46 protein-coding genes are annotated in these 49388 nt (G+C 74.1%); 23 read left to right on the top strand and 23 right to left on the bottom strand.

What is annotated here, in order from left to right; all coding sequences use genetic code 11:
* Positions 1 to 151 precede the first annotated feature (151 nt).
* Positions 152 to 1276 carry a hypothetical protein gene (locus tag ACIP4P_RS37185; RefSeq protein ID WP_400926431.1) on the bottom strand — a complete coding sequence of 375 codons (1125 nt, stop codon included), beginning with the start codon at positions 1274 to 1276 and terminating at the stop codon, positions 152 to 154.
* 419 nt (positions 1277 to 1695) lie between these two features.
* On the opposite strand from ACIP4P_RS37185, the gene ACIP4P_RS37180 reads away from it, so the two are divergent.
* Positions 1696 to 2433: a hypothetical protein gene (locus tag ACIP4P_RS37180; RefSeq protein WP_400926428.1), complete on the top strand. Its 738-nt coding sequence runs from the start codon at positions 1696 to 1698 to the stop codon at positions 2431 to 2433.
* A 79-nt stretch (positions 2434 to 2512) separates the two neighbouring features.
* On the opposite strand, the gene ACIP4P_RS37175 is transcribed toward ACIP4P_RS37180, so the two are convergent.
* The 6 genes from ACIP4P_RS37175 to ftsH form a co-directional block, all read right to left on the bottom strand.
* Positions 2513 to 3835, bottom strand: coding sequence for a nucleotide disphospho-sugar-binding domain-containing protein (locus ACIP4P_RS37175; RefSeq protein WP_400926425.1), 1323 nt, complete (start codon positions 3833 to 3835; stop codon positions 2513 to 2515).
* Positions 3836 to 3954: 119 nt separating this feature from the next.
* On the bottom strand, positions 3955 to 4722 hold the full coding sequence (locus ACIP4P_RS37170) for an SDR family NAD(P)-dependent oxidoreductase (protein ID WP_400926422.1): 768 nt from the start codon (positions 4720 to 4722) through the stop codon (positions 3955 to 3957).
* A 3-nt stretch (positions 4723 to 4725) separates the two neighbouring features.
* Positions 4726 to 5202 carry an SAM-dependent methyltransferase gene (locus ACIP4P_RS37165; protein WP_400926419.1) on the bottom strand — a complete coding sequence of 159 codons (477 nt, stop codon included), beginning with the start codon at positions 5200 to 5202 and terminating at the stop codon, positions 4726 to 4728.
* A 148-nt stretch (positions 5203 to 5350) separates the two neighbouring features.
* Positions 5351 to 6295, bottom strand: coding sequence for an ADP-ribosylglycohydrolase family protein (locus tag ACIP4P_RS37160; RefSeq protein ID WP_400926416.1), 945 nt, complete (start codon positions 6293 to 6295; stop codon positions 5351 to 5353).
* Entirely contained in the window at positions 6292 to 7131 is an 840-nt protein-coding gene (gene nadE, locus ACIP4P_RS37155; RefSeq protein WP_400926413.1) for an ammonia-dependent NAD(+) synthetase, read from the bottom strand. The genes ACIP4P_RS37160 and nadE overlap by 4 nt, the downstream gene beginning before the upstream one ends.
* A gap of 113 nt (positions 7132 to 7244) precedes the next feature.
* Entirely contained in the window at positions 7245 to 9206 is a 1962-nt protein-coding gene (ftsH, locus tag ACIP4P_RS37150; RefSeq protein WP_400926410.1) for an ATP-dependent zinc metalloprotease FtsH, read from the bottom strand.
* A 96-nt stretch (positions 9207 to 9302) separates the two neighbouring features.
* On the opposite strand from ftsH, the gene ACIP4P_RS37145 reads away from it, so the two are divergent.
* Both ACIP4P_RS37145 and ACIP4P_RS37140 read left to right on the top strand, forming a co-directional pair.
* Positions 9303 to 9623, top strand: a complete 321-nt coding sequence (locus ACIP4P_RS37145) for a hypothetical protein (RefSeq protein ID WP_400926407.1) — start codon at positions 9303 to 9305, stop codon at positions 9621 to 9623.
* Positions 9624 to 9667: 44 nt separating this feature from the next.
* Entirely contained in the window at positions 9668 to 10249 is a 582-nt protein-coding gene (locus ACIP4P_RS37140) for a DUF1707 domain-containing protein (RefSeq protein WP_400926404.1), read from the top strand.
* Between the two features lie 18 nt (positions 10250 to 10267).
* On the opposite strand, the gene ACIP4P_RS37135 is transcribed toward ACIP4P_RS37140, so the two are convergent.
* Together ACIP4P_RS37135 and ACIP4P_RS37130 are read right to left on the bottom strand one after the other, a co-directional pair.
* Positions 10268 to 10927 carry a disulfide bond formation protein DsbA gene (locus tag ACIP4P_RS37135; RefSeq protein ID WP_400926401.1) on the bottom strand — a complete coding sequence of 220 codons (660 nt, stop codon included), beginning with the start codon at positions 10925 to 10927 and terminating at the stop codon, positions 10268 to 10270.
* Positions 10928 to 11022: 95 nt separating this feature from the next.
* Positions 11023 to 12594, bottom strand: coding sequence for an alpha/beta hydrolase (locus ACIP4P_RS37130; RefSeq protein WP_400926398.1), 1572 nt, complete (start codon positions 12592 to 12594; stop codon positions 11023 to 11025).
* Positions 12595 to 13076: 482 nt separating this feature from the next.
* Here ACIP4P_RS37130 and ACIP4P_RS37125 point away from each other — a divergent pair, with 482 nt between their 5' ends.
* From ACIP4P_RS37125 to ACIP4P_RS37115, 3 genes are all read left to right on the top strand, one after another.
* Positions 13077 to 13811, top strand: coding sequence for an NUDIX domain-containing protein (locus tag ACIP4P_RS37125; RefSeq protein WP_400926396.1), 735 nt, complete (start codon positions 13077 to 13079; stop codon positions 13809 to 13811).
* A gap of 110 nt (positions 13812 to 13921) precedes the next feature.
* On the top strand, positions 13922 to 14356 hold the full coding sequence (locus ACIP4P_RS37120) for a PadR family transcriptional regulator (RefSeq protein ID WP_400926393.1): 435 nt from the start codon (positions 13922 to 13924) through the stop codon (positions 14354 to 14356).
* Positions 14353 to 14952, top strand: coding sequence for an HAAS signaling domain-containing protein (locus ACIP4P_RS37115; RefSeq protein WP_400926390.1), 600 nt, complete (start codon positions 14353 to 14355; stop codon positions 14950 to 14952). Before ACIP4P_RS37120 ends, ACIP4P_RS37115 begins: the two co-directional genes overlap by 4 nt.
* Before the next feature lie 418 nt (positions 14953 to 15370).
* Here the strand turns inward: ACIP4P_RS37115 and ACIP4P_RS37110 are convergent, their stop codons facing one another.
* Entirely contained in the window at positions 15371 to 16048 is a 678-nt protein-coding gene (locus ACIP4P_RS37110) for a DUF6461 domain-containing protein (RefSeq protein ID WP_400926387.1), read from the bottom strand.
* 212 nt (positions 16049 to 16260) lie between these two features.
* Here ACIP4P_RS37110 and ACIP4P_RS37105 point away from each other — a divergent pair, with 212 nt between their 5' ends.
* A complete protein-coding gene (locus ACIP4P_RS37105) occupies positions 16261 to 16947 on the top strand; it encodes a polysaccharide deacetylase family protein (protein WP_400926384.1) in 687 nt (228 codons plus the stop codon).
* 560 nt (positions 16948 to 17507) lie between these two features.
* The gene (locus ACIP4P_RS37100) at positions 17508 to 18095 is read left to right on the top strand and encodes an AAA family ATPase (protein WP_400926381.1); all 588 of its coding nucleotides are present in this window, start codon (positions 17508 to 17510) and stop codon (positions 18093 to 18095) included.
* A gap of 102 nt (positions 18096 to 18197) precedes the next feature.
* Here ACIP4P_RS37100 and ACIP4P_RS37095 read toward each other — a convergent pair whose 3' ends face one another.
* On the bottom strand, positions 18198 to 19712 hold the full coding sequence (locus ACIP4P_RS37095; RefSeq protein WP_400926378.1) for a purine-cytosine permease family protein: 1515 nt from the start codon (positions 19710 to 19712) through the stop codon (positions 18198 to 18200).
* A 70-nt stretch (positions 19713 to 19782) separates the two neighbouring features.
* Between ACIP4P_RS37095 and ACIP4P_RS37090 the strand changes: the two genes are divergently transcribed.
* From ACIP4P_RS37090 to ACIP4P_RS37065, 6 genes are all read left to right on the top strand, one after another.
* Positions 19783 to 20415, top strand: coding sequence for a TetR/AcrR family transcriptional regulator (locus tag ACIP4P_RS37090; RefSeq protein ID WP_400926375.1), 633 nt, complete (start codon positions 19783 to 19785; stop codon positions 20413 to 20415).
* Positions 20416 to 20493: 78 nt separating this feature from the next.
* Complete coding sequence (locus tag ACIP4P_RS37085; RefSeq protein WP_400926372.1) at positions 20494 to 22140, top strand: amidohydrolase; 1647 nt, start codon at positions 20494 to 20496, stop codon at positions 22138 to 22140.
* A gap of 309 nt (positions 22141 to 22449) precedes the next feature.
* On the top strand, positions 22450 to 23844 hold the full coding sequence (locus tag ACIP4P_RS37080) for an erythromycin esterase family protein (protein ID WP_400926369.1): 1395 nt from the start codon (positions 22450 to 22452) through the stop codon (positions 23842 to 23844).
* Between the two features lie 131 nt (positions 23845 to 23975).
* A complete protein-coding gene (locus ACIP4P_RS37075; RefSeq protein WP_400926366.1) occupies positions 23976 to 24953 on the top strand; it encodes an alpha/beta hydrolase family protein in 978 nt (325 codons plus the stop codon).
* A gap of 135 nt (positions 24954 to 25088) precedes the next feature.
* Positions 25089 to 25292 carry a hypothetical protein gene (locus ACIP4P_RS37070; protein WP_400926363.1) on the top strand — a complete coding sequence of 68 codons (204 nt, stop codon included), beginning with the start codon at positions 25089 to 25091 and terminating at the stop codon, positions 25290 to 25292.
* Entirely contained in the window at positions 25289 to 25762 is a 474-nt protein-coding gene (locus ACIP4P_RS37065) for a hypothetical protein (protein WP_400926361.1), read from the top strand. Before ACIP4P_RS37070 ends, ACIP4P_RS37065 begins: the two co-directional genes overlap by 4 nt.
* 27 nt (positions 25763 to 25789) lie before the next feature.
* On the opposite strand, the gene ACIP4P_RS37060 is transcribed toward ACIP4P_RS37065, so the two are convergent.
* Positions 25790 to 27154: an MFS transporter gene (locus ACIP4P_RS37060; protein ID WP_400926358.1), complete on the bottom strand. Its 1365-nt coding sequence runs from the start codon at positions 27152 to 27154 to the stop codon at positions 25790 to 25792.
* A 321-nt stretch (positions 27155 to 27475) separates the two neighbouring features.
* On the opposite strand from ACIP4P_RS37060, the gene ACIP4P_RS37055 reads away from it, so the two are divergent.
* Positions 27476 to 28600 carry an MFS transporter gene (locus tag ACIP4P_RS37055; RefSeq protein ID WP_400926577.1) on the top strand — a complete coding sequence of 375 codons (1125 nt, stop codon included), beginning with the start codon at positions 27476 to 27478 and terminating at the stop codon, positions 28598 to 28600.
* Between the two features lie 57 nt (positions 28601 to 28657).
* On the opposite strand, the gene ACIP4P_RS37050 is transcribed toward ACIP4P_RS37055, so the two are convergent.
* On the bottom strand, positions 28658 to 31771 hold the full coding sequence (locus tag ACIP4P_RS37050; protein WP_400926355.1) for a phosphocholine-specific phospholipase C: 3114 nt from the start codon (positions 31769 to 31771) through the stop codon (positions 28658 to 28660).
* Positions 31772 to 32013: 242 nt separating this feature from the next.
* Positions 32014 to 33219, bottom strand: coding sequence for an amidohydrolase (locus ACIP4P_RS37045; RefSeq protein ID WP_400926352.1), 1206 nt, complete (start codon positions 33217 to 33219; stop codon positions 32014 to 32016).
* A 179-nt stretch (positions 33220 to 33398) separates the two neighbouring features.
* Between ACIP4P_RS37045 and ACIP4P_RS37040 the strand changes: the two genes are divergently transcribed.
* Together ACIP4P_RS37040 and ACIP4P_RS37035 are read left to right on the top strand one after the other, a co-directional pair.
* Positions 33399 to 33953, top strand: coding sequence for an HPP family protein (locus ACIP4P_RS37040; protein WP_400926350.1), 555 nt, complete (start codon positions 33399 to 33401; stop codon positions 33951 to 33953).
* Between the two features lie 143 nt (positions 33954 to 34096).
* Entirely contained in the window at positions 34097 to 34726 is a 630-nt protein-coding gene (locus ACIP4P_RS37035; protein WP_400926347.1) for an ankyrin repeat domain-containing protein, read from the top strand.
* A 35-nt stretch (positions 34727 to 34761) separates the two neighbouring features.
* On the opposite strand, the gene ACIP4P_RS37030 is transcribed toward ACIP4P_RS37035, so the two are convergent.
* Together ACIP4P_RS37030 and ACIP4P_RS37025 are read right to left on the bottom strand one after the other, a co-directional pair.
* Positions 34762 to 35556, bottom strand: a complete 795-nt coding sequence (locus ACIP4P_RS37030) for a maleylpyruvate isomerase family mycothiol-dependent enzyme (protein ID WP_400926344.1) — start codon at positions 35554 to 35556, stop codon at positions 34762 to 34764.
* 9 nt (positions 35557 to 35565) lie between these two features.
* Positions 35566 to 36096, bottom strand: coding sequence for an SRPBCC family protein (locus ACIP4P_RS37025; RefSeq protein ID WP_350512493.1), 531 nt, complete (start codon positions 36094 to 36096; stop codon positions 35566 to 35568).
* A gap of 259 nt (positions 36097 to 36355) precedes the next feature.
* Between ACIP4P_RS37025 and ACIP4P_RS37020 the strand changes: the two genes are divergently transcribed.
* A complete protein-coding gene (locus ACIP4P_RS37020; protein WP_400926340.1) occupies positions 36356 to 37288 on the top strand; it encodes a LysR family transcriptional regulator in 933 nt (310 codons plus the stop codon).
* A gap of 146 nt (positions 37289 to 37434) precedes the next feature.
* On the opposite strand, the gene ACIP4P_RS37015 is transcribed toward ACIP4P_RS37020, so the two are convergent.
* The 4 genes from ACIP4P_RS37015 to ACIP4P_RS37000 all read right to left on the bottom strand — a co-directional run bounded on the left by ACIP4P_RS37015 (position 37435) and on the right by ACIP4P_RS37000 (position 40522).
* Complete coding sequence (locus ACIP4P_RS37015; protein ID WP_400926337.1) at positions 37435 to 38208, bottom strand: GNAT family N-acetyltransferase; 774 nt, start codon at positions 38206 to 38208, stop codon at positions 37435 to 37437.
* 278 nt (positions 38209 to 38486) lie between these two features.
* On the bottom strand, positions 38487 to 38801 hold the full coding sequence (locus ACIP4P_RS37010) for a hypothetical protein (protein WP_400926334.1): 315 nt from the start codon (positions 38799 to 38801) through the stop codon (positions 38487 to 38489).
* Positions 38802 to 38985: 184 nt separating this feature from the next.
* On the bottom strand, positions 38986 to 39417 hold the full coding sequence (locus ACIP4P_RS37005) for a DUF4240 domain-containing protein (RefSeq protein WP_400926331.1): 432 nt from the start codon (positions 39415 to 39417) through the stop codon (positions 38986 to 38988).
* Between the two features lie 109 nt (positions 39418 to 39526).
* Complete coding sequence (locus tag ACIP4P_RS37000; protein WP_400926328.1) at positions 39527 to 40522, bottom strand: helix-turn-helix transcriptional regulator; 996 nt, start codon at positions 40520 to 40522, stop codon at positions 39527 to 39529.
* A gap of 100 nt (positions 40523 to 40622) precedes the next feature.
* On the opposite strand from ACIP4P_RS37000, the gene ACIP4P_RS36995 reads away from it, so the two are divergent.
* Complete coding sequence (locus tag ACIP4P_RS36995; protein WP_400926325.1) at positions 40623 to 41174, top strand: DinB family protein; 552 nt, start codon at positions 40623 to 40625, stop codon at positions 41172 to 41174.
* Positions 41175 to 41237: 63 nt separating this feature from the next.
* Here the strand turns inward: ACIP4P_RS36995 and ACIP4P_RS36990 are convergent, their stop codons facing one another.
* Positions 41238 to 41453: a heavy-metal-associated domain-containing protein gene (locus ACIP4P_RS36990; protein WP_400926322.1), complete on the bottom strand. Its 216-nt coding sequence runs from the start codon at positions 41451 to 41453 to the stop codon at positions 41238 to 41240.
* Between the two features lie 308 nt (positions 41454 to 41761).
* Here ACIP4P_RS36990 and ACIP4P_RS36985 point away from each other — a divergent pair, with 308 nt between their 5' ends.
* Both ACIP4P_RS36985 and ACIP4P_RS36980 read left to right on the top strand, forming a co-directional pair.
* A complete protein-coding gene (locus ACIP4P_RS36985) occupies positions 41762 to 42460 on the top strand; it encodes a DUF3152 domain-containing protein (protein ID WP_400926319.1) in 699 nt (232 codons plus the stop codon).
* A gap of 144 nt (positions 42461 to 42604) precedes the next feature.
* A complete protein-coding gene (locus ACIP4P_RS36980; protein WP_400926574.1) occupies positions 42605 to 43534 on the top strand; it encodes a glutaminase in 930 nt (309 codons plus the stop codon).
* Between the two features lie 72 nt (positions 43535 to 43606).
* Here the strand turns inward: ACIP4P_RS36980 and glmS are convergent, their stop codons facing one another.
* A complete protein-coding gene (glmS, locus tag ACIP4P_RS36975; RefSeq protein WP_400926316.1) occupies positions 43607 to 45433 on the bottom strand; it encodes a glutamine--fructose-6-phosphate transaminase (isomerizing) in 1827 nt (608 codons plus the stop codon).
* A gap of 118 nt (positions 45434 to 45551) precedes the next feature.
* On the bottom strand, positions 45552 to 45824 hold the full coding sequence (locus ACIP4P_RS36970; RefSeq protein ID WP_400926313.1) for a hypothetical protein: 273 nt from the start codon (positions 45822 to 45824) through the stop codon (positions 45552 to 45554).
* A gap of 194 nt (positions 45825 to 46018) precedes the next feature.
* Between ACIP4P_RS36970 and asnB the strand changes: the two genes are divergently transcribed.
* Positions 46019 to 47869, top strand: a complete 1851-nt coding sequence (gene asnB / locus ACIP4P_RS36965; RefSeq protein WP_400926310.1) for an asparagine synthase (glutamine-hydrolyzing) — start codon at positions 46019 to 46021, stop codon at positions 47867 to 47869.
* Between the two features lie 283 nt (positions 47870 to 48152).
* Positions 48153 to 49277 carry a hypothetical protein gene (locus ACIP4P_RS36960; protein ID WP_400926307.1) on the top strand — a complete coding sequence of 375 codons (1125 nt, stop codon included), beginning with the start codon at positions 48153 to 48155 and terminating at the stop codon, positions 49275 to 49277.
* Positions 49278 to 49388: the final 111 nt, after the last annotated feature.

The raw sequence follows: 49388 nt of genomic DNA, 5'->3' as shown, positions 1-49388 counted from the left end.
GTTTGGCGGGGGGGGGGGGGGGGCCTTCGGGGCCGCGGGGGCCGCGGGGGGCGCCCCGGGGGGGGGCGGGGGGGGGGGGGGGGGGGGGGGGGGGGGGGGGGGGGGGGCCCCGGGCCCCCCCCCCCCCCCCCGCCACGGGCACCCCCGGGGTTCAGTACCGGACGGTCTTCAGCACCGAGTCCACGCCCGTGCCCGAGGTCAGGTAAAGGGTGTGCCCGTCCGGCCCGAGGAAGGCGTCGGTGACGGACGGCAGGCCGAAGTCGGTGACGGTCTCGCCCGGGACGGCCTCGTTCGTCGCGGTGTCGTACGCGCGGAACGCGGCCTGCGGGCCCTTCCCGCCGGTCAGCACGTAGACCCGGCGGGAGTCCGGGCTCACCCCGAGCAGGTGGGCGTCGTCCCAGGTCGGGGCGGCGGTGAAGGCCGGGCGGTAGGTGTGCGCCGCGGGGTCGACGGCGTCGACCGTGCCGGTGCCGTCCTGGAAGCCGCGCGCGTACACCGTCCGGCCGTCCGGGGTGGGCGCGATCTCGTCGCCGGCGCCGAAGTCGGCCACCGTGCCGAGGACCGCCGGGGCGTCGCCCCGGACGTCCAGGTGGTAGAGGCCGTTCTGGGTGCCGACCCAGGCGTCGGTGCCGTCGGCACCGAGCACCACCCGGTCCACGGCGTAGCCGCTCAGCTCGGTCGCACCGGTGAAGGCGCCGCGCGCGGTGTCGTAGCCGAGGACCCGGCCGGCCCGGCTGCCCCGGCGGGTGCTCCAGGGGCCGTACTGGTCGATGTACACCCGGGCCCCGTCCGGGCTGACGGTGACGCCGTGCAGCACGCCGGTGGTGAAGCCCTCGGGGCGCGGCTGGTCCGGTGCGTCGACCCGGGCGAGCTCGCGGCCGGTGGCGGTGTCGATGGTCACCAGGCTCCCGCCGACGGTCAGGTAGACCCGGCTGCCGTCGGGGCTGACGGCGGGTCGGCTGACGATGTCGAAGCCGGTGAGGGTCTGCAGGTCGGCGGTGGCGCCGGTGCGCAGGTCGACGCTGCGGACCACCCGGACCATCCCGCCGCGCGGTCCGGCGTAGCTGACCACGGCGTAGCCGCGGGTGCCGTCCGGGGTGACGGCCAGGGATTCCAGGTGGCCGCCGAGCGCGACCGTCCCGGGGGCCGCACTCTGCCGGACGGTCGGCTCCGGTGCGGCCGGCGCGGCGGCCGCGGCTCCCGTCCCGGTCAGCAGCAGCGCTCCCGCCGCCGCCAGTGCTCCCAGCCAACGTGCCTTGCGCGTCGGGCCGTTCATGGGTCCCCTCCCCTGGGTTCGTGCCGCGCCTTCGCCGCGGCCCCGCCGCGACGACGTCACGCTACGACATGGTCGAGGACCCCGGAGGCGGATTGTTCGAACGCGGTCCCAACCCGACCCGAACACGGTTCCTTCACGTCCGGGGCGGCTCCGTCGGCCGCCGCGGGAACCTGTCGGGGCGTCACGGGGGCGTCATGAGTGCGAAAACGATTCCGCGCGCCCGCGACAGTCCTCCCGCGCCCGGACGTGGCGTCACCCTTTCGGCCCCCTCCACGCGGTAGGGTCCGCTGGCGCGGCCCTCCGACACCCCGTCGGCCGGACCGCCCGATCCATGTGATCCAACGGACCCAGCGGATCCACCGGAACCACCCGAACGACCCGTACGCCCCCGTGCGACCCGAACGACCTGGAGGAATCCCGTGCCGGCTCCCGCCCGTGGTGCCCTGGCCATAGCCGCGGCCGTCCTGCTCGCCGCAGCCGCAGGCTGCTCGTCCAGTGGCGGCCACACCGCCGGGAGCGGTTCCCCGGCCAAGGAGAGCGCCCACGGCTCCGCCCCGGCCGTCGCGGGCGACGCCGCCCAGCCCGCCCCGGCCGAGATCGTCACCGGGCCCGGCCCGAAGAGCGCCTACGACGCCCAGCCGCAGCCCGCGGCGGGCAGCTGCCACTACCGCTACACCGCGGACAAGCAGCCGCTGCCCGACCCGAACTGCACCCCGGGCGCGATCAGCCCGGCGGTGAACCAGGGCAACATCAACGACACCATCTGCAAGCCGGGCGGCTACACCTCGACGATCCGCCCGCCGGTGAACATCACCGGCAAGGAGAAGGCCGACAACGCCAAGTCCTACGGCTACACCGGCCCGATGGGCGACGCCGAGTACGACCACCTGATCAGCCTGCAGCTCGGCGGCGACCCCAACGACGCGCGCAACCTCTGGGTCGAACCGCCCTCCCCCGGCCACACCCCGGGCAAGGGGCCCAACAACCCCAAGGACACGGTGGAGACCCACCTGCACACCGCGATCTGCAAGGGGCAGGTCACCCTGGCCGCCGCCCAGCAGGCGATCGCCACCGACTGGACGACGGCCGAGGCCAAGCTCGGCATCGCCAAGGGCGGCGCCGCGCCCACCGCCGGGGCGGACGCCGACGACGACTGACGGATCGTTCCAACGCTTCGGGCCCACCCCCGAACCACCCAGCCGTGGGCGGGAGTTCGGGGACGGGCCCGGTGCGGTGTCAGAGCGACTCGACCAGCTCCGCGATGGTGTCGAACGGCCGGTACGCGGCGAACTCCGCGCCCAGGGTGCGGGCCCGCTCGCGGAACCGGCCCTCGGCGAGCACCTGGTCGACCGCCCGGCCGACCGTCTCCGGCTCCGGCCGACCGGTGCGCAGGTCCAGCCCCACGCCCGCCCACTGCACCCGGGCGGCCACCTCCGGCTTGTCCTCGCTCGCCCCGGCCACCACCAGCGGCACCCCGTAGCGCAGCGCGGTCTGCACCCCGCCGTACCCGCCGTTGCTCACCAGCACGTCGGTGTGCGGCAGCAGCCGGTCGAACGGCACGTACCCGGTGGCCCGGACGTTCTCCGGCAGCCGGCCGCCCAGCAGCCCGGTCAGCGCCTCCGGCCCGTCCGGCCGGGCGGTGGCGGCCACCACCAGCACGTCCCGGTCGGCCAGCGCGCGGACCGTCGGCGCGACCAGCTGGTCCAGGTCGTCGTTGGCCAGCGTGCCCTGGGTCACCACCACGACCGGCCGCTCGCCGGTGACCTCGTCCCACCACGCGGGCAGCGGCTGCTCCTCGCCGACGTTCCCCGGCAGCGCGCCGATCATCCGGTAGGAGGCGGGCGCGTCGCTGCGCGGGTACTCGAACCCGGGGACGGTCAGTTGCAGGTACGCGTCCGGCACCGTCACCTGGGCCAGCCCGCGCGGACCTTCCGGCAGCCGGACGCCCGCCTCCGCGAACACCTTCTCCGCGTACCGCTGCAGCGGCTCGGCGCGGCGGTCCACCTCCTCCTGCAGCGAGCGGTTGCGGATCCGGCCCTCCTCCCCGGCCAGCGGCGGCAGCGCCAGGCCGAACGGCGCGGTGTCCACGCTCGGCAGCATCGACGGGGTGATCCCGATCCCGATCAGCGCCGGGCGCTCCGCCCGCGGACGGGCCAGCGCCAACGGCAGCATGCCCTGGATGAAGGCGTCGGTGATCACCGCGTCGGCCGGGAACTCCGCCAACAGTGCGAGCAGCGCCCGGTACTGGTGCGGCACCGGGTCGAGGAAGACGTGCCGCACGTCGAAGGCGATCCGCTCCGGACCGGGCGCCAGCTCGGCCCGTCCCGGGAAGGCGGCGTCGAGGTCGCGGTCGTCCCAGTCGATCTCGGCGGGGAGCGCGGCGAACCGCACCCCGGCCCGTTCGACGGTCTCCGCGAAGCGCGAGCCCCCGAGGAAGACCACCTCGTGGCCGCGCGCGGCGAGGTCGGCGGCGATGGCCAGCAGCGGGCTGACGTGCCCGTGGGCGGGCAGGGCGGTGGTGATGATCCTGGACAGCGGAGACTCCTGGGTGTCAAGCACGGTTCGTTCCGGGACTCACCGTAGGCAGGGGCGGTAGACGGCTGATCAACGAGTCGTCGACGGCTCGTCGACGGCTCGTCGGGGCGACACGGCCCGTCTGAACGACGCGACCGGGCGGTTCACCTGCCCAACACCGCACCCCCGTTCAGTCCGATCACCTGCCCGGTGAGGTAGCCGGCCGCCGGGGAGGCCAGGTAGGCCACCGCCTCGGCCACGTCCTCCGGGGTGCCGGCCCGGCCGACCAGGGTGTCGGCGACCTTCCGGGCGTGGAACTCCTCGCTCCACCCGGCGCCGAAGATCTCGGTGTCCGCCACGTAACCCGGCGCCAGCACGTTCACCGTCACCCCGTCCGGCCCCAACTGCCGTGCCAGGCCGAACGCCCAGCCGTGCAGCGCCGCCTTCGCCGCGGCGTACGAACCCGCCGAGTGCGGGCCCGCGCCGCCGCGCTGGGCGGCCGCCGAACTGATCACCACCAGCCGGCCGCCCGGGCGGCGCAGCACGTCCTGCAGCGCGGTGGTCAGCAGCACCGCGGTGAGCAGGTTGACGTCCAGGTCCCGCCGCCAGGACGCGGCCAGCGCGGCCAGGCTGCCGTCCTCGGGCGGGGTGATCACCGCCCCCGCGTTGTTCACCAGCACGTCCACCGGCCCCAGTCCGGCGATCCGGGCGGCCACCGTCTCGACCGCCGCCGGATCGGTGAGGTCACCCGGCAGCGGCACCACCGACCCCGGGCCGGCCGTGCGCTCGATGCCCGCCCGCGCCTCCTCCAGCACTCCCGCCCGGCGGCCCAGGATCACCACCCGGCAGCCGTCCGCGGCCAGCCGGGCCGCGATCGCCCGGCCGATCCCCGTCCCGCCCCCGGACACCACCGCGAGCCTCGCACCGGACACCGGTCAGGCCTCGTCGTCGTAGTAGGCGCGCATCAGCTCCGCGGACCAGGCGGGCTGCCGGACCTCACCGCGCGGGCCGAACTCGGCCAGGTACGGCTTGATGTCCAGCACCGGCGTGCCGGCCACCGCGTCCAGCCCGGTCACGTGCAGGTCCAGGCCGTCCACCCGGACCAGCGAACAGCGCGAGACCCCGATCCGGTTGGGGCGGTTCTTGCCGCGCTGGGCGAAGATGCCCACCAGCGGCCAGTCGGTGTTCCCGCGCGGGTGCCGGGCGCCGGTCTCGATCTTGTCCTCGGGCACCCGGTCGAAGTGGTAGACCACCTCCAGGTGCGAGAACTCCGCCAGCCCGTACAGCGCCTCCTCGGTGAACCGCCCGGCGTCCAACCGGATCACCGACCCGACGCTCCCCCACCGGTCGTCCCGCACGTCCTCCCGGCCCCCGATCACCTCGGCCACCGGACGCACCGTCACCTCGTCCATGTCCTCTCCCCCTTCGGCGTCGAACTGTCCACCTGTTCACCTGTTCACCGGGTACGGTAGCGATCCGCACGGCCGGACGATCAAGCGGGTGGCCCCGTCCCCGGGGTGCCCGGGCCACGGGCACAGCCGGACCCGCGGGTACCGCCCGCTACCGCGCCAGCCGCTCCGCCAGCCGCAGCAGGTCCGGCGCCCGCAGCACCCGGCCGCCGGAGCCCGGCAGGGGCACGTGCAGGGGCTCGGTCCAGCGCGGCGGGATGGCCGCCAGGCCGTAGCGGGCGCCGGCCAGGCCCCCGGTCACGGCGGCCACGGTGTCGGTGTCCCCGCCGAGGTCGACGGCGGCGATCAGGGCCCGCTCGAAGCCGTCCGTGGTGCGCAGGGCCCAGACCGCCGAACCCAGACAGGGCCAGACGGCGCCGTTGGGCTCGGTGGCGCGGTCGGGGTGCCAGTCCGGGGCGAGGACGGTGGCGTAGCGCTCACGGTGGTCGGAGTCGACGGCGGCCAGGACGTCGGGGAGTTCGGCGAGCGGGTCGGCGCCGGCGAGGGCCAGGCGGACCAGTTCGTGGAAGATCGCGGTGCCCTCCCAGGCGGCCCGGTCACCGTGGGTGAGCGCGGCGATCCGGCGCGCGGCGTCCATGGTGGCCTCGCGCCCGGCGTGGGCGAAGGCGACGGCGGAGGTGGCGGCGCGCATCAGCGAACCGTTGCCGGCGGCGCGCAGGGTGGAGTTGAAGTGGATGCCGGCCGCGAGGTCCCAGGGGTGGCCGCTGGTGAGGACGGACTCGGTCTGGATCCCGATGTCCTTGGGGTCGGCGGCGGCCCAGCGGCGGAACCGGTCGAAGATGTCCGGGCGGTCCAACTCCCCCTTTTCCAGCAGGGATTCGGCGACCAGGACGGCCATCTGGGTGTCGTCGGTGGCCTCGCCGCGCTCCCAGCCGCCGCCGGCGACGAGTTCCACGCCGCCGGACGGGAAGCGGGCGGTCAGGGCGCCGGCCGGGCCGAACTCGTAGGGCGCGCCGAGGGCATCGCCCACCGCCGCCCCGAGGACCGCCCCGGCCGCGCGCCCGGACCGCGTCGCCGCCGGGTCCCGGTCGGTCACGCCTGGCCGGGGGTGATCGGCAGGCCGCGCTTGTGCTCGGTGCGGCGGTAGTGGCCGAGGACGGTGCGGAAGACGTCCTCGCTGACCGGGCGGCCCTCCAGGAAGTCGTCCAGGGCGTCGTACTCGACCCCGAGGGCGTCCTCGTCGGGCTTGCCGGGGGCGAGGTTCTCCAGGTCCGCGGTGGGGACCTTGCCGACCAGCTCCTCGGGCGCCCCCAAGTGGGCCGCCACCGCGCGGACCTGACGCTTCGTCAGGCCGGAGAGCGGCATCACGTCGGCCGCGCCGTCGCCGAACTTGGTGAAGAAGCCGACGGCCGCCTCGGCCGCGTGGTCGGTGCCGACGACCAGGCCCCCGCTCGCGCCCGCGGCCGCGTACTGGACCACCATGCGCTGGCGGGCCTTGACGTTGCCGCGCACGAAGTCCTCGTGGGCGTGGTCGCGGAAGGTGAGGCCGGCGGCCAGCAGCGCGTCGAAGGCCGCGTCGGTCGCGGGCTTGACGTCGACGGTCAGCACCTCGTCGGCCCGGATGAAGTCGAGGGCGCGCTGGGCGTCCGCCTCGTCCGCCTGGACCCCGTGGGGCAGCCGCATCGCCGTGAAGGTCACCTGGCGCCCCTCCGCGCGCAGCCGCTCGACGGCGAGCTGGCACAGTCGCCCGGTGGTGGTGGAGTCCACCCCGCCGCTGATGCCCAGGACCAGGCTGCGCGCGCCCGAGGCCCGCAGCTGGTCGGCGAGGAAGGCCACCCGGCGCTCGGCCTCCTTCGCGGGGTCGGTGGTGGGCACCACGCCGAGGGCCAGGGCGATCTCGCGCTGGACGTCCGCGGGCAGGGTTTCGGTCATGGTGGGCTCCTTCAACTCGGTACCCCGCCATCATCCACCCGGGCCCCGACCGGACCTGCGGCGGGCCCCGGTCCCGGCCGGCATCGGCCGGGGTCGGCCGGGCCGGCCGCTTCTCAGGCCGCCGCTCCGGCGTCCGGCGCCGGGTGCCCCAGGATCTCCAGCACCACGCCGCCGTCCACCGTCTCCTGGGCGACCAGCAGCTCCGCGAGCTCGTCCAGGTGGTGCCGGTGTTCGCGCAGCAGCCCGATGGCCCGCCGCTCGGCGCCGCGCAGCAGGGCGGCCACCGCCTCGTCGACCGCGCGCTGGGTCTGCTCGGAGTACGGGCGGCGCAGCAGGTCGTCGGGGTGGTCGCCGAGGTACTGCGGGGAGCCGCTGGAGTAGCCGACCGGCCCGAGGTCCGGGGAGAGGCCGAACTCGCGGACCATCCGGGTGGCGACCGAGGTGGCGTTGGCGAGGTCGTTCGCGGCGCCGGTCGAGCCCTCGCCGAAGACCACCAGCTCGGCGGCCCGCCCGCCGAGCTGGACGGTGAGCAGGTCGGTCAGGTAGCTCTCGCTGTACAGGTGCCGTTCGGCCTCGGGGAGTTGCTCGGTGGCGCCGAGCGCGACCCCGGCCGGGAGGATGGTCACCTTGGCGACCGGGTCGGCGTGCTCGCACAGCGCGGCCATCAGGGCGTGCCCGGACTCGTGCACGGCCACGGCGTGCCGCTCCTCGGGCAGCAGCGCGTTGGAGGACTCGCGGCGGCCCAGCAGCACCCGGTCCCGGGCGTCGTCGAGGTCGGCGGCCGTGATGGTGGCCCGTTCGGCGCGCACGGCGTTGATCGCGGCCTCGTTGACCAGGTTGGCGAGGTCGGCGCCGGAGAAGCCGGGGGTGCCGCGGGCGATCCGGTTCAGGTCGGCCGCCGGGTCGAGGGTCTTGCCGCGGGTGTGCACGGCGAGGATGGCGGCCCGCTCGGCCTGGTTGGGCAGCGGCACGGTGACCTGGCGGTCGAAGCGGCCGGGGCGCAGCAGGGCCGGGTCGAGGGCGTCCGGCCGGTTGGTGGCGGCGATGACGACGATGCCGGTGCTCTGGTCGAAGCCGTCCATCTCGGAGAGCAGCTGGTTGAGGGTCTGCTCGCGCTCGTCGTTGCCACCGATCCGGGTGCCGCCCGCCCGCCGGCCGCCGACCGCGTCGATCTCGTCGATGAAGATGATGGACGGCGCGCGCTTGCGGGCTTCCTCGAACAGGTCACGGACCCGGGAGGCACCCACGCCGACGAACATCTCCACGAAGCCGGAGCCGGTGACGGACAGGAACGGCACCGAGGCCTCGCCGGCGACCGCCCGGGCGAGCAGCGTCTTGCCGGTGCCCGGCGGGCCGACCATGATCACACCGCGCGGCCCCTTGGCCCCGGCGGCGGCGTACCGCTCGGGGTTGCGCAGGAAGTCGACCACCTCGCTGACCTCCTGCTTCACCCCCTCGTACCCGGCCACGTCGGCGAAGCCGGTGGCGGGCCGCTCGGCTTCGATGATCTTCGCCCGGGAGCGGCCGATCGCGCTCAGCCCGCCGCCCAACGAGCGCGCGGCCATCCGGCCCGACCAGAGGAACAGTCCGCCGAAGATCAGCAGCGGCAGGAACAGCAGCAGGCTGGACCAGATCGAGCTGCCCCCGCCGGAGCGGCTGCCGGTGACGTTCACGTGCTGGTCGGAGAGCGCCCGGCTGAGTTGGGAGGTGTCCAGGGCGGTCGGGATCTGGCTGGTGAAGCGGGTGCCGTCCTTGAGGGTGCCGGACACCCCGCCGGTGTCGCTCACGTCCACGGTCTGCACCTGACCGGCGTCGACCCGGTTGAGGAGGTCGGTGTAGCCGTAGCGCGGGCCGGTCGGGCTGGGCTTGGAGAGCAGCACCAGCAGGAGCAGCGTCACCAGCACGGCCACGGGCAGCAGCCAGCGGCGCAGCGCCGGCGCGGGCGGCTTGGGCGGCGTCCCGCCGGGGCCGGGGCCCTGTCCCGGTCTGCCTCCCGGGCCGCGCCACGGTCCGGTCCCCCGGCCGGGCGGGGTCGCGGGGTGACGCACGGCCCGCAGCCGCGTTCGTACGATCATCCACGCTCACCGCCTCTCCGCCTCGCGGCCCCTCCGACGCCGCCGGGCCTCACCCCGGCCCCGGCGCGGGGCCCACCCTCCATGGTCCACCCCTCCATGGTCGACCCCTCCGGCCCCGGACGGGAGCTTGAGCGGGTACCGGTGGCCCACTGCCCGCCCGGCCGGGCCCGGCCCCGGGGGGGAGGGTCCGCCCGGGGCACGCCCGGCGAGCGGGCCCGGACCGCGCACTCCGCGCTCGGCGTGGCGCGCTCGGCGTGGTGCGTGCGGCGTGGTGCGTGCGGCCGACGGCTCCGGCCCGGCCGCCGCCTGCTGGTGGTGGGCGGGGTTCTCCTGCTCCTGCTCCTGCTCGCCCGGCCGCTCGCCGCCGCCTCCGTAGCCGCTTCCGCCCTCAAGGATCCGCACCCGAGCGGCCGCTGACACACCGCCGACCAGCGACGAAACCCGTGTTCTAGAGTCCTCCCATGAACAATCCGGAAGACCTCCCGATACCCGCCGCACCGCAGGCCCACGTCGAGCCGCGCGCCGGGGACGCCGACCGGGAGGCCGTGGCCGATCGGCTACGCGTCGCCGCCGGGGAGGGCCGGATCGACCTCGGGGAACTGGAGGAGCGGCTCGACCGGGCCTACGCGGCGCGGACCTACCGCGAACTCGACGCCCTGGTGACGGACCTCGGCCGGCGGCCGGAGGACGAGGCCGGGACGGACGTGCTGGTCCTCAAGCCCTCGATGAGCAACATCAAGCAGGCCGGCCGGTGGACGGTGCCCCGGCGGATCGTCGCCGAGTGCAGGATGATGACGATCACCATCGACTTCACCGAGGCGGTCTGCGCGCACCGCGAGGTCACGGTCGAGGCGACCTGCCGCTCGGGCCACATCCGGCTGATCGTCCCGGCCGACTGGGGCGTCACGGTGGACGGGTCGAGCACCAACACCGGTCACATCGTCAACAAGGCGGCCGGGACGGCGGAGCCCGGATGCCCCACCGTCACCGTCGTCGGCCACCCCGGGTCGGGCCGGATCAAGATCAAGCAGAGCCGCCGCTGATCCGGCCCGGGGGGATCGTCACGAGAAGTCGAGCGACTCCGTCCTGGTCCGCTTGAGCTCGAAGAACTTCGGGTACCCGGCCAGCAGTCGGACGCCCTCGAAGACCCGCAGGGCGTCCTCCCCGCGCGGGATCGCGCTCAGCACCGGGCCGAAGAAGGCCACCCCGTCCACATGGATGGTCGGGGTGCCGACCTCCTCGCCGACCGGGTCCATGCCCTCGTGGTGGCTCTTGCGCAGGGCGATGTCGTACGCGGTGCTGTCGGCCGCCTCGGCGAGCTCCTCGGGCAGCCCGGCCGCGACCAGGGCCTCGCGGATGACGGTGTCGTCGGCGGGCCGGTCCTGGTCGTGGAAGCGGGTCCCGAGCTCGGTGTAGAGGTCGCGCAGCACGTGCTCGCCGTACTGTTCGGCCGCGGCTATGCAGACCCGGACGGGGCCCCAGCCGGTGGTCATCAGGCGCTGGTAGCGCTCCGGCAGGTCGGTGCGGCCCTCGTTGAGGACGGACAGGCTCATCACCCGGAAGGTGAGGTCGAGTTCGCGCTGGCGGGCGACCTCCAGGATCCACCGGGAGGTGATCCAGGCGAAGGGGCAGACCGGGTCGAAGTAGAAGTCGACCTTGGTGGCCTTCGGGTCGACGGTGGCCGTGTGCTCGGTCTCGTGCTCGTTCTCGTGCTTGTTCACGCGGTTGATCCTAGGGCCTGATTGGACCATTCCACAGAGCCAATCACAGCCCATTCCGGTGGGCCACTTCGGTGGGCGACTTCGGTTGCCGCCGCTCAGCTGCAGGTGGTCCCGTCGGCGGGCACCGTACCGTCCAGCAGGTAGGCGTCCACGGTCCGCTTCAGGCACGGGTTGCCGGTGTTGTACCCGCCGTGGCCCTCGCCGTTGAGGGTGACGGTGACGCCGACGCCCGCGCCCAGCTGCTGCGCCATCGTGCGGGCGCCCTCGACCGGGGTGGCCGGGTCCCCGGTGGTGCCGACCACCAGGATCGGGGCGGCGCCCGGAGCCGAGACGTCCGGGTGGTCGGTCTTGCCCGGGACGGGCCAGCCGGTGCAGCCGGTGAGGCCCCAGGCGGTGAAGGCGCCGAACACCGGGGAGGCGTCGCGGAACTGCGGCAGCTGCTGTTCGACGTCCTGGTCCGAGTAGCGCTGCCGCGCGTCCACGCAACTGATCGCCCGGTTGGCGGCGTTCAGGTTGTTGTAGTGGCCGTCGGGGTCGCGCCCGAGCAGCGAGTCGGCGAGCTGGAGGAGGGTGTCGCCGCTGCCCGCCTGCATCGCCTCGGTGAGCCCGGAGGCCAGCGCGGGCCAGGTCTGCTTGCTGTACAGGGCGCCGGCGATGCCGGTGATGGCCAGGCTCTCGGTGAGCTGGCGGCCGCTGCTGGTGGGCAGCGGCGCCTGTTCCAGCTTCTGCAGCAGGTCGGTGATCCGCGCGGTGCCGTCGGCGCCGCCGCTGCCGGTCGGGCAGGCGGCCGCGTCCTGGGTGGCGCAGGCCTTCATGAAGTCGTCGAGGGCGAGTTGGAAGCCCTGGGCCTGGCCGAGGGCGGCCTGCTGCGGGTCCTTCGTCGGGTCGACCACCGAGTCCAGGACGACCCGGCCGACCTCCTTGGGGAACAAGTGCGCGTAGACGCCACCGAGTTGGGTTCCGTAGCTGATGCCGAAGTAGGAGAGCTTCTGGTCGCCGAGCACCTGCCGCATCAGGTCGAGGTCGCGGGCGGCGCTCTCGGTGTCCACGTACGGCAGCACCGGGCCGGAGTTGCGCTCGCAGGCGGCGGTGAACTGGGCGTTGCTGTCGTCCAGGCTCTTGACCGCGGCGGGGGTGTCCGGGGTGCTGTCGACGGCGGCGTTGACGTCCATCGCCCGGTCGTCCAGGCACTTCACCCCGGCGCTGTTGCCGACCCCGCGCGGGTCGAAGCTGACCAGGTCGTAGCGGGTGTTCAGGGTCGCGTAGACGGGGGCCAGGGCCGGCAGGGTGGCGACGCCGGAGCCGCCGGGGCCGCCGAAGTTGAAGAGCAGGGAGCCGATCCGGTGCTGCTCGTCCTTGGCCCTGCTCCGGATCAGCGCGAGGTCGAGGGTCTTCCCGTCCGGCTCGGCGTAGTCCAGCGGGGCCTTGAGGGTGGCGCACTCCCAGTCGCTCGCGGGTGGGGTGCCGCCGCCCTGCGCGGCGCTCGGAGCCGGGCAGGCCTTCCAGGCCAGCTGCTGGGCGGCCAGGCCGGTGGCGCTCGCAGCGGTGACCGGGGAACTCGGCGCGGGCTCGGCGGCCGAGCGGTCCTCGCCCTGGCAGCCGGAGACGGGGGCGAGCAGCAGCGCGACCAGGCCTAGCGCGCCGGCACCGCGGACGACGGTGTGCATGGGGCGGTCCACCTCTCGGGTTGGCCGGGCGGGTCTGCCGGGCGGGTCTTCCGGGCCGGACGGACGGTTGGGACGGGCGGGTGTGACGGGCGGGCGTGACGGGCGGATCCGCCGAACGGGCAAGGCGGACGTCGGCGTCGGGCGTTCGCACCGGGCGGGTGCCGCAGCCGGGTGCCGCGGGCCGTCCCGGGTGGGGCCCGCCCGGTACCCCGGTGCCCCGGTCGCCCGGCGCGCGGCGAACGGCGTACGTCCTGGCACGTCGGGACGGCGCACGCCCCGGCGTCCGGCACCGTCGGCGCACCACAGACCCTAGGGGCCCCGGCACGTCGACGCCCGTCGGAGTCTCCGGACGGGGGGCGTGCGCCGACCGGACTACCACCGGCCGAGCAGGTGAGGGTTCAACCGGCCCACGGGGTGGCAGCCTTACCGCCTGCCGCCACCACCGCGGCGCACACCGGGTCACGGAGGGCACGTTGGGCACGTTGGGCACCGACACCGATTTCGTCAGCGTGGACGTCTTCATCACCACCGGCCGCCAGGAGGTCCTGCTCCAACTGCGCGACGACAAGCCGGACATCCTCTGGCCGGCCTACTGGGTGGTCCCCGGCGGCCACCGCGAACCCGGCGAGACGCCGTACCGGACCGCCGTGCGCGAACTGCGCGAGGAGACCGGTCTGCACGTGCCCGGTCTGCGCCCGTTCCATCCGGTGCTCGCACCGACCGACCGGAACGGCCCACGGCGGCGGGCCTTCCACGCCCTGGTGGACGTCGACCCGGCCGAACTGGTCCTCGGCGAGGGCCAGGAACTGCGACTGGTCCCGTTCGCCGAGGCGCAGCGGATGAAACTGCCGCCCGCGCTCAAGGGCTACCTGCGCCAGCTGGAGGCCCGGCTGGCGGTCGGGCGGACCCCGGACTGGGCGGTGGTCGACGACATCCACCGCCATCTGTCCGACCACCGGGCGGGCATCGGGCTGCCCTTGCTGCACCTCCAGGTGGTGAAGATCCAGGAGGAGGCCGGGGAGGTCGCCGAGGCCCTGCTCGGCGTGCTGGGCGCCAACCCGCGCAAGGGGGTCAGCCACAGCACGGCCGATCTCCAGGGCGAGCTCTGCGACGTGATCACCGCCGCCATGGTCGCGCTGCGCGACACCACGGCGGACCCGGGCGCCGTCCTCGCCGCGCACCTGGCCGACTGGCGGCCGCCGCAGCGGAAGGAGTAGGCGACAACGGGAGGGGGCGGGCGGTTCGCCGTCCGCCCCCTCCCGCCGACCTCGTTCGACGTCACCGGATCCCGCTTGCCATCCTTGCTTCGCATGCTATCTTGCATTGCATGGTACCTGGCATCGCAAGCTCGGACGGCGAGGGCGGTCCCCGCAGGCCCGACCCGCCCGGCGACGGCTCCGACGCGGCTGACGGGCCCGTGGCGGCCGACGGCCCCGTGGCGACCCAGCTGCGCAAGGGCTTCCTGGAGTACTGCGTCCTCGCGCTGCTGCGCGACGGCCCGCGCTACGGCGTCGAGCTGCTCCAGGAACTCGGCCGCCACCCGATGCTGGCGACCAGCCAGGGCACCATCTACCCGCTGCTGTCCCGGCTGCGCCGCGCCGGGCTCGCCGACACCTTCCTCCGCGACTCGGCCAGCGGCCCGTCCCGCCGGTACTACACCCTCACGGCGGAGGGACGGAGCGCGCTGGAGGAGTTCACCGCGCTGTGGCCCGCCTTCCGCGCCACCATCGACCACGTCCTCACCCCGGGAGAGCACCCGTGAACAACCCCATCGAGCACCCCCTGGTCCGCGCCCACCTCGACGCGGTCGCCCGCGGCACCGCCACGCTCCCGCCGGAGCGCCGCCGCGAACTGCTGGCCGACCTGCGCGAGCACATCGAGGTCTCGCTCACCGAGGCCCCGGTCACCGAGGAGGCCGTCCGAGCCGTCCTGGCGCAGCTCGGCACCCCGCGGCAGATCGCCGACGCCGCCCTCGCCGAGGAGGGGCAGGCGCGGCCCGCCCCGGAGACGGCGGGCTGGACCAACCTCACCCTCGCCCTGGCCGTCCTGGCCCTGCCGCTGTCGCTGGTCCCGGCCGTCGGACCGGTGCTCGGGTTCGCCGCGGCCGTCTTCGCGGCCGTCCGGGTGACCAGGTCGCGGCAGTGGACGCGACGGGAGAAGCGCCAGGCGACGCTGCTCCTGGTCTCGCCGCTGGTGCTCACCCCGGTGCTCGCCGTGGTGGTCTCGGTCCTCTCCGCCGGCCTGACCCCCGGCGCCGTGCTCGCCGTCTGCGCGCTGGGCTTCTGCCCGAGCCCGGTCGCGGCGATCCGGCTCTCCCGCTCCGCCGCCCGCCTGCGCGCCGCCGACCTCGCCGTCTGAGCCCGGCCGCGCGGGCGGGCGGGTCGATGGGTCGGCGGGTCGGCGAGTCGGCGAGTCGGCGAGTCGGCGAGTCGGCGAGTCGGCGGGTCGGCCAACTCCACGACCACGAAGGGGAATCGGCGTCGAGGCGGGCCTGCACCTCCCCGTTCGCCCGCTTCAACTCCCCCATCGGCAGCGTCGTCCCGGTGGCGGGCCGATCGGCACCCCCGAGCCGGGCTTTCCCTCTCCGGAACCTCCCGATCGGCACATGTGCGGGCGGCCCGCAGCGCGCGAGGATGACGGTCATCGAGGCCCCGCCCAGGGGTCCGGGAAAGGGAGACCCGCCATGACCGTCATGACCGCCGCGACCGCCGCGACCGCCGCGACCGCCGCGACCGCCGCGACCGCCATCACCGTCGCAGTTCCGCCCCTCCTCGGCTCACCGCAGTTCCAGCCCCGGCCGGCCCCGCACCACGTACGCAGGCAGCCGCAGCTCGCCCAGCACCGCCTGCGGCAGCCGCAGCCCGAACCGCCGCCCGACCGCGCCGAGGGTCCGCCGGTGCACGCCCGGGAACGGCGCGCCGCCGGGTGCGCAGGGGGTGACGCCATCGGCCTCCAGCACGCTCGCGGCGACCAGCTCGGGGACGAGCAGATCGGGCTCCTGCCCCCAGCGCCAGCGCTCCTCCCCCAACCCGAAACCGCACAGGACGGCGCCGTCCCGGGCGTAGTCGAGCAGGGCGGGCGGCTGCTCCGGCATCGGCCGGAAGTGCACCACCTCCACGCCCTCGCGCGCTATCTCGGTGAGGAGTTCACCGCCGGTCGAGTCCCCGTACTCGATCGCGAAGGACCAGCCGTCCGCCGAGCCGACCCTGATCACGCCGTCGCCGTCGTCACCGGGGCGGTAGACCTCGATGTCCAGGTCCCAGATCTCCCGCCCGCTGATCGGCCCGGTGGCGGCGGCCGGATCGGCCCCCATCCGACGGGCCAGTTCCTCGGGCGGGATGCCACGGGCGAACACCACCCCGGTCACTTCCCCGCCGGTTTCCGCCAGCCACTGGATGCCCTCACCGCCCCGCTCCTCGGCCTCGCGCGAACCGTCACCGACGACGCCGATCATGACGCCCCTCCCCTCGCGCCGGCCCTGCGATGGCCAGGCGCAGCCGGTCCGCACCCTAACCGAGAACGCCGACATGCAACGCCGAACGGCCGGGCGGAGGATGGTGGCACAGAGGAACTCACTTGGGGCGCGCCGCCGTTCGCCCGGCGCCACCGCCGCCCGGGCGACTCCTGTCCACGACCGCTCCCGGTACCGCACCCCCGGAGCCCACCATGCCTCCCCGATCCGCCCGCGCCCGCCCGCTCCGCCTCGCGGCCTCCGCCCTCGCCGCCCTGCTCACCGCCGGCCTCGGCCTGGCCGTCCCGGCCTCCGCCGCCTCCTCACCCGCGCCCACCGCCCCCAAGGTCGTCTACCTCACCTTCGACGACGGCCCGAGCCCGCAGTACACCGCGCAGATCCTCGCCGTCCTCGCCCGGTACGGCGCCCCCGCCACCTTCTTCGAGACCGGTCAGAACGTCGCCGCGAACCCCGCCGTCACCGCCCAGGTCGCCCGCCAGGGCGAGAGCGTCCAGAACCACACCTGGTCCCACCCCGATCTACGGAAGCTCTCCCTCACCGAATTCAACGCCCAGATCCTCGACACCGACCACGCCATCCACCAGCAGACCGGCCGAACCCCCAGCTGCCTCCGTCCGCCCTACGGCTTCGTGAACACCACCGTCCAGTCCCGGGCAGCCCTCCTCGGCAAGACCATCGAGCTCTGGACGGTCGACCCCGCCGACTGGTCCCTCCCCGGCACCCCGACCATCGAGCACCGCGTCCTCACCGCCGCCCGCCCCGGCTCGGTCGTCCTCCTCCACGACGGCGGCGGCGACCGCAGTCAGACCGTGGCCGCCCTCCCCACCATCCTGACCACCCTCCGACAACACGGCTACACCTTCGGCGTCCTCTGCTCCTGACCCGCTCAGCCCTGCACGGTCGACTGTCCGTCGCTCAGCGCCCAAGGCGGAGAGGACTCGGGACCAGCGAGAACCTCAAGGCTCAACGGCTCATACTCGCGCTCACTCTGACGAACCGTGAACCCGGCCGAACCCGGAATCCCGGATCATGGCCGCGAGCATGGTCCGCTGCAGTTCCCCGTAGTGGCGGAACGCTGGGTCGTCCCACTGGTCCAGGCGGCATGCGCGACTGAAGCAATCCCACAGTCGCGGATGGCAGTTCCAGGAGACGGCCGGCGGCCACCAACTCCTCACGCACTCGCTCCGCCACGACCTCGTCACTCGCCTCACCCAACATCCCAGCACTCCAACCAACGAGAGGATCAGCGTTCATGGCCACTGTCCACACCCCGCCCGGCGGGAACGTGGAGGGCATACCTTCTCAAGGGATCCCATGAGGCTCGTCGAGCAGGCCGACGTCGCAGCGTCGGCCGGCAAGGAGCAGCCGTGCCCGCCACAGTCGATGTCGTCGCCGGGTCCGGCGGCGGTCGGCCGGTCGACCGCCGCGCGGCGGTGGCGGTATGACCGGTCCCCTCGCCGTCCTGGTCAACGGGCTGCCCGGCGCCGGAAAGTCGACCCTGGCCCGCATGCTGTCGCGTCACCTGGGGCTGCCGCTGTTCAGCAAGGACGTCATCAAGGAAGCCCACGCCGATGTCCTGGGCGTCGAGCGGGCCGACTCGCCGCAGCGGCGCTGGAACGCCTCACTCGGCGCCGCAGCCGGCGCCACGATGTGGGCACTGCTGGCGGACGCACCCGCCGGCGCCGTCCTGGAATCCTGCTGGCCGACCGACTTCCGGGGCTTCGTCGTCCGGGGCCTGCGCCGCGCCAACGACCCCGCTGTGGTGGAGATCTGGTGCGACGTCCCCTTGGCGACCGCCCGGCACCGATTCGAGGCCCGTCATCCACGCCATCCGATCCACGGCGACCTGCTGACAGACGACGACTGGGAGCGCTGGCGGCGCACCGCGCGCCCTCTCCGGCTCGGCCCGACGCTGCAGGTCGACACGACCCACCCGGTCGACGTGCAGGCCGTCGTCGCCTGGATCCGCAGCCCGGGGCACCGCCGTCACGCCGACCACGACACGGAAGGATCGCCCGACAGCCCCTGAGCCGGCCCGCGCTCGCGCCCGGAGCGCCCGGAGCGGCCGGAACGCCCGGCGCGGGAAGTCGATCCGGCCGACTTCCCGCGCGCCGCCCGATTCGCCCCGGCGTCAGGCCCTCCGGCGCGACATGGCCCTGCGCGCCAGCAGGCCGTAGACCGTGGCGGCCACCACGATCCCCACCGGGAGGGCGAGGTCGACACCGGTCAGCGCCGCGACCGGGCCGGTGTAGAGGGTGTCGACGCAGAGGGCCGAGGTGGTCACTCCTGCCAGCAGGGCGATGGCACCCGCCGGGTTGATGCCCGCGCGGTACCAGAACGGGCTGCCGGGTGACTCGTCGGTCAGGGCCCGGCCGTCGTAGCGGTTGCGCCGCAGCAGGATGTCGGTGGCGTAGATGGCGGTACTGGGGCCGAGGAGGACGACGGTCAGTTGGAGCACATTGCTGACCGTGTCGAGGAAGTTGGAGACCAGCAGCGCGTAGAGGGTCAGCGCCACCGCGACGGTGCCGTCCACGAGCACGCTGAGGGTGCGGCGGATGCGGATGCCGACGGCCTGCAGGGCGAGGCCGGCGCTGTAGGCGGTGAGGGCGTTGACGGCGATGGTGCCGATGACCAGGGAGATCAGGAAGACGGGGTTGAACCAGCCGGGCAGGATCTTCTGGAGCGCGGCCTGCGGGTCGGTCATGTCGACGGTGGTGGCCCCGAGTACGCCGAGGCCGCCGACGACGACGCTGGGTAGGAAGCCGCCGAGGGCGGTCCAGCCGAGCACGGCGCGCGGGGAGGTGGTGGCCGGCAGGTAGCGGGAGAAGTCGGCGCTGGTGGTGTACGAGAGCGGACCGGAGGCGATCAGGGTGACGCCGGCCAGGACGGCCGCCCACTGTCCGCCACCGCCGAGCGGTTCGGGCCGGCTCCAGCCGAAGTCGGCGTGCCGGAGGATCGCGTAGCCGACGACGGCGAAGGCGGCGGCGAGGGCCAGGGTGATCGGCAGATAGAGCCGCACGATCACGGCGTGTCCGTACACGCTGATGGTGAGCGTGACCACGACGATCGCGATCACGATGGCGATCTTGATCGGGGTGTTCGGGGTGATCCCGGCCTGCTCGGCGAGGGAGAACGCCGCCACGGCCGCGGCGGCGAGGTTCAGCGCGAAGTAGCAGACGGAGATCATCCACCCGGTGACGGCGTTGTTCACCCGGTTGCCCCGGACGCCGTACATCGCGCGCGTGATCACCTCGCTGGGCGCGCCGGCGGCCGGTCCGGAGACGGCCAGCAGTCCGGTGCCCAGCCAGAACAGGTTGCCGACGACGACCACCGTGAAGGCCTGCCAGAGGCTGAGCCCGCTGAGCACGAGGGCGCCGCCGACCACCAGGTTGAGGTAGTTGACGCTGGCCGCCGCCCAGACGGGGAAGAGTTCGCGGGCCCGGCCCCGCCGTTCGGTCTCCGGGATGTGGTCGATGCCGTGCACCTCGACCCGGCCGCTCCGCTCCTGCTGCGAATGCGGTTGCGGGCCGGGATGCGAGCCCGGGCCCGGGTTCAGGTGCGGGTGCGGGTCCGGGTGCGGGGACTGCCGGGGAGATGGTCCGGTGGGGAAGTCGGACTGGGGGTGGTCCGGGAGCGTGGACGCCATGGGGGCCCTCCGTGGGGGTGTCGTGCCCACCTGCTTGCTTATTGGTCGCACACTCAATAGCATCCGCCACATGACGTCAAGCGTTCAGCGCAAACGGATCCGGAAGTCTCCCGACGACCGCCGGGCGGAGATCGTCGAGGCCGCCGCCACCGTCGCCCTCACCGAGGGCCTGGAGTGCATCACCCTGCGCCGGATCGCCGAGCAGCTGGACGTCAGACCGGGCCTGATCAGCCACTACTTCCCGGCCGTGGAGGACCTGGTCGCCGAGGCCTTCGGCAGCGCCGCCACCGCCGAACTGGAGACGCTGCTGCCCGCGGACCCGCCGGACGGGTCCGCGCTGAACCACCTCGCCCGCTTCTTCGCCCGCACCACCGGCCCGGCCTACGACGACATGAGCCGGCTCTGGCTCAACGCCCGCCACCTCAGCCGCTACCGCCCCGTCCTGCGCGAGCGCGTGCTCGGCCAGGAGTCGCTGTGGCGGGGCCGACTCGGCGGCGTCGTCCAGGCGGGCGTCGACCAGCGCGAGTTCCGGACCGAGGACGCCGAGCTGACGGCCGTCCGGATCCTGGTGGTGATCGACGGCCTCGCCTCCCACGCCAACACCGGCCTGGGCAACCACCCTTCGGCCGTCATCCGACTCGCCGCCGCCACCGCCGAACGCGAACTCGGCCTCACGGACGGCGCTCTCGCCCTGTCCGGGTGACCCCCACCGATCCCGACCGACCCCGACCGACCCCCACCGACCTCGACTCCCCCACCCCGCACCACCGCTGGAGCCGCCGTGCGCACCTCCCTCGTCCTCCTCTCCGCCCGCCTGCTCGACCCCGCCTCCGGCGGCTTCCTCCCGCAGACCGCGCTCGCCGTGGTCGACGGCCGGATCGCCGCCCTCGGTGATGACCGGACCATCCGCGAACTCGCCGACGCCGCAACGACGGTGATCGACCTCCGGGGCGCCGTGGTCACCCCCGGCCTGGTCGACGGCCATCTGCACCCGGTCACCGGAGCCGAGCTCACCCACGGCCTGGACCTCTCCGGCTGCACCGACCTGCCGTCCGTCCGCGCCGCCCTCGCGGCCGAGGTCAAGGGCCTCGCCCCGGGCGCCTGGCTGCACGCCTGGGGCCTGGACCCGAACGTCTTCGGCGACCGCCCGGTGGAGGCGGCCGCCCTCGCCCCCGTCCTGGACGGCGTCCCGGCGCTGCTCCAGCTCTTCGATGCCCATTCGATGCTGGCCAGCCCGCGCGCCCTGGAGCTGGCCGGCGTCGACGGCCCCCGCACCTTCGCCCAGGCCGCCGAGGTGGTCTGCGACGCCGACGGCCGCCCCACCGGCCTGCTGCTGGAGGACGCGGCCTGCGAACTGGTCGAGCGCGCCGCCCCGCAGCCCACCCGCGCCGAACGCCGCGACCGCCTGGCCGCCGCCCTGCGCGCGATGGCCGCCACCGGCCTCACCGGCGGCCACGCGATGGACGCGAACGGCGACAGCCTCGACCTCTACGCCGAGCTGGACGAGACCGGCGAGCTGCCGCTGCGCCTGCGGATCGCGCCCTGGTGCCAGCCCGGCGTGGATCAGGACGGGCTGCGCGCGCTGCTCGAACTGCAGGGCCGGGGCGGGCGGTTGTGGCAGGTCGACGGCGTCAAGCTGTTCATGGACGGCACCATCGACAACGGCACCGCCTGGCTGGAGCGCCCGGACTGCCACGGCGAGTCCACCCACGCCTTCTGGCCCGACCCGGCGCACTACTCCCGAGTGATCGAGGAGCTGCACCGGGCCGGGGTGCCGACCGCCACCCACGCGATCGGCGACGCGGCCGTCCGCCACGCCCTCGACGCCGTCGACCGGGCCGCCTCGGCGACCCCGTCCGGAGCGTCCGGGCGGACCACCCCCGTCCGCCACCGGATCGAGCACATCGAGACCGTTCCGGACCAGCTGGTGCACCGCTTCGCCGAGTCGGGCGTGATCGCCTCCATGCAGCCGACCCACTGCTGCGACTTCACCCGGGCCGACCACACCGACAACTGGTCCCGCCGCCTCGGCGAGGAGCGTGCCGACCGCGCCTGGCGCTGCCGCGACCTGTGGGACGCGGGCGCGACCGTCGTCCTCGGCTCGGACTGGCCGATCGCCCCCTACCCGCCGCTGGGCGTGATGGCGGGTGCCCGCCACCGCCGCCCCACCCGCGACCTCGACCAGCCCCCGCACAACCCCGGCCAGGCCCTCACCGCCCTGGAGGCATTGCGCGCGATGACCGTCAACGCGGCCTTCGCGGCGGGCGAGGAGCAGCTCGCGGGCCGGATCGCGGTCGGCCACCGGGCCGACCTCACCGTCCTCGCCGCCGACCCGCTCACCACCCCGGCCACCGCGCTCGCGGAGGTCCCCGTCCTGCTCACCGTCCTGGACGGACGCCCCACCCACCGCGCCGACCGCCTGTCCTGACGGACGGCGACACACCCCCACCAGCACGAACCACCAGCAGGAACCAGCAGCACCCGGCACCACCGCCCCGACACCACCGGGCGGTGGTGCCGGGCTTTCCGTACCAGCCGTCCGCCCACCCGTCCAGGTGCCCCCAGGGGAACCACCCCGGTGCCCCCAGGTGCCCCGGCGGGGTGGGGATTCCCCCCGGGAATCACGGCGGCTCGCCCCAGCGCGCCCGACCCCCTCCTCGGCGGAGGATTCTCTCACCGGCCAAGAGCGCCGGAGGAATTGAACCGATGTGAACCGCCCAGCCGAGGAGTGCCCATCATGACCGCGATCCGGAAGCCGCTCGCCCGACGGACCCTGCTGACCGCGACCGTGACCACCGCGGCAGCCGCGTCCACCGCGCTGCTCATTCCGGCCACGGCCACCGCGGCCCCCGCTTCCGCCGCCGCCCCGGGCACCGCCCCGAGCACCTCCCCGCTGCCCGAGCACGTCTCCGAGGCCCTGGACCGGATCTCCCACCCGCTGCGCTCCACCGAGCCGGACGCCCCCAACGCCGGTCTGCGGGCGCTGGGTTCGATGATCGGCGGGGCCCGGGTGGTCGGTCTCGGCGAGGCCACCCACGGCTCGCACGAGTTCTTCACCATGAAGCACCGGGTGTTCCGCTACCTGGTCGAGGAGAAGGGCTTCACCGTCTTCGCCCTGGAGGCCAGTTGGTCGGCGGGCCTGGAGATCGACGCGTTCGTGCAGGGCCAGGGCGACGGCGACGCCCGGCAGCTGGTGCGCCGGGTGATGGCCGGATCGCCGTGGCAGCGGCGGGAGTTCGCCGGGCTGATCGACTGGATGCGGGCGTACAACCGGAGCCGTCCGAAGCGCCCGGTGCACTTCGTGGGTACCGACCTCGGCTTCCCCGGGATCGGCGACCGGCCCTTCACCGAGGTCACCGCCTACCTGCGCAAGGCCGCCCCCGCCTCGCTGTCCGGCGTCGAGCAGCTGTACGCCGGCCTGCGGCCGTTCGACGACGCCATCGGCTACCTGAGCCGGGTCCCGGCGCCCGAGCGGCAGCGCAACGCGGACCTGGCGCAGCAGGCGCTGGACCTGGTCACCGCCGCCGGGAAGCCCGGCGACAAGGAGTACGACTGGGCCGTCCAGCACGCCCTGAACATCGCCCGGACCTTCGCCTTCTGCGCCATGCGGGTCGACGACCAGTCCTCAGCGATCACCGCCCAGGTGCTCCGCGACCGGGCGATGGCCGACAACACCCTGTGGTGGCAGCGCCGTTACGGCGGCAAGGTGCTGCTCTCGGCGCACAACGGCCACGTCGGCTACCGGACGGCCGACCCGGTGCTGTACACCACGATCGAGGGCGCCCTCCTGCGCGAAGCGCTCGGCGCGGACTACGTCAGCATCGGCTTCACCTTCGGCAGCGGCTCCTTCCTCACCAAGGCCGACCCGTTCACCGATGACTGGCGGAGCACCACCGCGCCGCCGGCCACGCTCGGCATGAACGAGTACCTCCTCGACCGGGTCCGCCCCCGCGACTACTACCTCGACCTGCGCCAGGCCCCGCCCGTCGCCCGCACATGGTTGAACACCTCCCGCCCGACCTACGACGTCGGGACGACCTTCCGGCACGACCCGCTGCCCACCCTCGCGCTCGGCGGCAGCTACGACGTGCTGATCCACCTCCACCGGGTCCGCGCGGCCGACAAGCTCTGACCGGCACCCGCCACGTCGGCTCCTCCCCTCCGCCGGACGACGGTTGACCAAGCGGAACGTTGTTCCGTATCGTATATGGAACAAGGTTCCGCTTTGCTCCCCGCCGAAACGCGGAAAGGGAAGAGCACCTCATGACCACTTCCACACACACCCCCGGCGCCACCGACCCCGGCACCACCGAGCACCCCGCCGCCCCGGTCCTCTCGGTCCGCCCGGTGGTCCTGCCGGCCCCCGGCCGTGCCGTGGACCTGCACCTCCGGGTCACCGCCCCGACGACCGGCACCGACCTGCCGATCATCCTGCTCTCGCACGGCCAGGGCCCCTCCCACCACCTCTCCTCGCTGAACGGCTACGCCCCGCTCGCCGACCACTGGGCCGCGCACGGCTTCGCCGTCGTCCAGCCCACCCACCTCAGTTCGAGGACCCTGCGCCTGGACCCGGCAACCCCGGGTGCACCACTGTTCTGGCGGTCGCGGGCCGAGGACATGACGCGCATCCTCGACCACCTCGACCTGGTCGAGGCCGCCGTCCCCCCGCTCCGCGGCCGCCTGGACCCGGGCAGGGTGGCCGTGGTCGGACACTCCATGGGCGGGCACACCGCGAGCCTGCTGCTCGGCGCCCGGCTCACCGACCCCGAGGACGGCGGCGAGGTGGACCTGCGCGAGCCCCGGATCACGGCAGGCGTCCTGCTCGCGGCACCCGGCCGGGGCGGCGACGCGCTCACCCGGTCCACCGCCGAGGCCTACCCGTTCTTCCTGACCACGGACTTCTCCCGGATGACCACGCCGGCCCTGGTCGTCGCGGGCGACGACGACCCGTCCCCCCACCTGACGGTCCAAGGCCCGTCCTGGCACACCGACCCCTACCACCTCGCCCCGGGCCCCAAGTCCCTGCTCACCCTGTTCGGCGCGGGGCACGGCCTCGGCGGGGTCTCCGGCTACGACGTCGCCGAGACCACCGACGAGAACCCTGAACGCGTCGCCGCCGTCCAACGCCTCACCACGGCCTACCTCCGCACCGCGCTCCACCCCGGGGACCGGGCCTGGCCCGCCGCCCTCGAACGTCTCGCGGCCGAACCCCACCCGCTCGGCCGGGTCGAGTCCAAGTGAGCGAGCCCTAGCAGTCCGCGGCGGCGGCTCGTCACCGGACTCACCCCGAGCTCGCGCACGGCGTCCCGGCAGAGGTCGTTGCCGAGCCGGCCGGGCAACATTGTTCGGGGTCGACCGATCATGGAGAATGCCCCGGTGAAGAGCTGGATCGACGACCTGCCGCAGATACCCTTCCGCTACCGGGACCTGCCCCCGGACGGTCCCTGGATGACCAGGGAAGAGGCGGGCACCTACCTCGGCATCGGCCAGTACCACATGAACGCGCTGACCTCGGTGACCCCAAGAGGAACGAGCCGCACCGGGAGAACGGGCGGACGGAGCGGAACGACCCGACCGTGAACGTCACCGTCCAGTGGATCCGGACGTCCTGGACGAAGCAGTCCCGAGGAGGGCCCGGGGCCGCGCTCCGGAACGCGGCCCCGGTCGGCTTCGTCCTGCCCGCCGTGGCGCCCTCCCGCGCGCACGTGGTGCGCATGCACGAACGGGACGGCTTCGCGCCGCACGGCGATCAGGAGGACCTGCACGACGTGGACGTCCGGCTCCGGGAGTCCGACGGCCGGCTGCTGGTTCTGCCGCGGGTGCATCCCTGGTACGCGGTACCGCCCCGGCGACGCCGGCCCCCGGCTGTTCCGCTCCTCCCCGGGCAGTGGGTCCGCTGGCAGCTCAACTACCGCTTCAGCAGCCTGGCGGGAAAGCAGGACTGGTCGTACTGGACGGACACCTTCAACATCGCCCACGGCCCGGTGGACGGCGACGCCTTCCTGTCCGAACCCACCGTCCATGTCGACGAACGGGGACCGCTCCGGTAGCTCGACGGAAGGTCTCCCGGCGCCCCGTCACTCGGGCAGTTCGGCCGGGAAGGTGCGCAGCGTCCGGACGTCCTCGGTCAGGATCAGCGGCAGGCAGGAGAGCAGGCCGATGCCGGCGACCAGCCACAGGGTGGGCCGGGTGCCGAGGACGGATCCGAGGTAGCCGCCGGCCAGTGCGCCGACCGGGCGGGTCCCCCAGATCGCGAACCGGACGGAGGCGTTCATCCGGGCCTGCATCCCGGTGGGCGTGATGGCCTGGCGCAGGCTCACCTGTCCGATGTTGTAGACGGTGATGCCGCAGGCCATGATGCCGGTGGCGGCGATCAGGGTGGGTACGGCGCGGGCCGGGGCCGCCGTGGCCAGGATGATCACGGCGATGCCCGACATGGACTTGGCCACGATCAGGACCCGGCCGAGCCCGGCGCGTTCGATCAGACGGCCGCTGAGCGCGGCGCCGAGCAGGGCGCCGCAGTTGCCGACGGTCAGGGCCAGCCCGAGCTCGCCCGGCGACAGTCCCAGGTCCCGCAGCGCGTACGCGGTCAGCACGGCGGCCAGGGCGCCGCCGAGTCCCACCAGGTTGCTGATGCCCGTCGCCAGGGCCACCGAGCGCAGGGTGCGGTGGTGGAAGACGAACCGCAGACCCTCGGCGATCTGGGTCCGCATCCTGGTCTTCACCGCGGGCTGCGGCACCTGCTCCCGGGGGGTCCGGATGAGTCCGAGCAGGAGCGCGGAGGCCAGGTAGCTCAGCGAGTTGGCGACGAGGATCAGCGGTGCGGTGACGGTCTGCAGCAACAGACCGCCCAGGCTCGGGCCCGCCAGTTCCGCCGTGGAGCGGGAGAGCTCCAGCCGGCTGTTGCCCTCCGCGGTCTGTTCCCGGGTGACGACGCTCGGCAGGAACGCCTGGTCGGCGATGTCGAAGAAGACCGTGAACAGACCGATGACGAAGCCGACCACGCAGAGCAGCGGCACGCTCAGCAGCCCGGCGAAGTAGCCGATGGGCAACAGGGCGAGGGCCACCGCCCGGCCGGTGTCCGCCACGACCATCACCCGCCTGCGGTCCCACCGGTCGAGCAGGGCGCCCGCCTGCAGGCCGACCAGGAGGAAGGGCAGGGTCTCGATCGCGGAGATCAGGCCGAGTTGGCCGGTCGAGGCGGAGAGGCTGGTCAGTGCGAGGACGGGGATGACGAAGAACGTTATCTGGGTGCCGAACTGACTGACCGTGTGCGCGGACCACAGGGCCTGGAAGTCCCGCTGTCGCCAGACGCCGACCGGCCGATCACCGGCGGGCCGATCGGCGGGCGCACCGGCGGGCGCAGCAACGGGGGCAGCGGCGGTGACGGTGGCCGTGACGGTGGCGGTGCCCTGGTCGGGTCCGGCGTCGACGTTCGCCATTCCGGGTGTTCCTCGCCTTCCGGTCGGTGGCGCGGCGGGTTCACTGCTCCGCACGCGAATTGGGCTAGCGCTCCTCGGTGTTGTACACCACCGCATGGTCCGCGTTCGTATCATCGGCGTTTTTCGGTCCCGGGTGTGGCGGCGCCGTTGACGGGGTCGGCACCGGGCGGGCGTACCCCCGGTCGGCCCAGCGCACGCCGGTGCGCTCTGGGCCGGGCCGGGTGGCGCACCTATCGTGAGCGGGTGACCGATCATCGGACTTTTCAGCCCACCCTCACCCGTTCGGGCTACCTCCTGGCCGCCTTCGCCTTCGCCGTCTGCATGGCCGGGACGACCCTGCCCACCCCGCTGTACGGGCTGTACCAGGACCGGATCGGCTTCTCCGAGCTGACCGTGACGGTCGTGTTCGCCGTGTACGCCTTCGGCGTCATCGGCGTGCTGCTGCTGGTCGGCAACGTCTCGGACACGGTCGGGCGCCGGCCCGTACTGCTCTGCGGGCTGGTCTGCTCGGCCTGCAGCGCGGTCGTCTTCCTCGCGGCGGACAGCGTGGCGCTGCTCTGCCTCGGCCGGCTGCTGTCCGGTCTGTCGGCGGGGCTCTTCACCGGCGCCGCCACCGCGTACGTGCTGGAGCTCGCCCCGCCGGGCGAGCAGGGCCGGGCGGGGTTCGTGGCGACCGCCGCCAACATGGGAGGGCTGGGCTGCGGACCGCTGCTGTCGGGGCTGCTGTCCCAGTACGCCCCGCACCCGCTGGTGCTGCCGTTCGTGGCGCACCTGGTGCTGCTGGCCGGATCCTTCGGGGTCGTCCTGCTGCTGCCGGAGACCGTGGCCGGGACCCGTCCGCTGCGCACCGCGCGGCCGAACCGGCCCGAGCTGCCGCCCGAGGTCCGCCGGGTGTTCGTGCCGGCCGGGATCGCCGCCTTCGCCGGGTTCTCGCTGCTGGGGCTGTTCACCTCGGTCAGCCCCGCCTTCCTCGCCGAGGGCCTGGGCGTCCACAACCGCGCGGCCGTCGGCCTGGTGGTGTTCACGGCCTTCCTGGCCTCCACGCTCGGCCAGCTGCTGGTGCCCCGGTTCGGGACGGCCCGGGCGGTCCCGCTGGGGTGCCTGGTGCTGATCGTCGGGCTGGCGCTGCTGGCGGGCTCGCTCGCCTGGGCGGCGCTCCTTCCGCTGGTGCTGGCCGCGCTGACCGGCGGCGCCGGGCAGGGCATGGGACTGCGCGGCGCGGTGGGCGAGGTCGCCGCCGCGAGCCCGGCGGAGCATCGCGGCGGCGCCCTCTCGGCGCTGTTCGTGGTGGCCTACTTCGGCATCTCGATCCCGGTGATCGGGGTGGGCCTGCTCACCGGCCCGCTCGGCCTGGCCCACGCCGGCCTGGTCTTCGCGGCCTGCATGGCCGTGCTCGCCGCCGCCTCCGGGGCCTACCTGCTGCGGCAGGCCCGCGCCGGGGCGTGAGCGGCGGGCCCCGAGGGCGCCGGGGTTACACGATCCCAGCGCCCCACCAGCCCCGGGTCAGCCCCCGATCGGCCGGCTGTCCAGCCGGATGTGGTCCACCGCCCAGTACCAGTTGTTGCCCGCGTCGTACATCCGGAACTTCAGCGTCACCGTCCGCGCGCCCGCCGGGACGGCGAACTGCCGCACCACCTGGGCGTTCTGGACGTCCTTGCCGGCGTTGTCGTTGCCGGTGGCGTCCGAGCTGTAGAAGACCAGCCGGGTCTCGGTGCCGTTGTCGAACACGGCGGTGACGGACGCCTTCTGCGGGGCCTCCTGCCGGTAGTGCGAGTCGAGGGCCAGGTACAGGGTGTCGACGCCGGCCGGGACGGCGACGGCGGGCGAGACCAGGGTGGAGTCGAAGACGCCCTTGCGGGACGGCGAGCCGGTGTCGTCCCAGTCGTCCGGGTCGGCGACCGCGACGATGCCGAGGGCCCGGGTGAAGTTGCCGCGGTCCTGTCCGGCCGGGACGGTCCACTCGCGCTTGGTGTGGAAGGTCCAGCCCTGCAGGCGGACGGTGCCCTGCGGCATGCCGGGGGCGTTGACCACCGACCAGCCCTTGGGCGCCTGGGCCGTCCAGCCGAGCACGCCGCCCTCCGGCCGGAGCGTTCCGGCCAGCGACTCGAAGTCCTCGTCCAGCAGGTGGCCGGTCATCACCGGGGCGGGCCGGGCGGCGAGTTCGCCGTCGGCGACGGCGAAGCGCCCGTCGGCCAGGCCGCGCGCGGTGACCAGCAGGCGGTGGGTGGCCCCGGCCGGCAGCTGGGCGGGCGGGGTGACCTCCCAGACGGCGGTGGCGCTGCCGGTCAGGGTCGCGGGCGGCGCGGTGACGACGGCGGCCGTCCAGCCGGGCGGGAGCACCGGCTGCGCCTCGAAGCGGGTGAGCGCGGCGGTGGCGGTGAAGGTGGCGGTCACCTTGGCCGGGCGCCCGGGCAGCAGCACCGGCTCGTCGATGGTGGCGGAGGCGGCGCCGAGGGCGAGTTCCACGGTGAACGGGTCGGCCAGGCCGAGGGCCGGGTCGGTGACGGTGCGGTCGTCCCAGGGGAAGCGGCCGGCGATCCGGCGACGGAAGGACAGGTCCCCGAGCACGCCCACCGCGACGTCGTACCAACCCTCCGGCCCCACCGCGAGGTTGACGGTGCGGTCGTCCCCGGCCGCGACCCGCACCTCGCGCAGCCCGTCGCCGTAGGCGAGGTCGCCGACCAGGAAGGTCTGGGCGGTGCGCGAGCGGTTGATGACGTCGACCTCCAGCACCTTGCCGCCGCGCTCCTCCGAGAGCGACACCTCGTACGCCGAGGCGGTGTCGCCGCGCAGGTGCCACAGCGCGCCGTTGGGGCCGTGCACCCGCAGGTCGTAGCCCTGCGGCCCGACCTTCCAGACGTCCGACAGCCGGCTCTTCGCCGCCACCGTGTAGAAGCGGGGCGCCTCGCCGGGGGCCGGGTAGAGCGCGAACACGGCGCCCTGGCGGCCCTGGTTGACGAAGTCCAGGGTCAGTTCGTCGCCCTTGAGCCTGGGCTTGACCAGCAGGTCGTACGGCGCCGGGCGGGCGGAGCGGGTACCCCGCTGCTGCTGGGGGAACGCCTGCGGGCTGGGCACGGTGGGGGCGGGCAGCTTTCCGGTGTCGACCACCTTCTGCCGGTTGCCACTGGTGTCGGGCAGTTGCGGCCAGGCGGGGTTGCGGCCGGAGAAGTCGAAGACGTTCGTCAGGTCGCCGCAGACCGAGCGCCGCCAGGGGCTGATGTTGGGCTCCTGGACGCCGAAGCGCTGCTCCAGGAAGCGCAGCACCGAGGTGTGGTCGTAGACGGTGGAGTCGACCACGCCACCGCGGGTCCACGGCGAGACCACGACCATCGGCACCCGCACGCCCAGGCCCATCGGGTAGGGGCCGGAGACCAGGGTCTCCCCGGCGGGCAGGGCGTCGGACCAGGCCAGCGAGCCGTCGGCGGCCTTCACCCGGTACTTCCCGTCCTGGCCGACCACCCGGTGGTAGGTCTTGCCGGCCTTGCTCACCCGGACCACGACCTCGCCGTCCACCGGGACGTTGGACTTGCCGCGGCCGGCCGCCAGCGGCGGGACGGGCGGCAGCTGGTGGTCGAAGAAGCCGCCGTGCTCGTCGTAGTTGAGGATGAACACGGTCTTCTGGAACACCTCCGGCTTGGCGGCCAGCGCCGACAGCAGCCGGGCCGTCAGGTGTTCGCCGTTCGGCGGCGCGTAGTTGGCGTGCTCGGAGAGCGCGGCGGGGGCGACGATCCAGGAGACCTGGGGCAGGGTGTCGGCCTGGACGTCGGCGGTGAAGGCCTCGACCAGGGCGTCGCCCATCGCGAAGGGGTCGTTCTTCTTCGCCGGGTCGCCGACGGCGCGCATGCCGCGCTCGTACAGCGGCTCACCCGGCTTGGCCTTGACGAAGGGGGCGAACCAGGCGAGCGCGTTGTCGTCGAAGTTGTCCAGCGCCTGGTAGGTCTTCCAGCTGACGCCGGCCTTCTCCAGGCGCTCGGCGTAGGTGGTCCACTCGTAGCCGCCGGGGATCTCGGTGTTGTCGGTGACCGGGGTGTCCCGGACGGTGCCGCCGCTTGTCCCGGTCATCAGGTGTTCGCGGTTGGTGTTGGTGTTGCACTGCACCGACGCGTAGTAGGCGTCGCAGACGGTGAACACCGAGGCCAGCGCGTGGTAGAAGGGCATGTCCGCGGACTCGTAGTAGCCCTGGCCGAGCCAGCCGGAGGAGCGACGGGTGACCGAGCCGTCGGCCCGGCCGTCGTTCCAGGCGTTCATCGAGTCGACGAAGCCGAACGCGGGCGCGCCCTGCTGGTAGGCGCTGGTGTGGGCGGCGTTCATCGCGAAGGGCAGCAGGTACCCCTCCTTGCGGCCGGGGTCCGGCTGATGGAACACCGAACGGCCGTCGACGCCGCGCACGGCGGTGCGGTCGCCGAAGCCCCGAACGCCCGTCAGGGTGCCGAAGTAGTGGTCGAACGCGCGGTTCTCCTGCATGAACACCACGACGTGCTGGATGTCGGCCAGCCGACCGGGGCGGGCCGGCGCGGCGAGCGCCTGCTGGACGCTGAGCGGGAGGGCGGACAGCACCGCGGCCGCCGCCGCGCCGCCGAGCAGGCTGCGGCGCGACAGTTCGGGCTTCGGACTCATGGGGGTGGGGCTCCTTGCTGACGGACCCCGGGCCTTCGGTACCGGCCCGGGACTGGCCGTTCGTGCCAGACCCATCAGGTCTACGAGACCGAGGTGGCCGCAGCGGCGGAGTCGGATGACCAGTCGGTGTCCGTCAAGAATCCCCGAGCTGTACAGACAACTTGACGTCCGATGATCAAGCTCCCGGAAAGCCTCCCGGCCGACGGGCAGGTCGATGGTCAGGCCGACGGGCAGTCAGGCGGTCAGCCCGTGAAGCGGCCGTCCCGGGCGACCACCCGGCCGGCCCGGACCACCAGTTCGCGCGCCGGGAGGTCGATCACCACCTGCGGCAGGCACTCCCCGGTCAGCAGCATGAAGTCGGCCGGCGAGCCCGGCGCGAGGGTGGCCGCCGGCAGGCCCAGCAGTTCGGCGCCGCCGTCGGCGGCCAGGGCGAAGCAGTCGGTCAGCTGCTCGTCGGTGCGGGCGTCGGTGGTCCAGCCGAGCAGGTGGGCCCGGTGCAGCATGTCCGCGTTGCCGTACGGGCTCCAGGAGTCGCGCACCCCGTCCGAGCCGAGCCCGACCCGCACCCCGTGCGCCCACAGCTCGCGGAACGGCAGCACCTGGTGGGCCGAGGGTGCGACGGTGGTCAGGCCCACCCCCGACTCGGCCAGCTCGGCGGCGAGTTCGGCCAGCGGCGGGCCGGTCAGCTCGGGCACGCAGAAGGCGTGACTCACCACCACGCGGCCACCGAGCCCGGCCGCACGGGTCCGTTCGGCGATCCCGCGCAGCGGGCCGAGGCCGCGCTCGCCCCGGTCGTGCAGGTGGATGTCGAGCTCCAGACCGTGCTCCTCGGCGAGACCGAACAGCAGGTCCAACTGGGCGGGCCCCTCGCCGTCCGGTCCGCCGTCGAAACCGGCCGGGTCGATCCCGCCGATCGCGTCGACCAGCCCGCTCGCCGCCGCCTCGGCCAGCAGCCCGGCCACCCCCGGCGTGCGCCGCACCCCGTGCTGGGGGAAGGCGACCAGCTGGACGTCCAGCGCCCCGGCCAGCCGCTCCCGGGCCTCCGCGAGGCCGGTCACCCCGGCCAGCCCGAAGGCGGGCGCGACGTCCACGTGGGCGCGCACCGCGCGGGTGCCCCGGGTCACCGCGTGGGCCAGCAGCCGGTGCGCCCGCTCGGCGAGCGGGGTGCGCTGGTGCCGGGCGAGGTCCACGTCGCCCTGGACGTACTCGGGCAGCGAACCTGCCGGACGGCGGCTGTACCAGGGCTCGCCCCAGGCGGTCTTGTCCGGGTGGATGTGCGCGTCGACCAGGGTGGGCAGCGCGATCCGGCCGGCGCCCTCGACGACCGTCGGCACGACACCGTCCGGCACGCGGGCGGCGAGGAGCCCGTCCACGGCGATCAGGTCGACGGCTTCGGAGGCGCCGAACGGGCGGACGTCCCGGAAGACGGTGACGGTCGGGATGATCATCGGATGCTCCTCGTGACCTGATGCGACGGCCTGACCAGCGGAATGCTCAACGGTGTGACCGGCGATGTGTCCAGCAACGTGTCCAGCAACGTGTCCAGCAGGCAAAACGTCCTACCTTTTCCTCAACAGTCTGTTTATCATCTGCGGGTCCCCCGTCCCCCATCCGGAGCCGCCCCCGCATGCCCGCCCCGCTGTCCCCGCCGTCCGCACCGCCTCTGCCCGCCCCAGCACCGCCCGCCGCACCGCCGGTCGCACCGCCGGTCGCCGCACCCCGCCCGCACCCGCTGCACGCGCTGCGGGCCGCCGTCTTCGCCATCGGTGCCCTGCTCCTGCTGGTCGGAGTCGGTGTGCTGCTCCACCAACCGCTGCTGATCCCGCCGTTGGCGGCCAGCGCCGCACTGGTGCACGGCGCACCGGGGCTGCCGATCTCGCAGCCGCGCAACCTGGTCGGCGGCCAGCTGATGTCCGCCGCGATCGGCTTCGCCACCCTGGCCGTCACCGGCAGCACAGCCTGGGGCGCGGCCGTCGCCGCCGGGCTGGCCCTCGGCGCGATGATGCTCACCCACACCTCGCACTCCCCGGCCGCGGCCACCGCCGTCATCGTGGTCCTCCAGGCCCCGCACCCGCTGCCCTTCCTCCCACTGCTGGCGCTGGCCACCGTGCTGCTGGTCGCCATCGGGCTGCTGCCCGGCCGGATCGGCGGACACCCGGTCCGCTACCCACTCTCCTGGTAGCAGGCCGACGGCCGGGTCAACCGATCGGTTGACCCGGCCGTCCTCCGTTCCGCCCGACGAACCCGACCGGCCCGCCGACCCCACCGGGCCCCCGGGCGCGGCAAGCTGGTGCCGCACGTCGCCGACCGCACAGGAGCCCCGCCATGACCGACCGTCCGCTCTCCCCCGCCGACCTCGCCCTGCTGGACGCCGCCCAGCAAGGGGACCCCGACGCCGTCCGCGCGGCCCTGGCGGCGGGCGCGAACGTCGAGGCGCGGGACGCCGAGGGCCGCACCGCACTGCTGCGGGCCGCCTTCGCCGACCGGGTCGCGGCCGCCCGGCTGCTGGTCGAGGCGGGTGCCGACGTCAACGCCCAGGACCCGCAGCTGAACAGTCCGTGGCTGGTCACCGGCATCACCGGCAGCGTGCCGATGCTGCGCGCGCTGCTCCCCGGCGGGCCCGACCTCGCCCGGCGCAACCGCTACGGCGGGGTGTCGGTCATCCCGGCCGCCGAGCGCGGCCACGTCGGCTACGTCCGCGCGGTGCTCGCCGAGACCGACATCGACGTGAACCACGTCAACGACCTCGGCTGGACGGCCCTGCTGGAGGCGGTGCTGCTCGGCGACGGCGGCCCGGCCCACCGCGAGATCGTCGACCTGCTGCTCGCCCACGGCGCCGACCCCCGCCTCCCGGACGCCGACGGCACCACCGCCCGCACCCACGCCGAGCGGCGCGGCTTCGCGGAGCTCGCGGCCGCCCTGCGGGAGGCGGAGGACCGGACGCCCGGCGCCTGACGCCGCTCACGCCCGGCCCGACGCCCGCCGCCCGCTCACCCCCAGCCCGGCTCCGGCGGCAACGGCCACGCCGGCAGCGCCGGAAGCGCCGCCGGCTCCGCCACCGGGATCTCGTCCAACCGCAGCAGCCCCGCCGCCGGGCCCCGGCCGGCGAACCAGGCGAGCAGCGCGTGCCCGGGGCCGCGCAGCACCGGACCGCGCAGCACCGGACCGCGCAGCACCGGACCCGACCCGCCGACCGGCCAGTCCTGGCCGAGGTCCACGGCCTCGACCCGGGCCAGCGGCAGCCCGCGCGCGGCCAGCGCCGCCGTCGTCTCCGTGAGGGCCCGCCGCACGAAGTCCTCCGGCCAATCGGCGGGCGTGCGACCGGAGTTCAGGTCGACGTGGTGCACCTCCAGCTCCCGCCAGGCCCGCCACAGCAGGTACCAGGCCGGGTGCCGCCACCCCGCCAGCGCGGGGACCAGCACCGCCCGGCGCTCGACGGGCAGCTCGGCCGCGTCCCGCAGCAGCCCGTCCAGACTGTCCCGCAGGTCGGTGGCCAGCGCATCCGCACCGCGCCCGGCGCCCTCGCGCAACCGCCGGTCCAGTTCGGCGGCGTCGGCCCGCGGCCCGGGCGCGCCGCCGGTACGGGCCAGCGCGAGCGTCCACCGGTACGCGTCGGCGCTGCGGGCGAGGTGGGTGAGCACATGGCCGCGGCTCCAGCCGGGGAGCAGCGAGAGCTCTCCGGCCTGCCGATCGGTCAGCGCCCCGACGTCCGCGCCCAGCCGGGCCGCCGACGCCCGGACCTCCCGCACCAGCCCGTCGAAGTCCACGAGGTCCACGAAGTCCACGCGGCTTGCCTAACTCACTGTCTCGGCGGCCGACTTGACGCCCTCCAGGGTCGCGGTGATCCCGGTCCGCAGCTCCCCCAGCCGGAAGTCGACGATCTTCTCCTCGGCCTCGGGGCGGGCCTCGATGGCCTGGAGGACGCCGCTGGGGCCCGGACCGATCACCGCCGAGAGGCGCACCCGGGTGCCGCCGTCCGCAGGGGTCAGGTCGAAGCGCCAGCGGGCGAGGGCGCCGGACACCTCGGTCACCGGGTCGCCGAACCGGCCGTCCGCGTCCATCACGGCCCAGCCGAAGGTGCGGTGCTCGACCAGTTCCACCACCTCGGAGACCGTCCGCCAGTGCGGGATGCTCGCCCGGCTGTTGTGTCCCTCGAAGCGCGCGCCCGGCGCGGGGCGGTCCGCGCCCTCCAGCCAGGCGACCCGCTGGAGTTCCGGACTGACCCGGGCGGGCAGTTCGATGTCGGTCACCAGCGTCCAGACCCGTGCCGGCTCCGCCCGCACGAACACCTCGCAGTGCGTGCCCGGACCGTCCGCGTACCGCATCCCGCTCCCCCTCCGACGTGCCGTACCGTTCCGACGTACTCGCTCGTGCTCCTGCGCCGACGGGTCGACACCCGCCGTGCCCCCGCCCCGGCGTCCGGAGCGCCGCGAAGGCAGCGGGCGGGTTGCCGCCCTCTCGCGGGCCCTGCTTCGATGATCGAGGCTGCCGAACATCCAAGTCAATCCGCCGATTTCCTGGGGAACATCCAAGCTCGGGCTTGGGTCCGACCGCCCTCCGGAGCCCGCAGTACGCTGGGCGCTCGTGACCCTCGACGACCTCCGTGTCTTCTCCGCCGTGTGCCGGGCCGGCTCGCTCAGCGCCGTCGCCCGGGACCTGGCGTGCAGCCAGTCCGCCGTCAGCCAGCACGTGAAGCGGCTGGAACGCGAGCTGGGTCTGACCCTGATCGAGCGGCACCCGCGCGGTGTGGTGCCCACCAAGGCCGGGCGGCACCTGCAGACCGCCGTGGCCACCGGACTGGGCGGGATCGACCACGCGCTGCGCACCATCGCCGAACTCGCCCGCGGCGAGGGCGGATCGGTGCGGATCACCACCGGCGCCACCAGTATCCGGCACTTCATGTCCGCGGCCGTGGTGGACTTCCGCGAGCGCTTCCCGCTGGTCAGCCTGGAGTTCCAGACCGGGGTCTCCAGCCGCAACTGCCTGGAGGCGCTCACCGCGGGCCACGTCGACCTGGCCTGGATCACCCTCGGCACTCCGGTCCGCGGCATCGAGCAGCGGCCGGTGGCCGATCTGCCCTGGGTCCTCGCCATGGCGGCCGGTGACCCGCTGGCCGACCGGGAGCGGCTCGAACCCGCCGACCTCCAGGACGCCCGGCTGATCGGACTGCCGCAGAACTCGGTGTCCCGCTCCCAACTCGACGACTGGCTGGGCAAGTCGGGCATCCGTCCGGTCTTCGACACCAGCGTCACGGACTGGGACACCGCGATCCTGCTGGCCGAACTCGGCCTCGGCCACGCCGTCGTCCCCGCCCTCCCGGAGTGGCAGGGCCCCGGTCACCCCGGGCTGCGGCTGGTCCCGCTGCCCGAGCTGCCCGGCCTCACCGTCGGCTGGGCCGCCCGCGAATGGGACACCCTCTACCCGCTCGCCCGCGCCTTCGCGGACACCGTCGCCGCCCACTGCGGGCCGGGCGCGCCGCAGCTCAGGCCGTCCCCTCCCGGCGCAGCCACGCGCTGACCGCCCGCTGCTCCCGCCGGAGCGGCGCCGGGGTGTCGAGCGCCATCAGCTCCCGGGGCAGCGCCCGTTCGGTGTCCGTGCCCATGGGCGCCTGCCGACCCGACCGCCTGCCGACCGGACCCCGGGCCGACCCGACCGCGGGCCGGTCAGCGCGAGTGGAAGGAGTGGATGCTGCCGATCTCGGTGAAGCCCCGCCGGGCGTACCACCCGCGCGGCCAGTCGGCCGCGTCGGCGAGGAGGAACAGCCGCGGGATCCCGGCGGCCGCCGCCAGCGCCAGGCCGCTGGCGAGCAGGGTGTCGCCGTGGCCCGCGCCGCGGTGCCGGCCGACGGTGACCAGGTCCTCCAACTGGGCCAGCCCGGCGGCCGGTTCGAGGTAGAGGTCGACCCAGGCCGCGACCTCGCCGTCGGCCGCCGTCCGGGCGGCCAGGAAGTGCACCCGCTCCGCGCCGCGCAGCCGGGCCGGCCGGCGGTCGGCGAGCTGCCGGATGAGGTCCTCCCCCTCGTACCACTCCGACTGCTGCGCCAGCACGGCCTCCCGGATGTCGGCGTAATCCGTCGGCAGAGCGGCCGGTCGGGGCAGCGCGCAGCCCGCCGTGTCCCGGGCCATGACCACGGCGGTGCCCCGCTCGTACCCGGCCCCGACCAGCGCCGGGGTGACCCGCTCGCCCCACTCCTCGTCCAGCACGGTGATCGCGTACTGCTGCCGCGGCCCGAGCCAGCGCGTCGCCAGCCCGGGCAGCGCCGCCGGGTCGGTGCCCGGCCCGGTGACGATCAGGTGGTTGTGCTCGTGCGAGAGCGCGAACTCCGGGTTCCGCACGGCGAAGACCCCGGGGAACTCGGGCAGTTCGACGATCTCGACGGCCTGACGGCGGGCGAAGGCGACATGGAAGGCGGCTACCCGCTCAAGCAGATCGGACATCCTGCCATGATCTCCCCGTCCGGCACCGCGGGCCAAGGGAATATCCGGCGGCCGCCTCGACCGCCAGGCCCTCGTCGACCGGCAGGTCGATCCCCCGGGTGACGGCCCGCAGGCAGGCGGCCACTGCGGCGGCGCGTACCGGATGATCCGGTCCGCCAAGTCCCTTGCCTCGTGCAGAAGTTCACCGGCGCCTGAACGACCGCGTTGACCAGGCCCACCGCCCTCCAACGACTCCTGGAGGCCATCGGGTCCATCGCCCCGTGAGCCCCGCCGGCCCCTCAGAGCCGGTACGGCCACACCCCGACACCCTCGCGGGCGGCCCGCACCTCGACCCACGTCCCGTCCGCGACGGCCGGCGGCGCCGGGTCGCCGAGGTCGAGCAGGACCAGCGCGCCGGCCACCTCCAGCACCGCCGTCCCGTCGCCGCCCAGCCCCAACCTCCCCCGCAGCAGCACCCGTTCACCGTCCTCGCCCACCCCGGGCACAGCGGTGCCGGCCGGCACCGTGTTGCCGCCCCAGGTCACGTCCTCGTCGACGCTCCACTCGACGTGCTGCTCCCCCTCCGCCTCCCCCGGCTCCCCACACCACCGCACCACGGCGCTCCCCACCGCCGTCCCCACCCGCACCAGTCCACTCGCCGCCCCCCTGACCCGCCGTCTCCACCGTGACCAACACCCCGCCATCCTCCCGCCCCTCCCCGGCAGGAACCGTCCGGGGCGAGGGCTGCACCGCCGCACCGGAAGTCGGCCCGGCCGACTTCCCACTCCGCCCCGGCCGTCATGGACCGGCCCAGCCCTCGGAGTTCGAGAACGACTCATAGCTGAAGCGCGTGCTGCGGTCCCAGTCCCGCCCGGTGAGGCTCTCGTAGGCCCGGTCCGGGACGTAGAGCAGCGGCTCCGCCCAGATGAGGTCGCGGGCGTACCGGCGGAACAGCGCGGGGTCGCCGAGCACGGCCTCGAACTCGGCCCGCCCCGCGGCGACGACGGCCGCCCGTGTGTACAGGAACGCGTCGCCCGACAGGCCGCCGCCGAACTCCCTGCGGTCGAGCCGGTGGAGGACCGAGGCCAGGTGCTCGGCGAAGGCGATGACGTCCGACAGCGGGCCGCCCGTCAGTGCGGCCACGAGCGACGCGGCGAGCCGTTCCGCCTCGGGGTCGGGTCGAGCGGGTCGGCACCGGTCGATGAGCTGCCAGAAGTCATCCTCGTTCATGCCGGACAGCATGGCCGGGCACTCTGACAACCCCACACTGACAACCCCGCACCGGCAGCCCCGCACCGGAAGTCGGCCCGGCCGACTTCCCACTCCGCCCCCCGGCCCCCTACTCCGCCCCCGACTCCCCTGCCCCCCGGCCCTCCCGCTCCGCCGCCCGGCCGAAGCGGGCCGACCACTCCGCGATCAGCTCCCGCAGCTCCGGTGGATGGACCACCTGGAACTCCGCCCCCAGGGAGCCCAGCGCCATCGCGGGCCAGTCCAGCGAATCGGCCGTCATCCGCAGCCGGCAGCGCCCCTCGTCGACCGCCTCGACGTCGCCCCAGCGGCCGACCTGGGCGCGGACCCGGCCCGCCGGGGCGTCGACGAGGGCCTCCACGCGGTTGGGGCGGGGCATGCCGCTGAGGCCCGCGCGGACGTACTCGGCGGCGTCGGCGGCCGGGAGGGTGCGCGGGGCGAAGCGGGTGCCGGTGCCCTGGGCGGCGCTCAGGCGGTCCAGGCGGAAGGTGCGCCAGTCGCCGCGGTCGAGGTCGTACGCGACCAGGTACCAGCGCCGCTCCAGGCAGACCAGCCGGTGCGGTTCGACGTACCGCTCGGTGCGGTGCGCCGAGGCGGCGGTGTACGAGAACCGGAGCCGTTCGTCGTCGCGGCAGGCGAGGGCGACCGCGGTGAGGGCGTCCGGGTCGACGCCGGAGCCGGCCGACGTGCCCCAGTCGACGGGGACGGTCACCGCGCGCAGCGCCTCGACCCGCCGCCGCAGCCGGGCCGGCATCACCTGCACGACCTTGGCGAGCACCCGGACCGAGGCCTCGGCGACGCCCTCGACCGGGCTTTCGGCGGCCGCCTGCAGCCCGACCGCGAGGGCGACGGCCTCCTCGTCGTCGATGACCAGCGGCGGCAGTGCCGCACCGGCCGCCAGCTGGTAGCCGCCGTCGACCCCGCGCTGGGCCTCGACGGGGTACCCGAGTTCGCGCAGCCGGTCGACGTCCCGGCGCAGGGTCCGCACGGAGACGCCGAGCCGGTCGGCGAGTTCCTCGCCGGGCCAGTACCGGTGGGTCTGGAGCAGGGAGAGCAGTCGCAGGGTGCGGGTGCTGGTGTTCGCCATGCCCCGATTCTGCCCCGCCATTCAGGTCAGGAAGTGACCGCAATGGTCCGTAACGTTGTTCTTGTCCGAGGGAGCAGTAACCGAACGGAAGGCCCGAACCATGACCACCACCGGTAACACGACCACGACCACCGCCTCCGCCGTCACCGGCGAGCGCGCCGACCTCCTGGTCGCGCTGGAGAAGCAGCGGCACTTCCTCCGCTTCACCACCCGCGACCTCACCGACGAGCAGGCCGCGCAGCGGAGCAGCGCCAGCGAGCTCTGCCTGGGCGGGCTGATCAAGCACGTGGCCTCGGTCGAGCGGCTGTGGGCGGCGTTCATCGTGCAGGGCCCGTCCGCGATGCCCGACTTCTCCGCCATGACCGAGGCCGACTTCGCCCGCCGCGCCGACGAGTTCCGGTTGCTGCCCGGCGAGACGCTCGCGGGGGTGCTCGCCGAGTACGCCGAGGTCGCCCGCCGCACCGACGAGTTGGTCGCCTCCCTGGCCGACCTGGACGCCGCCCAGCCGCTGCCGAAGGCCCCCTGGTTCGAGGCGGACACCGAGTGGTCGGCCCGTCGGGTGCTGCTGCACATCGTCGCCGAGACCGCCCAGCACGCGGGCCACGCCGACATCGTCCGCGAGTCCCTGGACGGCGCGAAGAGCATGGGCTGAGCCGCACCCGGGCCCGGTGGTCCGCCGCCACCGGACGGCGGCGGACCACCGGGCCGGTTCGGGTCAGAGCTGCCCGACGAAGGTGAATCCGGTCCCGTCCACCGCCTCCCGGAGCGCCGTCTCCTCCAGCGGCTGGGCGGAGGCGACGGTGACCCGGCCGCTGGGCGCGTCCGCGACGACGTCGGTGACGCCGGGCAGGGCGGACAGCCCTGCGCTCACCGTCCGCTCGCAGTGGCCGCAGCTCATCCCGGAGACGGTGAGGACGGTGGTGACGGACATGGCAGTGCCTCCGATGGCGCTTCGGGTACGGGGTGCGTGAGTACGGGGGGGGTGCGTGAGTACGGGGTTCATGAGTACGGGAGCATGAGAGGGTCGGCCGATCCGGCCGACCCGCACCACAACACCGGAATCCGACGCCGTTCCCCAGGGACACGCCGCACGGGTGGCACCTTCGTGTGGTTCCGGGAACCGCACGGGCCCCGCGCCCGACGGAGGCCGTCCGGCCCCTCCCCTGAACCGGCCGCCCACCCCCGCGCGTCCCTCCTGGTGTACTCCGTCCGGCCCTGATCAAGAGGTGTTCCACCCCGATGGCAGCCACTCCCGCCACCCCACCGAAGCGTCGAATACGACGCGCCGTGCTCGCCCTGGCCCTGGTCGCCGCGGTGACCGCCGGCCTGTTGTGGTGGCGGCCCTGGCACCGCGACCCGGCGCCGCTGGCCTTCACCACCGCGCCCGGCGGCTCCGCCCGCTTCGGCACCGGCGAGCACCTGTACCGCTACAAGGTGCGGGTGGAGGACGGGATCGCCGAGGCCCCGCAGCAGTTCGCCGCCGAGGTGGACGCGATCCTCGGCGACACCGAGCGCGGCTGGGCGGCCGGCGGCACGGCGTCCTTCCAGCGGATGCCCGCCGACCCGGTGGACTTCACCGTCTACCTGGCGACCCCGAAGTCCACCGACCGGATCTGCGGCCAGTACGGGCTGGACACCGGCGGCTGGGTCAACTGCGGGGTCCAGCACCAGGTGGTGATCAACCTCAAGCGGTGGACCGAGCTGTCCGAGTTCTACCAGGGCCGGCCGGAGCTGTACCACGCGCTGGCGATCAACCACGAGGTCGGCCACATCCTCGGCAACGGCCACGTCGACTGCCCGGGTGCGGGCGCCCCGGCGCCGGTCATGATGCAGCAGATCAAGGGCCTGCACGGCTGCGTCCCCAACGGCTGGCCCTACTCGGACACCGGCACCCTGCTCACCGGCCCGCCGGTCCAGGCCGCGACCAACGCCCCCTGAGCGGCGAACCCCCACCCCCCCGGCGCCACCACACTCCTCCGGACACGGATAATCACAGGTCGGACCGCGTGTCGCCACCCGGCGGCACGCGGTCCCGACTGTGTCCGTTCCCGTCCGCGCGTGGAGTGAATAACCTTGTTCGATGTGGAGACCCTCGACTACCCGGTCCTGCTGGCGGCCGCCGAAGCGGCCGCCCGGGCCACCGCGGGCCGGGGCCACGTCGCCGACTACATCCCGGCCCTCGCCGCGGCCGACCCGGAGGCCTTCGGCATGGCCGTGGCCACCGTCGACGGCGAGGTGTACGGCGTCGGGGACTGGGAGCAGCCGTTCTCCATCCAGAGCGTCTCCAAGCTGTTCTCGCTCGCCCTCGCCCTCGCCTACAGCAGCGACGGCGGCGAGGCCCTCTGGCAGGGCGTCGGCCGTGAACCCTCCGGCAACCCCTTCAACTCGCTGGTGCAGTTGGAGACCGAGCACGGCATCCCGCGCAACCCGTTCATCAACGCGGGGGCCCTGGTGGTCACCGACCGGCTGCAGTCCCTGACCGGTGACGCCTCCGGCGCGGTACGGGAGTTCCTGCGCCGCGAGTCCGGCAACCCGCTGCTGGACACCGACCCGGTGATCGCCGCCTCCGAGGCCGACCACGGCCACCGCAACGCCGCGCTCGCCCACTTCATCGCCAGCCACGGCAACCTGCACAACCCGGTCGAGACCGTCCTGGAGCACTACTACGCCCACTGCGCCGTCGCCGCCAGCTGCCGCGACCTCGTCCTGGCCGGGGTCTTCCTCGCCCGCTACGGCGTCCGCACCGACGGCACCAGGCTGATGACCCGCAGCGAGGCCAAGCGCGTCAACGCCGTCCTGCTCACCTGCGGCACCTACGACGCCGCCGGCGAGTTCGCCTTCCGGGTCGGCCTGCCCGGCAAGAGCGGCGTCGGCGGCGGCATCCTCGCGATACTCCCCGGCCGCGCCGCCGTCTGCGCCTGGGGGCCCCGCCTCGACCAGGCCGGCAACTCGGTCGCCGCCGTCACCGCCCTGGACACCCTCACCACCCTCTCCGGCTGCTCGGTCTTCTGAGACCGGGCCGACGCCGGCGGGCCCGGCCGCGCACACCGCGACCGGGCCCAACCGCCTTACGAAATAAGGGACTTACTCCACCGTCACGCTCTTCGCCAGGTTGCGCGGCTTGTCCACGTCCCGGCCGAGTGCGACCGCCGCGTGGTAGGCCAGCAGCTGCAGCGGGATGTTGAGCAGCAGCGGGTCCAACTCCGGCTCGCTCTTGGGCACCAGGATGCAGTGGTCCGCGAGCTTCTCCTCGGGCCGCCGGTGGGCGACGGCGATGACGCGGCCGGAGCGGGCCTTGATCTCGCCGAGGGTGGTGAGGTTCTTGTCGAGCAGCTCGTCGTCCGGAACCAGGGCCACGGTGGGCAGTTCGGGGCTGATCAGGGCCAGCGGGCCGTGCTTGAGCTCACTGGCCGGGTAGGCCTCGGCGTGGACGTAGGAGATCTCCTTGAGCTTCTGCGCGCCCTCCCGCGCCACCGGGTAGCCGCGGACCCGGCCGATGAACATCATCCCGGCCGAATCGGCGTACTCGGCGGCGAGCTTGGCGATGTCGTCGCTCTGCTCCAGCACCTCGCGGATCTGGTCGGGCAGCGCCTGGAGCGCGGAGACGATCCGGCGGCCGTCGGCGGGCGAGAGGTCGTGGATGCGGCCGAAGTGCAGGGCGAGCAGGGCGAAGGCGACCACGGTCGAGGTGAAGGCCTTGGTGGAGGCCACCGAGACCTCCGGTCCGGCGTGCAGGTAGATGCCGCCGTCGCACTCGCGGGCGATCGCGCTGCCCACGGTGTTGACGACGCCGAGCACCCGGCCGCCCTTGCGCTTGATCTCCTGGACGGCGGCGAGCGTGTCGTAGGTCTCGCCGGACTGGCTGACCGCGACGTACAGGGTGTCGGCCTCGATGACCGGGTTGCGGTAGCGGAACTCGGAGGCGGGCTCGCTGTGCGCGGGGATGCGGGCGAGCTCCTCGATCAGCTGGGCGCCCATCTCGCCCGCGTAGTAGGCGGATCCGCAGCCGAGGATCTTCACCCGGCGGATCTCGCGCAGCTCCCGGGCGTCCAGGTTGAGGCCGCCGAGGTGGGCGGTGCTGAAGCGCTCGTCGAGCCGGCCGCTGAGGGTGCGCTCGACCGAGGTGGGCTGCTCGTGGATCTCCTTGAGCAGGTAGTGCTCGTAGCCGCCGGTGTCGAAGGAGTCGATCTCCCAGTCGACGGTGGACGGCTGGCGGTGGGTGGTGCGGGCGTCCGCGGTGAAGGTGCGGAAGCCGTCGGCGCGCACGGTGGCGAGCTCGCCGTCCTCCAGGTGCACGACCTGGCGGGTGTAGCGGACCAGGGCGGAGACGTCCGAGGCGGCGAACATCTCCTTCTCGCCGATGCCGAGCACGATCGGGCTGCCGTTGCGGGCGACCACGATGCGGTCGGGCTGCTCGGCGTCCAGCACGGCGATGCCGTAGGTGCCGACCACCCGGCCGAGGGCGGCGCGGACGGCGTCCTCCAGCTCGACGCCCTCGGTGGCGTGCACGGCGATCAGGTGGGAGAGCACCTCGGTGTCGGTCTCGGAGCGGAACACCGCGCCGTCGGCGGCCAGCTTGGCGCGCAGCTCGTCGGCGTTCTCGATGATGCCGTTGTGGACGACGGCGATCCGCTCGGCGTTGTCCAGGTGCGGGTGGGCGTTGGCGTCGCTGGGCACGCCGTGGGTGGCCCAGCGGGTGTGGCCGATGCCGGTGCCGCCCTTGAACCGGGCCGGTACGGCGGCGGCGAGGTCGGCGACCCGGCCCTTGACCTTGCGCAGCTTGATCCCGCCGGTGCGGCCGGCGACGGCGACGCCGGCCGAGTCGTAGCCGCGGTACTCCAGCCGGGCCAGCCCCTCCAGCAGGAAGGGGGTCGCGTCCTTGGGGCCGATGTAGGCCACGATTCCGCACATGCGTGGACTCCTCCGCAGAGAGTAGGAATGGGTGGTCGGCCGTGGACGGGCACCCGGCCGTAGCCGTACGGGGTGCTCGACCGCGGCCGATCAGCCGTAGACGATGAGCCGCGGCCGATCAGCCGTAGACGATCCGGCGCAGCTGACGGGCCGAGAGCTCCGGTGCCGCGACGCGGCGGGCGGGCAGCTCCTCGGCGAGCCGGGCGAAGATCCGTTCGTTGGTCAGACCGCGTGCCTGGAGCTCGCCGTGGCGACGGCGGACGTACTCCTCGGTGGTCTCGGAGAAGTACGCCAGCACCTCCGCCACGACCCGCGCCGCCTCCCGGGGCCCGAGCGGGCTGGTCCGGGTGAGGTGGGCGAGGAGGTCTTCGTGAGGGTGGGAGCTCGGCACGTGGCAAGACTCTAGGTCGCTTCGCGCGACGAAGCCAAAGATCTTGCCCGATTTCGGGCACACTTCATGACTTTCACCGCGGGTAACCAGGTGGATCTCCTTCCGCTACCTTCCCGACAGACTCTTGATGCCACGCCGACTCCGCACGTAGCGTGACCTCCGGTACACGTAGCGGAAGACCGGAGGGCTTGCTGATGTGCGGGATCACCGGATGGGTCGCCTTCGACCGCGACCTCACCGCCGAACGGGCCGTCCTGGAAGCGATGACGGCCACTCAACTCCGCCGCGGCCCGGACGCCGGCGGCATCCTGCTCCAGCCACACGCCGGACTCGGCCACCGCCGCCTCGCGGTGATCGACATCGAGGGCGGCGTCCAGCCGATGACCGTCGAGCAGGACGGCCGGCTGCTGGCCGCGCTCACCTACAGCGGCGAGGTCTACAACCACCGCGAACTGCGCGCCGAACTGGAGGCGGCCGGGCACCGCTTCCGCACCCGCAGCGACACCGAGGTGGTGCTGCGCGCCTACCTGGAGTGGGGCGAGGGCCTGGCCGAGCGGCTCAACGGCATGTTCGCCTTCGCGGTCTGGGACGCCCGGCGCGAGGAACTGCTGCTGGTCCGCGACCGGATGGGCGTCAAACCGCTGTACTACCGCCCCACCCCGGACGGCGTGCTCTTCGGCTCCGAGATCAAGGCGATCCTGGCCCACCCCTCGGTGCGCCCGGTGGTCGACCTGGACGGGCTGCGCGAACTGCTCGGCCACACCCGCACCCCGGGCCTCACCCCGTACCGCGGCATCCTGGAGGTCCGGCCCGGGCACGTGGTGCGGGTGCGCCGCAGCGGCGTCTCGGTACGCCGCTACTGGGCGCTGGAGGCCCGCGAGCACACCGACAGCCTGGAGGCCACGATCGCCACCGTCCGGGCCCTGCTGGACGACATCGTGCACCGCCAGCTGGACGCGGACGTGCCGCTCTGCTCGCTGCTCTCCGGCGGGCTGGACTCCAGCGCCATCACCGCGATCGCCGCCAAGGAGCTGGCCGCCATCGGCGCCGGGCCGGTGCGCTCCTTCGCCGTGGACTTCGCCGGGCAGACCCGCAACTTCCACGCCGACCCGGTCCGGCAGACCCACGACGGCCCGTTCGCCCAACTGCTCGCCGACCACGTGGGCGCCGACCACAGCGTGATCGAACTGGACGCCGCCGAGCTCGCCGACCCGGCCGGACGCACCGCCACGGTGCGCGCCCGCGACCTGCCCAACGGCGTCGGCGACATGGACGTCTCGCTGCTGATGCTGTTCCGCGACATCCGCCGCCGGTCCACCGTCGCGCTGTCCGGCGAGTCCGCCGACGAGCTCTTCGGCGGCTACCGCTGGTTCCACGACCCCGTCACGGTCGCCGCCGAGGACTTCCCCTGGGCCGCCAGTCTCGCCGCCATCGCCGGCGCCGGCTCCGCCCCGCGCGAACGGCTGCTCGACGCCGGGCTGCTCCGCAAGCTCGACCTGGACGGCTACCGCCGGACCCGCTACCAGGAGGCGCTCACCGAGGTCCCGCACCTGGACGCGGCCGATCCGCTGGAACGGCGGATGCGCGAGATCTCCTACCTCAACCTGACCCGCTTCGTCTGCATCCTGCTCGACCGCAAGGACCGGATGAGCATGGCCCACGGCCTGGAGGTCCGGGTGCCGTTCTGCGACCACCGGCTGGTGCAGTACGTCTTCAACACCCCGTGGGCGATGAAGGCCTTCGACGGCCGGGAGAAGAGCCTGCTGCGCGCCGCCGTCCGGGACGTGCTGCCGCCCGCGGTCGCCGACCGGGTGAAGAGCCCGTACCCGGTGTCGATGGACCCGCTCTACCCGGCGCAGCTGCGCGCCGAGCTCGCCCGGCTCGCCGCCGCGGGCACCTCCCCGGCCCTGGACCTGCTGGACGGACGGCGGCTGACCGACGCGCTCGCCCCCGACACCGACCCGCAGTCCGTCCGGCTGGCCGTCGACCTCGCGCTGGACCTCGACGCCTGGCTGACGGAGTACCGGGTGACCCTGGAGATCTGAGCCCGCCGGGACGGCGCGGCGGCGGTGCGGGCCGCACCGCCGCTGCGCCGTCCGGGTGAACGCGGAGAACCGGGGCCCCCGGCCGGCGGTTGACCACCCCGAACGGCCGACCGACCGTCAATCCCCTTGACCGCCGGGAGCCGTCCCGCCCCGCCGGGGTGTACGGACGATGCGGTAGCGTCGCCGACACCTCCCGAATGGCGGGCGAAAACGCGGGCTCCCGCTCCCCGTGCCGTCAGGATGGGAGCGAACCGTTCACCTCGATCCGCCGGGGGATCCCGTCATGCAGCCGCGAGTCTTCGCGATTCTCACCGCCGTGCTCCTGGGCGTCCTGGGCCTCGGCTCGGTGGCCGTCACCGACTGGTCGCCCGCCCGGGCCACCACGTCGCCCGCCACCTCCACGGCCCCCGGGGTCCCCGGGACCTCCGGTGCCAAGGCGGTCGGCCCCGGCGCCCCGAGCGCCACCCCGACCGGCGACCCGGCGGTGTGGACCCGCTCGACGCTGCGCAACAAGATGATGGCCGAGATGGACGCCACCGACCCCGGCGTCGCCCTCGCCGACCTCGACCGGATCACCAAGGAGAAGCCGTACACCGTGCGCTTCTGCCACCCGATCGCGCACGAGCTCGGCCACGCGGCGGTCAAGCGCTTCAACGCCGACTTCCAGAAGGTCATCTCCTTCCCGCACGAGACCTGCGCGGCCGGCTACCTGCACGGCGCGGTCGAGGAGATGCTCAACGCCTCCACCCAGCCCGAGGTCGACCTGCTCAAGCTGTGCGCCCCGAAGAACACCGGGCCCTGCATCCACGGCGTCGGCCACGGCACGATGTTCGTCGCCAAGCAGGACGTCGCCAAGGCCCGCGAGCTGTGCAACAAGTTCACCACCGACCAGAACCGGATCCGCTGCTCCGAGGGCCTGTTCATGCAGCTCTTCGGCCCGGACGAGGAGGACGAGCAGGCGAAGGCCAACCTGCCCGCCGACAAGCTCGCCCAGGACCCGCTCTACCCGTGCAAGGACCAGCCCTCGCTGTTCCAGTCCGCCTGCTTCTTCTACGCGCCGACCTTCTACCTCTCCTCGCACGACTACCCCAACCACCCCGAGGTCTACGCCGAAGCCCTCAAGTGGTGCCTCAACGGCAAGGCCAGCGGCGGGGCGGTCGACTGCAGCCGCGGCGTCGGCTCGCGGACCATGAAGTACAACCTGGACCGCGAGGACTGGGCCGCCCAGCAGTGCGCGACCGCCGCCGACGGCTGGCAGCGCAAGGCCTGCGCGGAGGGGCTGGTCAGCTACTACACGGTCAACTACACCGACGGCGGCGCGGCCGGGCGGCTCTGCACGAAGATCACCAGCAAGGAGATGCAGGGCTACTGCCGCTCCGCGGGCGGGCTGTCCGCCTCGCTGGACTGAGCGCCCGCCCCTTCGTCCCACCTGTCGGGGCCCCGCCCCCCCGCGCCGGGCCCCCCCCACCGCTGTAGCCCGCCGCACAGCATCCGTCGCCTGCGCGGGCGCTGGATCCGG

The organism is Kitasatospora sp. NPDC089509, from assembly GCF_044749365.1.
In the GTDB taxonomy this organism is placed as follows: Bacteria; Actinomycetota; Actinomycetes; order Streptomycetales; family Streptomycetaceae; genus Kitasatospora.
Note: the sequence above shows the minus strand (reverse complement) of the source record. Positions and strands in the feature narration are given on the sequence as shown.

Coding starts and splice junctions, on each gene's coding strand:
- ACIP4P_RS37185 (WP_400926431.1), bottom strand. CDS start 1,276: ATGAACGGCCCGACGCGCAAGGCACGTTGGCTGGGAGCACTGGCGGCG.
- ACIP4P_RS37165 (WP_400926419.1), bottom strand. CDS start 5,202: ATGGACGAGGTGACGGTGCGTCCGGTGGCCGAGGTGATCGGGGGCCGG.
- nadE (WP_400926413.1), bottom strand. CDS start 7,131: ATGACCGAAACCCTGCCCGCGGACGTCCAGCGCGAGATCGCCCTGGCC.
- ftsH (WP_400926410.1), bottom strand. CDS start 9,206: ATGATCGTACGAACGCGGCTGCGGGCCGTGCGTCACCCCGCGACCCCG.
- ACIP4P_RS37145 (WP_400926407.1), top strand. CDS start 9,303: ATGGTCGACCCCTCCGGCCCCGGACGGGAGCTTGAGCGGGTACCGGTG.
- ACIP4P_RS37140 (WP_400926404.1), top strand. CDS start 9,668: ATGAACAATCCGGAAGACCTCCCGATACCCGCCGCACCGCAGGCCCAC.
- ACIP4P_RS37130 (WP_400926398.1), bottom strand. CDS start 12,594: ATGCACACCGTCGTCCGCGGTGCCGGCGCGCTAGGCCTGGTCGCGCTG.
- ACIP4P_RS37120 (WP_400926393.1), top strand. CDS start 13,922: ATGGTACCTGGCATCGCAAGCTCGGACGGCGAGGGCGGTCCCCGCAGG.
- ACIP4P_RS37110 (WP_400926387.1), bottom strand. CDS start 16,048: ATGATCGGCGTCGTCGGTGACGGTTCGCGCGAGGCCGAGGAGCGGGGC.
- ACIP4P_RS37105 (WP_400926384.1), top strand. CDS start 16,261: ATGCCTCCCCGATCCGCCCGCGCCCGCCCGCTCCGCCTCGCGGCCTCC.
- ACIP4P_RS37100 (WP_400926381.1), top strand. CDS start 17,508: ATGACCGGTCCCCTCGCCGTCCTGGTCAACGGGCTGCCCGGCGCCGGA.
- ACIP4P_RS37095 (WP_400926378.1), bottom strand. CDS start 19,712: ATGGCGTCCACGCTCCCGGACCACCCCCAGTCCGACTTCCCCACCGGA.
- ACIP4P_RS37090 (WP_400926375.1), top strand. CDS start 19,783: ATGACGTCAAGCGTTCAGCGCAAACGGATCCGGAAGTCTCCCGACGAC.
- ACIP4P_RS37080 (WP_400926369.1), top strand. CDS start 22,450: ATGACCGCGATCCGGAAGCCGCTCGCCCGACGGACCCTGCTGACCGCG.
- ACIP4P_RS37075 (WP_400926366.1), top strand. CDS start 23,976: ATGACCACTTCCACACACACCCCCGGCGCCACCGACCCCGGCACCACC.
- ACIP4P_RS37060 (WP_400926358.1), bottom strand. CDS start 27,154: ATGGCGAACGTCGACGCCGGACCCGACCAGGGCACCGCCACCGTCACG.
- ACIP4P_RS37055 (WP_400926577.1), top strand. CDS start 27,476: ATGGCCGGGACGACCCTGCCCACCCCGCTGTACGGGCTGTACCAGGAC.
- ACIP4P_RS37050 (WP_400926355.1), bottom strand. CDS start 31,771: ATGAGTCCGAAGCCCGAACTGTCGCGCCGCAGCCTGCTCGGCGGCGCG.
- ACIP4P_RS37045 (WP_400926352.1), bottom strand. CDS start 33,219: ATGATCATCCCGACCGTCACCGTCTTCCGGGACGTCCGCCCGTTCGGC.
- ACIP4P_RS37040 (WP_400926350.1), top strand. CDS start 33,399: ATGCCCGCCCCGCTGTCCCCGCCGTCCGCACCGCCTCTGCCCGCCCCA.
- ACIP4P_RS37035 (WP_400926347.1), top strand. CDS start 34,097: ATGACCGACCGTCCGCTCTCCCCCGCCGACCTCGCCCTGCTGGACGCC.
- ACIP4P_RS37025 (WP_350512493.1), bottom strand. CDS start 36,096: ATGCGGTACGCGGACGGTCCGGGCACGCACTGCGAGGTGTTCGTGCGG.
- ACIP4P_RS37015 (WP_400926337.1), bottom strand. CDS start 38,208: ATGTCCGATCTGCTTGAGCGGGTAGCCGCCTTCCATGTCGCCTTCGCC.
- ACIP4P_RS37005 (WP_400926331.1), bottom strand. CDS start 39,417: ATGAACGAGGATGACTTCTGGCAGCTCATCGACCGGTGCCGACCCGCT.
- ACIP4P_RS37000 (WP_400926328.1), bottom strand. CDS start 40,522: ATGGCGAACACCAGCACCCGCACCCTGCGACTGCTCTCCCTGCTCCAG.
- ACIP4P_RS36995 (WP_400926325.1), top strand. CDS start 40,623: ATGACCACCACCGGTAACACGACCACGACCACCGCCTCCGCCGTCACC.
- ACIP4P_RS36990 (WP_400926322.1), bottom strand. CDS start 41,453: ATGTCCGTCACCACCGTCCTCACCGTCTCCGGGATGAGCTGCGGCCAC.
- ACIP4P_RS36985 (WP_400926319.1), top strand. CDS start 41,762: ATGGCAGCCACTCCCGCCACCCCACCGAAGCGTCGAATACGACGCGCC.
- glmS (WP_400926316.1), bottom strand. CDS start 45,433: ATGTGCGGAATCGTGGCCTACATCGGCCCCAAGGACGCGACCCCCTTC.
- asnB (WP_400926310.1), top strand. CDS start 46,019: ATGTGCGGGATCACCGGATGGGTCGCCTTCGACCGCGACCTCACCGCC.
- ACIP4P_RS36960 (WP_400926307.1), top strand. CDS start 48,153: ATGCAGCCGCGAGTCTTCGCGATTCTCACCGCCGTGCTCCTGGGCGTC.